The organism is Allobosea sp. 2KB_26 (assembly GCF_052115715.1).
Taxonomy (GTDB): Bacteria; Pseudomonadota; Alphaproteobacteria; order Rhizobiales; family Beijerinckiaceae; genus Allobosea.
Genome location: NZ_JBFRHE010000029.1, coordinates 1 through 43,014, shown reverse-complemented (window position 1 = coordinate 43,014; position 43,014 = coordinate 1). Strand labels below are relative to the sequence as shown.

Below are 43,014 nucleotides of genomic sequence, written 5' to 3'. Positions count from 1 at the left end.
TCCCGTCCCGGTCCCGTCGCTCCGCCCTCGCCACCCATCTGCATCGTCTGCGCGCCATGGCGCACTGGAAAGCCGTGGCCGGCCTCGCAGCGTGAGCCCGTCACCCGGTTGAGTTCGCTTCGGTCGTCCGCGATTAACGTGACAACGCGGCCTTAGAAGCTGGCCCTACGGGGTTTTTTACGACGCTGACTTGTCGGGAGAGAGACGATCCAGCTGGGAGGCGGACCTATCGCCGCCTCTGTGGGATGTACCTCTTTCTCTCGAAGGCGAACCTATCAGTGTTTCCCTAGCGGGAGAGGCCTTACCAGTTGTAGCGCTGGCGGTAATAGCCCCGATCCCAGCCGTAATAACGGGGGGCATAATAAGCTGGCCGCGCATAGTAATGACGCGGGCGGTAATAGGCCCGTGGCCCATAATAGGCGGGGTAGCCATATCCATAGGCGGGGGTCGCTTTCGGCATGTGTTGCCCCTGATCGGACGTCAGCTTCCAGGCCCTGGTCGAAGGGGTAAAATCGACCCGCTGCAGATCTGGGAGCGCTCCAACCGGCGCTGATTTTATCGAGCCTTCAGCCATTGCAGGCCGACCCACAACCTGCAACGTTTCCGAGCGTATCGATCTTCGGGACAGCGCTATGGTTGATCATCCTAACGCCAAGGTGATGAGCGTCGTTGTCATGAACCTCGATGGAGAGAAGCGTGTGCTCATGGTGGACACGGATCTGAAGATGGATGGCGAAGACCCGGCCCATGAGCCAAATAAAATCTTCAGTTTACACAAGGCATGTCAGTCTTTTGTCGAAAAATCCCCAATCCTAGTCGATACGTATTTGATCAGGGCGTGGAAGTAGTCTTGGTCGGCTACGCTAGATCGAACAGTGGCAATACGTCAGCCCCCCTTTGCGGACATTGGCATCAAAAGTCGGAAGACCGGGCAATGAGTGATCAGACGACGTCAACGCGCGACGATGCTTTTTCTGAGCATGTGAGGCGCGTCCTACGCCACGTATGGGACCCGATAGGAGTCGGCGCGGAATTGCCCGACGATGAATACGACAGCTATCTGCCCGGCGTCGTCGCGCTCGTGCGGAGCTTGTCGGCATTCGAGGCAGAGATCGCAGCCCATCTTTCATGGATCGAGACTGGGATGATGGGCCTATCTCCCGAACCCGCACGGGTAACACGGGCGGCGGGGAAAATTCCGGCATGGCCTCAGTTGCCGACGGCCGCGCCAAGCAGATAGTCCTTCTGCAAAGCCTGATCCGATGACGGATAAAGCGCCTGGCATTCCGACCAGTAGCCGGACTTCGGCGCTCTGTTGTTGGGATCGGCGCAAATCGTGGCAAGTTCCGCCTGCCTTGATTGCGACGTCTGGCAGCCCGCAAGGGCGAGGCCGACCGAAAACACAACTGCGGCTAAGACGTACGTATTCATTGCAGCCTCCGATGGATGCAGCCTTGCAGCGTGCCGATTGATGCAGGACGTTCTTGGGAAAGGCTTTGATGAGCTTGGGGATTTGGATCCTGAGTGGCGGGCGGCCCATGCAAGGCCGCCCGCCATTGTCATCATCAAGTCATGCTGTGAGTTACTTCGCCATCGCCGCTCGCGCGGCCTCGATCTTCGCCTTCACGGCGTCAAGATTGAAGCTCGCACCCCTTTGCATCGGCGGGAACTCAACCGCCGTCATCGCCAGCTTCTCGACCTGCTGCTGAACGAAGACGAAGCGCCAGAATTCGTACTTGAACCACTGGAAGTACTCCTGCGAGCCGGACTTGGTCCCATTCTCGGGCCAGCCCGTGCGCTCGAACGGATCGAGGCGAAGGTTGGTCAAATAAGGTACGTCAACCTTGGTCTTGTCGCCGAGCCAGCCGCCGGGCTGGTCGATGAAGCGGTACTTGTAGTCCCCAATACGCACGGCGCCGAGTTCGCTTTCTCCAAAGTAATAGATTTCGTTGCGGTTTGACGGGCCTTTGCCGGTGATCATGTCCATCTGGTCATAGCCGTCCAGATAGACCTTGTAGGTCCGGTCGCCGATCTGCTTACCCTTCTTCAGTTCTTCGGTGATGTTGGGGTTTCCGGCTGCGGCCAGGAATGTGGGGAACCAGTCGAGCCCTGAGATGATACCGCTCTCGACCTTGCCCGCCGGCACTTTGCCCGGCCAGCGGATCATCGCCGGCGCGCGGAACCCGCCTTCCATGACGGTCCCCTTGCTCTGAGTGAACGGGGTCTGGCCGCCGTCCGGCCAGGTGAAGACCTCGGTGCCATTGTCGGTGGTGAACACCACGATGGTGTTGTCATCCACGCCCATATCCTTGAGCTTCTTCATCAGCAAACCGACATCGTCATCGAGCTGAGCCATGCCGGCCTCGTGGATGGACCAGCCATTCGTCGAGTTCCGCATCGCCTCGTATTTCGGCGAGAGATGCGTGACGATGTGCATACGGGTGGGGTTGAGCCAAAGGAAGAACGGCTTGTTGTCCGCCTTGGCCTTGTCGAGGAACTTGAAGGAAAGGTCGCGGATTTCGTCATCCACGGTTTCCATGCGCTTCGGGCACAGCTCTCCCGCGTCCGCGATCGTCTGCTTTCCGACCTTGCCCCAGCGTGGATCGACGGTTGGGTCGTCGGTGGTGCTCGCGAAGGAGTGGACCATGTTGCGCGGGCCGACCTGCGACCTGAGGTTCTGCGGGTAGTTCGGATGGCAGGGGTCTTCCATCGCGTCGAGGTGATAGAGGTAGCCGAAGAACTCGTCGAACCCGTGGACCGTCGGCAGGAACTCGTTCTTGTCGCCAAGATGGTTCTTGCCGAACTGGCCGGTCGCGTAGCCCATCCCCTGGAGCGCGGTGGCAATCGTAACGGCCTCTGCGGGCAGCCCGGTCGGGGCGCCGGCCTGGCCAACGGTGGTCATGCCGGTGCGGATCGGCAGTTCGCCTGTAATGAAATTGGCACGCCCGGCCGTGCAGCTCGCCTCGGCGTAGTAATCGGTGAACAGCATGCCCTCGGCGGCGAGCTTGTCGAGGTTCGGCGTCCGTCCCGCCATCATGCCGCGGTGATAGGCGCCGATGTTCCAGATGCCGATGTCGTCGCCCATGATGACGACGATGTTTGGTCGTTGCTGCGGTTGCGGTTGAGGCTGCTGCGCGGTCGCCGGCAGGCTCATCCCCGTTGTCAGGGCAATTCCTGCACACATACCGAGCCAATTGCGTCGCCAAATCTTCATGCCAGGCCTCCTATTGCGGGCGTCGCCGCCCGGGCGCACGCCTCGCGGAAGCGCGTTCGTCGGTCGGCGACGCTCTCGAAGAATGTACGCGGTGGCGATCGAACAGGGTCTACCGGGGAAATCAGGGCCGATCTACTGGACCATGGCCCAGTATCTACGTGCTCGCATGGGGGCCCTGGACCTCACCTTCTGCGAAGTGAATTTCTCACTTTCTGCTAACCGTCCCGACTATCACAACAGAATACCGTCCTCGAAAGCGTTGGAATCCCTGCATTTCCACTGCCATTCGGGTCAACCTTTGATGCTTAAATCTTGAAGGCATCGGCAGTTGCCGTAACCTACGGTTTTATGACAGTCATAAAACACGCGTAGGTCACTCAGCTATCAGCAGGCGGTGGTCTGGAGACATGGAATTCTCCCGTTATTGTTTTGCTTTTGTCGCAGCCCGCGGCTTCAAGGCGGGCGCCTCCATGGTCATTCTGCTCTTTAACGTGTCCCTTGTTTTTAATCTGTCCCTTGCGTTAAGCGCTCGCGCGGAGGACAGGCCACGACGCATCCTCATGCTGCACGCGTTCAACTACACGTTTCCTTCCACGACGATTGTCGGGGATGCCGCGCGGAAACGACTGCTCGAACGCTCGCCGCACAAACTCGAAATCGATGGGGAGTTTCTCGACCTCGCGCGTTCTTCAGACCCTGGCCACGAGGATCGCGTGGTCTCCTTCCTTCGTGAAAAATACGCCCACACACCGCCTGACATGGTGATGACACTGGGCAGCTTGGCCCTGCCGTTCATCGTCAAGCATCGCAACGCTATCGCGCCCGCAGTCCCGGTCGTCTTTACGGGGATCTCGCCGGCGACATATGCGGCTTCACGCGCGCCAAGCGACGTCACGGGGATCGTGACCGCATTTAATCTCGATAAGACCCTTGCACTGGCGGAGGCGCTTCAGCCCGACACGCGCCGGGTCGTGATGATTGCAGGCAGTGGCCTCGTTGACCGCCGGTGGCAGGCTGCGGCGCGGAGAACGATGGAAGGTCGGGGCAAGAAATTCGAGGCGACCTACCTGTTCGAGCTTTCCTACGAGGCGCTCGTCGCTGAATTGGCACGAGTGCCTCGCGATGCGATCGTCATCGTCCTGACGGTCTTCGCCGATAGCACGGGCAAGGCCTTCGTTCCCGTGGAAGTGGCCACCGCGCTGGCCGCGCTTTCTCCCGCTCCGGTCTATTCCCCCTACGACACCTATCTCGGCAACGGCACCGTCGGCGGCTTCATCGAGACATTCGAATCGGTCGGCGTAGCCGCAGCCGACCTCACGCTTGAAATCCTGGCCGGGAAGGATCCGGCCGCGCTTCAGCCTGGAACCAACCCTGGACAAGCGTACCGGGTCGATTTCAGGGCAATGGAGCGTTGGAATCTGCGCGAGCGCGATCTTCCGGCCGACACCGTCGTCTTGTTCGAGAATCCGACGATCTGGAATCAGCACCGCAATCTCGTGCTTGCCGCGATTTTCATCTCTGCCTTGCAGATGGCCGTTGCCGGCGCGTTGCTGATCCAGAGACGCAGGAGGCAGCGTGCCGAAGTCCTGCTCAAGGAGAGCGAAGAGCGCATGACCTTTACGGCCGCGTCCGTGAATCTGGGGCTCTGGCAGTTCGATCGCGAAACCAACGAATTATGGGCGACCCAGCACTCCCGGGCCCTGTTCGGTCTCGGCAATGACGTTCCGCTCACCCGCGATGCGTTCCAGACAGCAGTCCATCCTGAGGATCGCGAGACGGCCATCGCCTCGCTCAGCAAGGCGTCAAGCGATGATCAATCAGCGGTGACGGACGTTCGCGTTGTGCGGGAGGGAGTGCAGCGCTGGATCCGCATTCGGGCTCGGTCGCACCCTGACGACCAAGGCACTCCAAAGCAGTTGAGCGGAATTTTCATCGACATCACCGAAAACAAGACGGCGGAAATGGAGGCTGCCTTGCAGCGCCAGGAGGTTGCGCATCTCATGCGGGTCTCCGTGCTCGGCGAACTGTCAGGTGCGATCGCGCACGAGATCAATCAGCCGCTGACGGCCATCCAGTCGAATGCGGAAACCGGGTTGGACCTGCTTGCGATGGACTCACCGGACCTCGCAGAAATCCGCGATGTCTTTCAGGACATCGTCGACGACAACCGCCGTGCCAGCGAGGTGATCCAACGCCTGCGCAACCTGCTCAAGAAGGGCGAGACGACGCGGGTTTCGGTCGACGTCAATGAGCTGGTCACTTCGACGTTCGCATTGCTCAACAATGAATTGATCGGGCGCAGGATCAGCGTCAGACTTGATTTGGCAAGCGCTTTATCCCCGACGATCGGCGACCCTGTCCAGTTGCAACAGGTCCTGCTCAACCTTGTGGTGAACGCAATGGACGCGATGGCCTCAACGCCAACGGCTCAAAGGCTCCTCACGGTGTCGACGCTCATGACGGGGGCCGGTGTCATCGAGGTGCGCGTGAAAGATAGTGGTCCCGGCATCCAGCCTGCGGAAGAGCGCCGCGTCTTCGAGCCATTCTACACGACCAAGCCCCAAGGCCTGGGCCTTGGATTGGCAATCTGCGCGACGATCCTCGAGGCGCATGACGGTCACATCGAGCTCTCGAATGATGATTCAGGCGGTGCGGTCGCGAGGCTATCCATGCCGCCGCAGCCAACACAGATCGCAGCCAAGTGACCGGCGCAATGTTTACGGTCTTCCTCGTCGATGACGATGCCCGGGTCATCAAGTCTTTGTCGCGGCTCATGCGGGTGAAAGGCTACGATGCCGAGTGCTATACGTCGCCGCAGGAATTCCTGGACCGTCACGATGCGACGGTCCCTGGCTGCGCCATATTCGACATGTCGATGCCGGGTCTCGACGGCCTCGAACTGCAACACGCGCTGGGGGCGAGAGGGGCCCGCCGGCCGGTCATCTTTCTGACCGGCAAGGGCGACATCCCGACGACCGTGCGCGCCATGAAGGCCGGGGCCATCGATTTCCTGACCAAGCCGGTCAGCGTTCCGGACTTGCTAGCGGCGATAGAGCGAGCGGAGGAGGCGGACGCCCAATCTCGGCAGACTCAAGCCGAGCTGACCTCGATCGAAGGCAGAATCGCGACTTTGACCCCCCGCGAGCGGGAGGTGCTCACTCATGTCGTGGCCGGAAGGCTCAACAAGCAGATAGCCTACGATCTTGGGACGGTCGAAAAAACGATCAAGTTTCACCGTGGCTCGATCATGAAGAAGCTCGGTGTCCGCATGGTCGCCGATCTCGTGCGCCTGGCTGAGAAGGCTGGCCTGTCGAAATAGGCGCCATGGGCCATGCCTGGTACTGGCCCAACGGTCAGGTCGACAACCGTTAACCGCCGACACACCTTGTGCGTCATGGCGGAAGGATTCCCTTGGATCGCAATCGTGGACGATGATCCGTCCGTCGTGAAGTCCCTGAGCCGGACATTGCGCGTGCACGCGTTTCAAACCAAGGCCTACAGGTCAGCGCGGGAATTTCTGGCGGCCTTACCCAATGGGACACCCGCCTGCCTGATCGTCGACGTACAAATGCCTGGGATGACCGGCCTCGAGCTCATCCATCATTTGACGACCGCCGGTATCCACATCCCGACGATTGTGATCACCGCTCAGAGCGATCTCAGGGTGCGCGAGCGCCCTGAAGCCGCAGGCGTCATCGCCATTCTTTCGAAGCCCTTGCGAAATACGGCACTGATCGCCGCTATTGACGCAGCGATTGGAACGGAAAAAGACCCCGATCAGGAGCCATCGTAGCTCGTCTTGTTGAGCATAGCCGAAAGCTGAACCTAGCCGTCAATCCGCCTCGGGTGCGGAATCACGACAGATTGCCGGAAAGATGACGTATCGCGGTGGCTGCGCGCGATCTTGGAGTGCGCAGACCTGACCTCGGCAGCGAGCGAATGAGCGACGGCGATGGCGCATTTCGTAGGTCTGGACGTGTCGGTGCAGGAGACGGCGGTGTGCGTCGTCGACGAAGCCGGCAAGGTTGTGTTCGAGCGGAAGGTTGCGACCGAGCCGGACGATCTCGTCGGGCTGCTCACGTCCATCAGTGGCGGCTATGGCCGGATCGGGATTGAGCCCGGTCCGCTCTCGCAGTGGCTGGTGAACGGCTTGGCGGAAGCAGGCCTGCCGGGGCTCTGCGTCGAGACGCGGCACATGAACTCGCTTCTAAAGGCGCAACAGGTCGACAAGTCGGACCGTCACGACGCACGTGGCATCGCGCAGATGATGCGCGTCGGCCTGTTCAAACCTGTACTCGTCAAGACGCTGGCGAGCCAGGAGAGGCGGATGCTGCTGACCAGCCGGAAGCTCCTGCAGCGCAAGATGCTCGACATCGAGTTCGACCTGCGCGGCACCTGCCCATCCATGTTCTCTCGCGTCTGTTCCGTCGCCGCTTCCTCGAACGGCTTGCCCAGGCGCATGAGGCAGGCGAGCTCGCCTTCTTCGGCGACCTGGCCGCGCTCAATGGGTCCAAGGCGTTCGCCAGCGCGCTGGCCGGGCAGCGCAGGGTCAACTGGATCGTCTACGCCAAGCCGCCCTTCGGCTCGCCGGAGCATGTGCTGGCCTACCTTGGGCGGTACACTCATCGTGTCGCCATCGCCAACAACCGCCTGGTCGCCGCAGATGATGACGGCGTCGCCTTCCGCTGGCGCGACTATCGCCATGGCAACGCCGCCCGGACCATGAGGCTCGATCCCGCCGAGTTCATCCGCCGCTTCCTGCTGCACGCACTGCCCGACGGCTTCCACCGCATCCGCCACTTCGGCTTCCTCGCCAACGGCCACAGGCGCTCCAGGCTTGTCTTCATCCGCCAGGCCATCGCCGCAACCGCCAGCAGGCGCACCAGCGACCATGACGCCAGCATCCAGGGGGCCGCCCGTCCATCGCGCCCGGCCTTCGATCCGGCGCTTTGCCCGTGCTGCGGCGGCGCCATGCGCGTCATCGCGACCCTCCCGCGCTGCCGGCCTTGCCCGGATACGTCATGACCAGAGGCCATCGGCATCGCAGTCCCGATCCTGTTGCCCTGCACGCCACTGCGTCGCGGCGAGCAATGCCCTGCGCCCGGCTCTGTCCCACAGCCATCAGGCGGATCATCGACGCTCCCGTCGCGCCCGCGCCCCCATGGCTCCCGGCCGCGCACTGCTCTGCCGCCGGCAGCGTCCGTCAGCCCGCTCCCATCAGGACTGCGATCGGTCCTGTCGGAGACCCCTTGAGCAGCGGCCCCAAGGCACAAAACCCATAGGCCCTCGCGCCGGCGGCTTCGTTCAATCCGGCTTCAATGAGGTCGCGCGCCGCGCCTCGCTCCACGATCAGTGCCGCGCGACCTCACAGAACCCTCCAGATTCACAACTGTCGAGATGTCTGATTCATGGGGTTCCGTGTTGAGACGCGGAGCCAATGATGGGGATCGCTACGAGCTGAATGAGGCAGCGCCGCGATGGGGCGGCGGTTCATGCACCTCCGGACATCTCGAAACCCACGATCGACGTCTTCAATTCATCTCGTCCCGATCGGTCCCGGGAAATGGTGAAAGGCCCATTCCCATGGCCGGGGCATTGAAAAGCCGGAGCGGCGGCATCGGGAGGAGTATCGAAGGGGAATAGGGGTAGCCCGTACAGTGCGAGTTCTATGATTTAAGGGGAAGCCACCAAAGTTCGCTCCCGTTTTCTGGCCGGCCATCCGTCGTTCGCCGGCCAGAAACCTCGTTTCTTAACTGGCAGCTTTGGATTGGTGCTGCCGCGCGATCAGGTTGAGCGCATTCAGCGTCACTTGCGCCGCCAGCAGCGCCGACATGCCTCCGACATCATGCGGCGGGCTGACCGTGTTGATGTTGACGCCCACCAGATTGAGCCCGGCGCAGGCCTCCAGCACCGCCAGCCCCTCGCGCGAGGTCGCCCCGCCCCAGGTCGGCGTGCAGACGCCCGGCGCGACCGAGGGGTCGAAGAAGTCCATGTCGTAGGAGAGGTACACCGCTCGGTCGCCGATATGCGCGCGGATCTCGGCGAAGACGTTGGCGATGCCGCGTTCCAGCAGTTCGGCGAGCGGGATCACGTTGTAGCCGAGGCTGCCCCCGTATTCGCCGACGCCGGGCAGCATCGTCGTGCCGCGCATTCCGACCTGGTAGGAGCGGGCCGGGTCGACGAGCCCTTCCTCGACGGCGCGGCCGAAGGCGGTTGCGGTGTTGTAGCCCTCGATCGGGTAAGCGTCGGTATGGGCGTCGATATGGACGGTGACGAGATCGGGATAGACACGGTGCAGCGCCCGCATCTCCGGCAGCGCGATCGCTCCGTCGCCGCCGAGCGTCACCGCCACGGCCCGCGTCTCGGCGATGGCGCCGACCGCGGCCTCGATCGCGACATAGGAGGCTTCGAGATCGCCGGGGCTGACCTTCGCATCGCCGACATCGACAACGCCGAGCGCCTCCAGTGGGTTGATGCCGTTGACGAAGTCGAAGGCTCGCAACAGCAGCGACTGCTCGCGTATAGAGGACGGCCCGAGCCGCGAGCCGACGCGCTGCGGATGCGTCCCGCAATCGAAGGGCAGGCCGAGGACTACCGCCTTGGCGTCGCCGATCTCGGTGCGATGTGGGACGCCCATGAAGGTCTGGGCCAGCGAAAACGGCGCCGTTGTCATCGATAATCCTGTGTCTTGGTCGGAAAGGCAGGGGCGGGCGGCGCGATGCCGCCCATCGTGGGTCGAGGCTCAGGAGGCGATCGCGTCCATGTAGCGGGCGAGGATCGTGGCGTAGTGCTGCGCGTACCACTCGTTGTCGACGGCGACCTGGCGCGCGAAATTCTCGGGCGATCCGCAGTCGAGCGCCTTCATCTCGGCCGGTACCATCGCGGCGGCGGCCGGGTTGACCGGCCCGTTGCCGACGCGCTTGAACAGTTCGACCTGGCTCTTGGGATCCTGCGCCGAGGCGATGAACTTCCAGGCGCCGGCCTTGGCCGGGTTCCCCTTCGGCACGATCCAGGCGCCGGGAAAGAGGATGCCGTCCTCGAAGGTGAACTTGATGTGGTCGCCAACTTCCTTGGCGAGCAGCATCGAGCGCGTGTGCCAGAGATTGCCCATCACGACCTCCTGGTTGCGGAAGAGCTGCTGGCTCTCCGCGCCGGTGGTCCAGAAGATCGTGTGCTGCTTGATCTCTTTGATCTTGGCGAGCGCCCGGTCGACATCGATTGGGTAGATCTTGTCGCGGCTGACGCCGTCGGCGAGCAGCGCCGCCTCCAGCATGCCCTCGATATTATTGCGCAGCGTGCGTTTGCCCGGGAATTCCTTGACGTTCCAGAAGTCTTTCCAGTTCTTCGGCACCGGTCCTTTCAGGGCCTTCGCGTCGTAGGTCAGCACGAAGGAATAGAGATAGGCGCCGACGCCCCAGTCCGAGCGATGCGCGGCGCGGACCTTGTCCTGCGCGACGATCGACCAATCGACCTTTTCCAGGAGGTTCTGGCGTCCGAGCTCGATCGAGGCCGGCACGGTGCGGTCGCAGACGTCCCAGGTCACGGCGCCGCTCTCGACCATCGCCTTGATCTTGCCGGAGCTCGGCCCCGAGCCGTTGATCAACGCCTTCGCGCCGGGATTGGCGGCGTTGAAGGGCTGGGCCCAGATAGCGTCATAGGCCGGCACGGCATCCCCGCCCCAGTTAACGACGACGATCTCGCCGGTCTGGGCATGGGCCGGCGTGAGGCGCAGGCCCACCGGGATCGCTCCCAGCATGGCGAGCGCCTGCAGGAAGCGGCGGCGATGCACGCGCTTGCCCTCGGTCTGCCTGCGCAGGATCGCGAGGCAGTCGTCACGGAATTCCTGATGCTCTCTGGTCATGCTGGTCTCCCCTCTGTTGTCAGGCTTTTGCGGAGGCGCTGCGCAGCGCCGAGATCGCGACGGCGGCGAAGGTCAGGACGATCATCACCGTGCCGAGCGCAGCGATGGCCGGGTCGATATTGTCTGCCAGCCCCTCCCAGATCCGGCGCGGCAGGGTCGTCACGGCGCGGCTGGTGACGAAGAGCGCGACGATGGTCTCGTCCCAGGAAGTGATGAAGGCAAAGGCGGCGCCTGCAACGATGCCGGCGCGGATCTGCGGCAGCACGACCCAGCCCATCGCCTGCCGCGCATTGGCGCCGAGGCTGCGTGCCGCCTGTTCCAGCCGCGGATCGACATTGGACAGCGTGCCGGCGACGGTAAGCACGACGAAGGGCAGCCCCTTCATCGCGTGGATCAGGATCAGCCCGAGATAGGTGTCGAGCAGTCCGAGCGTGGCCCAGGCGCGGTAGAACGCGACCGCATGCACGATCGGCGGCACGATGATCGGCGCCAGCAGCAGGAGGCGCAGGCGCCGGGCGAGCGGCGCTCCCAGCCGCCAGGCGCCGACCGCGAAGGCGACGCCGAGCACGGTCGCAAGCACTGTCGCGCCGATACCGACGATCAGGCTGTCGACGATACTCTTCGTCCAGCGGCCGTCGGTCGCGAGGCTGCCGTAATGGCGAAATGAGATCGATGTACTCGGCAGCGAGAGATAGCGCTCCGGCGTCAGCGAGATCGGGATGACGACGAGGATGGGCAGCAGCAGGAACGAGGCCGCGAGCCAGGCGACAATCCGGTTGAGCGAAAGCCCGGTTGAGTTCGAGGGGACGCTGAGCGCTGCCATGGTTACTTCCTCAGCGCCTGTTCGACGTCCATGAAGCGGCTGAGCCACATCACGAGCAGGAGCACGGCGCCGAGCAGCACGGTCGCCAGCATCGCCGCCAGCCCCCAGCGAAGCGTCTCGGAAATCTGTACGCTAATGAACTCGGCCACCATGATCGTGCGCCCGCCGCCGAGGATGGCCGGGGTGATGTAGAAGCCGAGCGAGAAGATCATCACGATCACGCCCGCGCCGATCAGGCCGGGCAGGCTGAGCGGCAGGAAGACCCAGCGGAAGGCCTGCCCCGGCGTCGCCCCGAGCGCGCGCGCCGCCGGCACCAGCCGGTCGTCGATACCGCGCAGGCTCGTGTAGAGCGGCAGGATCGCGTAGGGCAGCATGTAATGGACCATGCCGATGAGCACGCCGAGCTCGTTGCGCACGAGGCTGAGCGGGCTCTCGATCAGGCCGGTCGAGAGCAGGATCGAATTGACCAGCCCCTTCGACTGCAGCAGCGCGACCCAGGCGAAGGCGCGGATGAGGGCGCTGATCCAGAAGCTCGCCACGACGATGCCAAGCAGGATCTTGCGCTCGCGCGGCCCGCATTGCAGCAAGGCGTAGGCGACGATGTAGCCGATGGCCAGCGCCAGCACGGTGGTGATCGCCCCGATCCGAAGCGTCGTCCAGAGCACGCGCTGCACGGCGCCGTTGTTGACGAGTTCCGCATAGTTGGCGAGGCCGGGCCTGGGCACGGTGAAGCTCAGCACCAGCACGTTCAGCACCGGCGCGAGGTAGAACAGCGCCAGGAAGACGCAGGGCGCCAGCAACATCAGCCAGTAGAGCCGCTCGCTTCCGCCGGTGCTGGTGGCGGCGGAAGCGCTCACGGCGAGGCCTCGCTGCCGCACACGAGGATCGCCGCATCCGGCGCCCATGAGGCGACGATCTCCTCGCCCTCCGCGAAGCTGCGCTGCCCGGCCGGAACCGTCGCGAGCAGCGTCTCGCCATTCGTTAGTTTGACCTCGACCTCGACGGCCGCGCCGAGATAGGTGATGTCACCGACCCGACCGCGGACTTGGCAAGGCGCGGCCTCGGCGCTGGCCGCTGACGCGGCAAGCCTGATTTTCTCAGGCCGGAGGGCAGCGACCGCTGCTTCGCCGGCACGCGCCGCGATGCCGTTTACTACGGCCGTCGCGGCGAAGCCGGGCATATGGATCTCGACGTGCCCACCGCTGATCGAGGCGATCTTGCCGCGCAGGAAATTGCTCTTGCCGAGGAAGCCCGCCACAAACTCGGTGGCCGGCCGCTCGTAGAGCTCGGCTGGCGGGGCGATCTGGAGGATGCGGCCGCGGTCGAGGATGACGATGCGGTCCGACATCGTCAGCGCCTCCTCCTGGTCATGCGTGACATAGATGAAGGTCGAGCCGACCTCGCGATGGATCGACCGGAACTCGGTCTGGAATTCCTTGCGCAAGGCCTTGTCGAGCGCACTCAGGGGCTCGTCGAGCAGGAGCAGTTCCGGCGCGAAGACAAGCGAGCGGGCAAGCGCGACGCGCTGCTGCTGCCCGCCCGACAATTGGCGGGGATAGCGATGTGCGAAGGCCTGCAGCTTCGCCGTCTCCAGCGCGGCCACGATCTTCGGCCGGGCCGCCTCGCCGGTGATGCCGCGTGCTCTCAGCGGAAAGGCGACATTGTCGTAGACGGTGAGGTGCGGGAACAGCGCATAGCCCTGGAAGACGACGCCGAAATTGCGCCGCTCGGGCGGCAGCGCCGTCACGTCGCGGCCGTCGAGCACCATGCGGCCGCTGCTGGGTGCGACGAAGCCGGCAATGCTCATCAAGATCGTCGTCTTGCCCGACCCGGAAGGGCCGAGCAGCGTGATGAACTCGCCGGCCTTGATCGTCAGATTGGTCGGTTCGAGCGCGACGAAATCGCCATAGCGCTTCTCGACCTTGTCGAGGACAAGCGAGTCTTTCACCGATGCGGTCCCATTCCCCGTTGCCGTTTAGGCTTGGCTCCATGGTCCCGTTTTCCCGGCTTACGTCAAAAACGAAATGAGTTAAAAGATATAAATCTGGATTATAACTCGATGGCGGAGACGGGCTTGGATACGCGGCACCTCGAGGCCTTTCGTGCTGTCATCGAGACTGGCTCGATGAGCGCCGCGGCGACCCTGCTGGCAAAGTCGCAGCCGGCGATCAGCAACCTGATCACTCGGCTTGAGGACGAGCTCGGCGTCTCCCTGTTCGAGCGCAAAAAGGGCAGGTTGCAGGTCACGCCCGAAGCGACGCTGTTCTACGAGGAGGCGCGTCGCGCTCTCGGGGTGCTCGAACGCACCCGCCAGGTCGCACGGGATCTCAAGAGCCTACGCTCGGGAACGCTGTCGCTGGCGAGCCAGCCCGGCCTCGCCACCTATGCCCTGCCGCCGATCATCTCCCGGCTCCTGAGGCGCTGGCCGGACGGCACGGTGCGCTTCATCACGCGCTCATCGCCGACCGTGCGCGATCTCGGCCGCATCGAGGCCTTTGATATCGGTTTCGCCGAGCATCCGATCGAGAGCCCGGCCTCCGTCATCGAGACGATCGAAGTGCCCTGCGTCTGCATGATGCCCGCCGATCATCCGCTCGCAGCCGAGTCGGTCATCACGCCGGCCCATCTCGACGACGCCCCCTTCATCTCGCTTTATGCCGATCATTTCCTGCACGAGGCGATCGAACGCGCCTTCGCCGAGCATTCGGCGCGGCTGCGCATGGCCGTTCATGTCGAGTTTTTCGGCACCGCTTGCGCGCTGGTCATGGAAGGCGTCGGCGTGACCATCGTCGACGTCGTCACCAGCCTGCATTTCCAGAAGGTGGGACTGATCGCGAAACCGTTCCTTCCGAGGCTCGATTATCGCTATGCGATGTTCCAGCCGGGCGTGCGTTCACTTTCACGAATTGCGCGTGAGTTTGTGGATGCATTCAGGGAAGAGAACACTCGCTTAGTTCGGGCTAATTCTCCCTACACGGGAGCCTAATCCAAGTGAGCACAGGACGTCCCCGTCCCCGGAATTCGCTCTGCGCTTCAAAAATTAAGCCCACAGTTCTGTGAACGGCGGGCCTCTGACTATCGTCAGGACTAGACGGCTCCGGCCATCGCCGGGAAACTGGCTTTGCCCTCCTGTCGGTTGCGGCCGGTACATCCGCGGCAACGCATCCAACCGGAGAGCAGGCAGGTGCGATGATGGCACCGCGCGGACACCGAGATGGTGACGGCTTTGGTTCCTGCAAGGCGGCGGGAAATTGGCAACGATCTGTTTCAAGTTCGACGAGCTACGGCGGGGGGTATTCAAGCTCTATCAGGACCGGGGCGTGGTCACTGGTATGCTCCCAGCCTCGCGGCGAACGCCGAATCTCCGCACGCTTGAGTGATGCAGCCAAAGCGGGGCTTAGCAGGAAGTGGTCGATCCGCGGTCCCGCGTCGCGTTCAAACGAGTTGCGCCAGTATTTCCAAAACGTGTAGATGCGCTCGTGGGGGTGGAGGTGCCTGACGGCGTCAACCCACCCCTGTTCAAGTAGTTTGGCGTATGCCTTCCTCACCTCGGGGCGAAAGAGAGCGTCCTCCTTCCACCGCTCAGGCGCATAGACATCCAGCGCCGTCGGCATGACATTGAAGTCACCAACGAGCGCAACCGGCACGTCGAGTGATAGTATCTCCTCGGCGTAGCTTTGCAATCGATCAAACCAGCGAAGTTTGTATTCGAACTTGGGCCCAGGGGCGGGATTGCCATTGGGAAGATAGAGACACCCTATCAGCATCCCGTTCACCGCCGCCTCGATGTACCGGCTATGGCTGTCATCGGGATCACCGAGAGGGCGGCCGCGCTTTGCGAGGATGGCGACACCGTTCCAACTCTTCTGGCCCTGCCAAACCGCCGCATAGCCGGCTTGCTGCAGCTCACGCTCCCGAAAGCGATCGTCGGAACATTTCAGCTCCTGCAGACAGACTACGTCGGGGTTGTCCTGCTTCAGCCACCGCAGAAGAACCGACAAGCGGCCGTTGATGCCGTTTACATTGTAGGTCGCGATCTTCAATGACGGCTCTCCTCCTAGCCGGGAATCTCTCCACATAGCTCAGGGGTTTCGGCCCTTTCCCGCCGAGCGTCAGAGGTTCCCGCGCAGGAACGCCTGTGCTCACGATATCGCATCCGGCCAACTCGCGAGAGAAAGTCCGTGTCCTTCGCCTGGATAGATATGGCTTTGGACATGTCCCCGTTACTTTTGATCAGCCTCTCGATGGCCCCGGCGTCTGATACCGGGACCACATGGTCGGCATCCCCATGCAAAATGAGGGTCGGTGTCGGACCGAAACACCGAGGGCGGCTGAGCCACGGCCAGGGCAAGCATCCCCGCAATCATAATCTAAACCCACGAATCGACATCGGGCAGCCGAGGCCGTTTCATTTGAGTTGCGCCAGGCTAAGGAACTGGTCCTTGGGAAAGCCATTAAAAACAAATTTTGTACTTATGTTCCTTTTAGGTATCTGGCTGCGTCAGCCGGCCGCTTGGCTTGGTGCTTCCTCTTGAAACCGGCCCGCTGCTCTGAAAAGGGTGGCGAGCCTTTTTGCGTTTTGGCGGAACCCTCCGTTTCCATGCGCGTTCAGCCGACAGTACCCATGACCCCTGACTGGGCCCGCTGTGGGAGTACGCCGCGGGCCCTTTTTTGGGCTCAGGGTTGCGGAGGACAGCCATGGCGACGGGAACGGTGAAGTGGTTCAATCCCACCAAGGGATTTGGTTTTATTCAACCTGACGACGGCGGGCACGATGTGTTTGTTCACATCAGCGCCTTGGAGCGTGCGGGATTGCGAGAGCTGCGCGACGGACAAAAAATCGCCTACGAGCTCGTTCCCGACCAACGCTCGGGAAAAACCTGTGCCGAGAACCTCAAGCCGGAATAAAGCCCGCTGCTTGGACGGCGTGCTGTTCCCTCAAAGGCCACACGACCTACGGCCCCGCTGCGATTTTCCTAGGGGGATCCCTTCCCTCTCCTGGCATCGCCCTCAAGTACAATAGAGGATCCGATACCTTGGTGGGAGGATGGCCCCTTCGGAACGCGCTCGTGAATGCCATGACGCCGATCCAGAAACGTGGACTGACACGTCTTATGCTGCGGCTGCCTGGTTTGCGTGACGGCTTCGAACAGACGTCTGATGAGATCTTTTTCGATATCTGTGAGGCCTATGAGCTGGCGTGGATCGGGCTCGATTTCTGGACCCGGTCGGAAGCGCCAGAACGCGCCGAGCGGATTATGGAATACGAAGAGTTGGCGGCCTCTTTGGAGTCGGAGGCGCTTATTAGAGGAAGGAAATCCTGAGACGCCGGCGCGCGGGCACGGCCTGGGGCCTCGCTGCTCCCGCCGGATCAGCGGGCCCACACTCAGCCCGTCATTTTGATGAGCCGCAGTCGCTCGATCTGAACTTTGAGCGCAGCAACCACGCCCTCGCCGCGAATGCCCCTGATGCCTTGGCTTTTGCGGTCCTCGGCGCCGGGGACGCCGTCGAGGATTTCGGCGCGCTTCGCCTCTGGGAGGGAGAGCAGATATTCGACCTCGCATTCCTGCCGCCACTCCCCGGAATCGGAGAGAACCTCTCGACCGAAGAGATGGGACCACACGACGCGAGGTGAGGAGCCTGGCGCGGTGCATCTCCAGGGTTGCCCCCAGACTGGTCGATCGCAATGCGTTCATCGACGCAGGCACCGCATCCTGCCTGGACTCAACTCATGGAGCCGATCGCCGGTTCCGCGCCGACGAAACAATTTCGCTCGCGCCCGGAACCCGTAGAGGACGCTGCGCGTTCTTGTATTAGCCCAAGAGGGGTGAACTGGCCTGCTGTGTGAGGACGCGGCGGGCCCTTTTTTCGTTCCTCGTCGACGGAACAGCCGAGGGGCAAGTTTGTTTCTCTGGCGTGCTGGCCACCACTACGGCCTCGGGCCTCGCCGCAGCCTGACGGGTTTGCCCGGAGCGGAAAGAAGAGCCCCAATGACAGCAATCGATCGGCATGACCGGCCGCTTGACGCTGTTGAAACCAAAACGGCGAACGGGGGTCAGACGCGCTTCAATGAATATTCACCTCGCGTTCGAGGGGGCTCATTTGCCTCAGTATTGTTTAGTCGTCATCGCGTGGCTTATGCTCATCGCTTACGTCGCTTTGTGTCTCTACAATTGGTTCAGCCATTGAAAGCTTAAGCGTCGATGTCGCTAATTGGGAGCCAAGGTGATTGCGCCCGGCTGATTGGTTCCCGCCGAGCGCCGTCGGTTGCTCCAGCGGGAGGTCGGCGGGGTGGTGTCCTCCATTTTCCGCGACATGGATCAAGCGGTGGCTGTTCATCGCGCGTCGGGCACGGTCAAGGACTGGTCGCTCCGCAGGCGGCACTTCTGGCGGATTTTTTCGGCGCCAACCTGCTGTTCTTCCCAGCATTTCCTTGGCCTTGACGTGGACTATCCGGATGCCTTCGCCGGCTGGCATTTCTGGTCGTCGATCGGCTCCTACATCTTCGCTGCGGCTTGCTGATCTTCTTCTACGGCGTCAATCGTCGCCTTCTCGAAGAAGCAGCTCGCCGGGACAATCCGTGGGGCGAAGGTCCAATGACGCTGGATGGACCCTGTCCTCGCCTCCGCCGTCCACCAGTTCGAGACCCTGCCGCGCATCGTCGGCTGGGACCTCTGTCCATATTTTCACGCACTCTGCAGTCCGCCGCGCAGCTGCCCCATCCGCCGCGTGGAGGTGCACCTCCATGAGGAGCGGGACGAGGCGATAGCCAACCTATGATCCCGCCCCCACGGTAGCATCCTCGGCCGGGGCGACGGAGAAATTCATATCCGACAAAAGCTCTTTCACGAAGGGAAGCCGGTTGATTCTGTTGACGATCGCTTCGGCAGCACGAGAAGGCATCATGTCCCTCAAGATCGCAGGCCAGGTCGCGAACGCGCTTTCTACGGTTCTTTTGACTTCGTGGATGACCACGCCCGACGGGACTTCAAGAAGGCCCGCCGCGCGCTCGAAACGGCGGAGCGTGAGCGAATCGGGGTTACTTGTTCTCATGAACGACAAGGCGAGTTCGGCGTCGCCAAAGACGACGGTGGGCACGACGTCGTAGGCGGGGCTGAGCGCGATTCCACCGCCTTCGGGGTAGAGGAACGACCAGTTTTTAAGGTGCGCGTCGCCGTTCCCGATCAGCATGTTACATACGGAACGGCCGATGGCTTCCACGAGCTCCCCTCGACTGTCGGTGGCGAACCGACGGACGATGTTGAGGACTGTTTCTTCGTTTGCCCGCGTATACTTCTGATCTCCGAGAGCCCCGGTAATCTGGGCAAAGTCCTCCATCTGAACGCGGAGGCCGTTGGGCCCTCTATCGAAGCGGGTCACTGCAAGACAGGTCGACCCGTGTTCCAGGTATTCCTCTGGCAGGCCTTCCACCGCGGAGGACGGGACGAGGCGAGTCAGAGCCACGCGTCGCCCCGTGGCGGCGACCATTGTCATCGCGGCATGCTCCATCTCCGGCAGGTCGCGGTACTTCTTATGTGGTACTTTGAGGATAACGTCCCCAACCTCCTCACCGAACATCGGGAGCGTCAGGCGGTCGTTTCGAGCCTTCATCGAAAATTTCAGTTGAACGCCGGCAAGCGAAAAGCGAAGGGACGGGCCCCTAGGCCAAGGGGAGTCTGTTGCAGGAGATTCGGCGTCTACGAAACCGCCTTGGGTGGCGCGGCGCGCGGTGAGAGCGCCGGGCAGGTCCATTCCCAGGCGGGCAAGGACGTCGAAGTGATCAGTGCGGCCATGCCCGAGTTCCTTCTCTACGAGCTCCCGCAGCGCTCCTTCGGGCAGGAGATTGTCGAAGAAGGGCGGCAGGTAGCCATTCGTGCCGATCTTGTCCGCTCTCCTGGTCAGCCGCTGCATCGTGGCTTCCTCGGATTGCCCCGTCCATGACAACGATACGAGCGGGCGGACCGGTCCCATGGCGAGATATGCATCGTCGGGGAAGAACGATGTTATGCGCTGGCTCCGATCTCGAACGATTATGCCAATTTTTAGCTCTCGCCGTGTGTCGGGGCGCAGATAGACTTCCAGCGTGTCAGCGGGGGGCATGGCCAACATCGTTCTCGGGATCGTCATCACCCTCGATCAAAATCTCGTCGAGTAGGCTCGACGGCGTCGTGGGGACAGATGGTAATGCGGACGCCCGGTCCCCTGCCAAGCCGAGTGCCTCAGCTAAGCGTTCACGGGGTACGAAAACGATTTCCAGCCCCAGGGCTTCTCCAAGGTCGAGGAGGTTGTCAATGGATGGATTAGCCCTGCCGCTCTCGATTTCACTCAGGCGAGCAGGGTCGCGCCCGACGCGTTTCGAAAGTTCGCGAAGGGTCCACCCACGTTGGTCGCGATTCCGTTCGATCTGGTCACCTAACCGGCGACGGGCCTCGTGGCTGCGTTGCGACATTCCGCAAATTCCCTCGACTTTTGCGATATAGCGCATGTCGGTTAGAAGTCAATGGAAGATTGCGAAATAACGCAATTAGCGCCATTTTTTGCGATATACAGCAATATATCAGAAAGCTGGCGCGTAGGGGACCGAGGCGATTCACAAGCCATTCGATCCGTGATTAAGAGGGCAGATCGGTCGATGGCGCCAGCGTGCTCGCTGCTACTATCCGGGCAAGAGCGGAGCGTTGGCTAACTCGTCTGGAGTCGGTCCTCATCCGCTAATGATGTCGGCGAGGTCTTCAATGGCTCTCGCGAAAAGCTCCACGTCGCGCGTCTGATAGACCTTGCCCCTCATCCTCCGGCCGCGTCCTCATCCGTAGAAAGATCCCGCCGCTTGGAAACGCCGGCCGCCTGAGCAAGCTCGGTTCGGTGCTTCCCATATTCGTCACTGGTTAGCCCTGTGCGTCGTTTCCCGTGATGCTGTTTCGAAGCTCGATTGGGTTGGCGATGGTGCGGAGCGTCTTGAAGCCTTCGCCGGTGCCATGGATCGTCACGTTGCCATAGTCGAGCATGCGCCCCAAGATTGATTGATCGATCTGGACGCTTTCGACCTTGTCCATGTTCATCTCGGTGGTCTCCCGCTGGATGAGGCCTTTCTTGTAGATGACCCGTCGGTTGGTGACTGCGATCTCGGTGACCCACGAGTGGAACCATTGCTGAATCAAGAGGACCGCCGCAACGAGTGCGAGGGCGTATCCCGCATACCGCCAGACTCCTGGCATGAACTGCGTAGCGCTGAGCCAGAAAGCGACCGCCGCTAGGAGTGCAACCGTAATACCGGGCGAGTACACTATCCAATGAATGGACGAGATGTGCCGGACCTGTTCATTGGGCTGCAAGACGCGCTGAACGTAGCTCATGAAAATGGGTCTCCTTCAGCAGCATAGGCAACGCCACCCGATATTCCAACCACGGTGGGGACCGTTGTGGCAGGTGCAGAAGATTTTTCGACAATGACGGTCTCGCGCGCGTTGAAGAGCGACAGCGTCATCCTCGAAGCAACGCGCAAGCGCATCGCCCTTCTCCTCATAAAACGCCCCGTAGTGGCGCATCTTGTCCTCGTCGAGCGCGACGCCGAGGCCCGGCCCGGTCGGCACGCGGATGGCGCCGCCCTCGTACTTCATCAGCCCGCCCTCGGTGATGTCGTCGGTCAGGTAGTGGTAATGGGCGTCGCCGGCGAAGCTCATCTCGGGGATCGTCGCGGCGGTGTGCAGCATCGCGGCGAGCTCGATGCCGAACTCGGCCCCGGAATGCATCGCGACGCCGAGCCCGAAGGTGCGGCAGACCGCCGACAGGTCCTTCACCCCGCGCGGACCCTCCCAGTAGTGGATGTCGGTCAGCACGATATCGACGGCGCCGAGTCGGATGGCGGGGCCGAGATCGTCAAATTTCGCGGGATACATATTGGTGGCGATGGGCGTGCGGACCGCCTTGCGCACGGCGGCATTGCCCTCCAGTCCCCAGGCGGGGGCGATCTCATGAGAGAGGAGATCTTCGGCCCCATTGCGATGTTGTTCAGGGCTGAGGACATCGACGACGCGATCCGGATCGCGAATGCCATTCCCTATGGACTGGGCTCGTCGGTCTGGACGAATGATGTCGGCGAACAGGAGCGGTTCGTGCGCGAGGTCGAGGCTGGCATGACTGCGATCAACCAGATGCTCGCCTCCTCGCCCGAGGTGCCGTTTGGCGGCGTGAAGACGTCTGGTCACGGACGAGAACTCGGAGCTCACGGTCTTCACGAGTTCATGAACCTCAAATCCGTCATGCGCCCGAACTGAGCACACTGCGCTCTCTTTATCGATGAGCATTCGGCACGGGATTCGATAGGTAAGGCCCGCTGTTCTCTTCTAACATGCTGGCGGCCGCCGCCGACGTACCAGTGATGAAAAGGGCCCTGACGAGTCCAGATGCCTCATTCGCCTGCCTCCTTCGAGTGCGCTGACGCCGTCGAGCTTGCGAAAGGGCTGATCGGAGCGCTCCTGCTTGTTGACGGTGTGGGTGGCACGATCGTCGAAACCGAGGCCTATCTTCGTGACGATCCCGCATCACACAGCTATCGCGGCCGCACTCCCGCCAACGCAACGATGTTTGGCAATTCTGGGCACGCCTATGTCTACCGCTCCTACGGCTTGCATTGGTGTTTCAACGTCGTCGCGGAGGGCCATGGCGCCGTTTTGATCCGCGCGATAGCCCCGGAGGTCGGCATCGATAAGATGATCATGCGGCGAGGGACGGAGAGAAACCTCTGCTCCGGACCCGGGCGGCTGGCAAGGGCGCTTGGAATAACCGATGTCTACAACGGCCTGATTTTGACGGAACCCCCTTTCTTCGTTCAAGCCCCGAGTGAAAGGCCCTCACTCGTGAGCGGCACTCGCATAGGCATTTCCAAAGCGCCCGAGCGGCCCTGGCGCTTCGGTCTGCGTGATTCACGCTTCTGGAGCCGCCCCTTTACTCCACAGCAGCCTAGAAACGCCGGGAAAACCGACGAGAGGTGATGCCGGGGCTGACGAAAGCCCTTGGGGGTGAAGAACTCTCGGTCAGGCGCATCCCTCGGGAACATCGGGGCGAGCCAACCGTCTCCCTTGCAAGAGCATCGCGGCACATTCTATGGGCAAGGGCTCTGGGAAACCATCGGAGGTCTCGAATATGGGCGACCCTTCCAACAATGATGCCAGCAAAACTGCGGAACGGGCTCATCGGCAGAGTGAAACGCCGGGGGGGGCAGGCGATAATGCCCATGCACGCAGAAGACCATTCGAATGCCCATCCCGCCGCAGAGACCCCAGTCGAGGGACGACAGGGTTTTCTCGGCCGCCCGGTTCTTGCTGTGCTCATCGGCGGCTTGTTATTGGTTGGCCTCGCGTGGATCATCGTGCACTACGCGACGAGGTAACCAATGGGAATGATCCTCGCTTCCGGCACGGATCTACGCATCCGGTGCCTTGCCGCCAGGCTCGGCGGCAACAGGCGGCTGATCGTGTAACAGTCGACTTTCGAGCAAGCGTCGCATTGCCAGAGCATTCTTGGGCGCAAAACCTTCATAGTCGTTGTTGAAGTAGATCCACGCTCTCCTGGCACCGCTTACTCGGATTTTGTTGGCCCAGATTTTCAGTTCGTCGTCTGAATAATCATGTCGGTACCATCGTTGCGGACCATGGAGACGAAGGTAGATTTCATCGGCTGTCCGCACCAAGTCATCCGGAAGGCGCGGTCCGCTGCATGAGCAGAAGATCGTGCCCGTCTCACGAAAAGCCGAGTACACCGTTTCATTCCACCAGCTCGCGTGACGGAACTCCACGACATTGCGCCGCGCCGGATCGAGCTGGCTCAGAATCCTGGTCAGCCTCACTTTGGTGAACTTGTAGCTCGGCGGAAGCTGGAAAAGGAAGCAGCCCATTCGTTCCCCGAGAATGTCGGCTATCGCCCCAAAATCCTTTACGAGGGTCTTGGTGCCCTCAAACCTTTTGATATGAGTGATCAGCTCACATACTTTGATCGTATAGATGAAATTGCGGTCTCCAGGTTGACGACGCCAGCTTCTCACGTTGGCAACGGTTGGCCATGAGTAGAATGACGCGTTGATCTCAACAGTATCGAACTGTTCCGCGTAGTGACTGAACCATTCGCCTGTAGGCATCTGCTCCGGGTAGAATTTTCCACCCCATTTCCAGTAGAACCATCCCGAGCAGCCGACATAGACGGATGCCTCCAAACAGGAGGTATTCCCCCTCTCCGCAACTGTCCCCGCCAGGCGAGCGGCATGCATTTTTTTTGCGCGCCCAATGTTCTCTGTCCGCTGTTTCTCTCTGCGCAGCCGGCGCCGTTCACGACGCTCATCGGATCCAGGTGCTTTCCGCTTCGCGACTTGCGTATCCATCATTGTCCTGACCGGCCGTTATGCGGGTGAAGCTGGGTGGGCAGTTTGGGGTTTTGCTAGCGCAGCAGTCCCTGCGCCTCGAAGACATCCCAGCCATCCAATTGCGACCGCGGTGCGTCCTCCCGGGCCTTCCTGGTGCCGCCGGCCTTGCCCCGAGGCTTGCTCGCACGCGTCTGTGCGGCCTTCCCCGCCGCGCGCCGCCGGGTTTCGGCGAGCGCCTGCGCATCCTGCTCTCTCCAGATGGCCGGCAGGTCCCCATCAAGCACGGCCTCGATCTGCCGCGGGTCGAAGACGTGGAACGTCACGGCCTTTGCGCGCCCGCGCAACTTGACAGTGCGTGTCCCGATGCTCTTGAGGCGACCGTCTTTCACCCACTTGTGACGCTCGCGGGAAGAGATCGTCAAAATATCCTCCGCCTCACTTGGAAGTGTGGGCAGCCCTGCGATCCCGCCCAGCACCTCGGAGATCACGCCGAGGCGACCCTGAACGCATCTGTCTCGGCCTCTGACATGCGCAATGCGATACGCCCCGTCCCAGCCGTCATGCACGTCCTCGCTGCCCAAGGCAGCCGGCCCCGAATTTCGCGTTCGATCCCCTTCGCCCGCACCGACGACCCAAGCGTCGCGGAAGACGGTAGCGGCCACTCGGCAACCAACGAAGGGGAGGCGTTCATGCTCCGCCTGGACGTCATCCGACCCAACTCACGTTTCCGGAAGGTCGAGTTCTCAACCTGGACCGCTCGCGTATGTTCCGCTCGCTCCGCAGCGCCGTGGCCCGCCGCTTCTCACCCCACGGCATCGATGCAACTGTCGGGTCAACGTGCAACAAGACATGCTCACTGAGTTGCTCAATTGCACATCCTCGTCTTCCAGGGCGCGCGGCTTGGCCGCTGCAAGTAGCGCTTCCGACTCCAACGACGCCGCCGACTCCTGGTATTTCATAATCCGCTCCGCGCGTTCCGGCGCTTCCGATCGGGTCCAGTAATCAGCCCTTTCCACACCAGCTCGTACGCTTCGCCGAGTTCGAGGAAGGCGTCATTAGAGGTCCTCAAAAGCGGCGCGCAAAGCCGGGAGCCGCAGCATCAGACGTGTCAGTCCACGTTTCTGGATCAGCGTCATGGCGCAACTTCAAGTGCGCGTGTGGAATTTGCCATGCTGCCGCCAGTGCATCGCTCCCTCTATTGTACTTGAGGGCCACGCCATGGTGAGTAAGGGGCCCCGCCATAGGGCAATCCCAGCGGGGCCTTAGGCCGTGTGGCCTACGAGGGCGGGCAAGAAGGCCAGCACGCCAACAAAACGAATGGATCGGTAGTCAGTTCCATGATCAGCAGCCGCTTCATCCCGCCTTAAGGTTCTCGGCACAGGCTTTTCCCGAGCGTTGGTCCGGGACGACTTCGTAAGTGATTTTCTGCCCGTCGCGCAGTTCTCGCAGTCCCGCCCGCTCCAAGGCGCTGATGTGGACGAACACGTCCTGACCGCCATCATCAGGTTGGATAAAACCAAATCCCTTGCTTGGATTGAACCACTTCACAGTTCCCGTCGCCATGGATGTCTCCTCCCTGACGGTGAATGATGAAAAGGCGATCTAACTCTCGCGGCACGCCTTCGGAGGATTCCGACCGACCCTACTACCGTTTTGCTGCCCCGCCACTCGAGGAAAGCGACTGGGCGCCAGGCCGTGCAAGAACGTTCGCGGAGTCCTTGCACGCGTCCGAAAACCCTGCGGCGGTTTCTTTGTTCCCACGACCGAGAGATAGCGGCACGGTGACGTCCGCCGTCGGCATGCGACCTACGATGCACGGTTGGGATCACCGGAAATCGCGCGTCTTCACCTTGATCGTATCGATATGCAGATCGGGAATGTAGATGTCTCGCGTTCGAAGCCCCTTTGGCGGAAGCCCACGCGGATCCGGCGCCGGCGAACCATGGTGGAACTCGTCCCCCCGGCCATGAGGCAGCGGGAAGCCGTCGTCGCGCTCCCCGACGCTGGCGAGTTCTGCCGACAGATCGGTTAAACGCTGCGCGACCAGATGAACGACCTCGCCCTCGCGCTGGACGCGGCCACGCACCGCAATCATACCGGCGGAGAGGATGGTGCGGCGATTTTGCTCGAACACCTTTTGCCAGACCACGAGGTTGGCGATGCCGCTCTCATCCTCGAGGGTGATGAACATAACGCCCTTGGCGCTGCCTGGCCGCTGGCGGACGAGGACGATCCCAGCAGCCTCAAGCCAGCGACCGTCGCGGGCTTCCATCGCCTCGGCGCAGGTAACAATGCGTCGCCGTCGCAGATCCCGCCTGAGGAAGGAAACCGGGTGGCAGCGCAGCGACAGGCTGACATGCCGGTAGTCTTCGACCACCTCGCTGCCTGCCGTCATGGGCCGGAGGGAAACAACCGGCTCATCCAATTCGGGGATGATCTCGCTCTGCCGGGCGGAGGCTGCCCCGAACAGCGGTAGCGGCTCATCGCGCAGCGCTTTGATCGCCCACAGCGCTTCTCGACGAGCTAGGTCAAAGCACGGTCGGAAGCCATCGGCCTCGGCTATGTGCGTGAGCGCAACCACAGGAATACCGGCACGCCGCCAGAGGTCATCGACCGAAGCAAAGGGCGCATCAGCCCGGGCCGTGACGATGGCTGCGCCATGTGCATTGGCGAGGCCCTTCACCATGCACAGACCCAACCGAACCGCGAATCGGCCGTCGTCGCGGGTCGGCTCCAGCGTGCAGTCCCACCTCGAGGCGTTGGCGCAGACCGGACGAACCTCGATTCCATGCACCTGCGCGTCCCGAACGATCTGGGCGGGAGCATAAAAGCCCATGGGCTGGCTGTTCAGGAGTGCAGCGCAGAAGATGTCGGGATGCCAGCATTTGAGCCACGCTGAGGCGTAGGCGATCAGCGCGAATGAGGCCGCGTGGCTTTCCGGGAAGCCGTAGCTGCCGAATCCTTCGAGCTGCTTGAAGGTCTGTTCGGCGAACTCCGGCTCGTAGCCGTTGGCGACCATGCCGGCGATCAACTTGTCCTTAAACACGGAGACGCCACCGGTGAACTTGAAGGTCGCCATCGACTTCCGAAGCATGTCGGCCTCACCCGGGGTGAAGCCGGCGCACTCGATCGCCACGCGCATGGCCTGTTCCTGGAACAGCGGCACACCCAGGGTCTTGCCCAGCACCGTCTCCAGCTCCGGCTTGGGATAGTGGACTGGCTCCAGCCCCTCGCGTCGGCGAAGATAGGGATGCACCATGTCGCCCTGGATCGGGCCAGGCCGGACGATCGCGACCTGGACGACGAGGTCATAAAACGTCCGGGGTTTCAGCCTCGGCAGCATCGACATCTGCGCGCGACTCTCGATCTGAAAGGTGCCGAGCGTGTCAGCCTTCCTGATCATCGCGTAGGTGCGCGGGTCCTCGGCCGGGATCGTCGCAAGATCGAGATTGATGCCCTTGTGCTCGGACAGAAGGTTCAGCCCCTTTTTCATGCAGGTCAGCATGCCAAGGGCCAGCACGTCGACTTTCATGAATTTCAGCGCATCGATATCGTCCTTGTCCCACTCGATGACCTGTCGATCGGTCATGGCGGCAGGCTCGATCGGAACGAGATCGTCGAGCCGATCATGCGTGAGGACGAACCCTCCCGGGTGCTGGCTGAGGTGCCGGGGCGCGCCCATAAGCTGACGCGCGAGATCGAGGGTCAGACGAAGCCGCCGGTCTTTGAGGTTGAGGTTCAGCTCTTCGACATGGCGCGGCTCGACGCCTTCTTCCGACCAAGCCCAGACCTGCGACGACAACGTGCCGATCAGGTCCTCCGGCAGGCCAAGGGCTTTTCCGACGTCCCGGAGCGCGCCCTTGGTGCGATAGCGGATGACGGTCGAGCAGAGCGCAGCGTGATCGCGACCATAGGTGTCGAAAATCCACTGCATGACGATCTCGCGCCGCTCATGCTCGAAATCGACGTCGATATCCGGCGGCTCTCGGCGTTCCTCGGAAACGAAACGCTCGAACAGCAAATCATTGCGGCCCGGGTCGATCGAGGTGATGCCGAGCACGTAGCAGACGGCCGAGTTCGCCGCCGAGCCGCGGCCCTGGCACAGAATGTCCCTCGATCGGGCGAAGCGAACGATCGAGTTCACCGTCAGGAAATATGGCGCGTAGCCCAGCTTCTCGATCAACCGAAGCTCGTGCCGAAGGGCCGCTTCGACGCTCTTCGGAACGCCTTCGGGATAGCGCTCGGAGGCGCCTTCCCAAGTCAGTTTGCCCAGAGTTTGCTGGGGTGTGAGCGCCGGATCGTCTCGCTCCTCGGGATACTGATAGGCAAGCTCGCTAAGCGAAAAGCGGCATCGATCAACGATCTGTAGCGTCCGCGCCAACGCCTGGGGGTAGCGGCTGAACAGCCGATGCATCTCTTCCGGCGGCTTGATGTAGCGATCGGCATGCCGTTCGCGCCGGCCACCCAGGGCGTCGATCGTGACGTTGTGCCGAATGCAGGTCACCACGTCCTGGAGAATGCGGCGCGCAGGCTCATGGAACAGCACGTCGTTGGTGACGACGGTCGGCACGGCCATTCGGGCAGCGAGGTTCGACAGTTCGTGAAGCCGGAGCTGGTCGTTCGGCCGTCGGCGCAACGTCAGCGCGAGATAGGCGCGGTCAGCGAACGCATCGCGAAGGCGCCGAAGACGGAAGGCGCATTCCTCGTCGGCGTGATCAGGAACGAGGACAGCGATCAGACCCTCGCCATAGGCGACAAGATCAGGCCACTCCAGATGGCACTTTGCCTTGCCACCACGCTTCTTTCCGAGCGAGAGCAGCCGACACAGCCGCGAGTACGCCGGTCGATCGGTCGGGTAGACGAGCACCGACGTACCGTCGACCAGATCAAGTCGGCAACCTACGACGAGGCGAACCCCGGTTGTTTTGGCGGCCTCATAGGCGCGGACAATCCCCGCCAGCGAATTGCGATCGACAACGGCGACTGCCTCGAGTCCAGCCGCCGCAGCCTGCGCGAACAGTTGCTCACATGAGGAGGCGCCACGCAGGAAACTGAAATGCGAGGTAACCTGAAGCTCGGCGTAGCGTGGGCTGCTCATCCGAACACCCCATGCAGAAACCAGCGATGTGAGCCGGTCGCGGCGTGCTCACCGTCACCGGCGCGATATAGCCAATAGCGCTCCCCCGCATCATCCTCGACCCGGAAGTAGTCGCGAACCGCGACCAACTCCGCATCGCGCTTCCACCATTCGCCGAAGACGCGCTCGGGTCCGTCCGCACGCTTTACCCTTCGGCGCACGCCCCGCCAGGTGAACCAAACCGGGGGCTGGTCAGGCAGCAGTGCCATGGTCTCGACCGGTTCGGGGAGAGGCAACAACCGGGATGGCCGCGGCCAATGACCCGGCCAGCTCGCCCCCGTCTCGGGCGCCATGGCCGGGATGCGGCAGACGGAACGTTCAGGCACGTCGCTTGCCACCGGAGCCAGACGATAGATGGCCCGTTCACCGACCCGGTTCACCAGGATGTCGACCAGGTCCGACACATCCGGAAGGCTCTCTTCGACAAGCGAGTTGTGGATCTGCTTGCGTTCGAGCGGCTCGGCGATGGTCGCGGCCAGCGTCATCACCTCGATTCCGAAACCCGGCTCGATCGTATCGATCTTCTCGCAGAGGAGTCGGCTAAATCGCTTGATGTCCCGAACCGGCGTGGCCAATCCGACCCGAATTGCCTGAGCGCGATTGTCGACGCGGTGGCAGATGAGGTCGAGACGACGCGCGCCGAGGCCGCGTTCCTCAAGGCGTTCGCAGAGTTGCACGATGAGCTTGCCAATGTAGCGCGCGATCGTCTCCGCGGCGCCGATCGGCTCGGCGAATGCCTGGCGAACCTCGATCAGGTCGGGTGGCCGAATGGCCTTGATCGGCTCACCGAGATCGCCAAGCGCCTGGTCGATGCGGCGGCCAATCTCCGGACCAAAACGCAGAGCCAGAGGAGCCCGCGGCTGCGCCAGCAAGTCTCCGATCCGCTCGAAGCCCAAGGTGCGCAGCCCGGCACTAACCGAGGACGGAAGCCGCAGAGCCTCCAGCGGCAACGGAGCGATGATGGATGGTCCATGCCCTGGAGCGGCGACAATCGTCGAACGTGTCCTGTAACGAGCCAGTGCGTGAGCGGCGCCCCACGTATCAGCGATCGCCGCCCGAGCGACGATCCCCGACATGGCAAGGCGACCGATCACCCCGTCGAGCATAGCGTTCTCGCCGCCGTGCAAATGGTCTGCCCCGGTCGAGTCGATGACGATGCCGTCCGGCGGATCGGGTGCGACGACCGGAGCGATACGCTCCAGAATCCAGACAGCCAGCCGATCGAGCCCTTCGGCGTCAGCGGCCGGATCGGCATCCTCGACGATCAGACCCGGAACGAGTACCTGCGCCTTTGTCACAGGCATGCCAACGCAGAGACCGCCAGCCTGAGCCGCAGCATCCGCTGCCAGCACGACTCGCCTGTTTCCGTCGCGGCCGATCAGGACGAGCGGTACCTCAGGCGGAGGCGCTGCGTCGCCAGCCTTCCGCCGCGCCCGGTCGGTGGACCAGGTCGGCAGGAAGAGCGAGACAACCCGTGTCATCGCACGCCTCCAACTCGAAATCTGCACTGTCACCGGCGCGGGCCCGGATGAGCTCGACCAGCCAACGAGGCCGACCGACGCCGGGGACCGGCAGCGCCGCGGACGGCATCACCGAGACGCGCCAGCGTGTCATAGCGGCTGTTGTCTGACCGAAATCGGCGGCCTCCGTTTGACGCCGCCAACGGCGAAGGGCGATTCCGATCGAGCCCGTCCCCTCCGCGGCCAGTTGTAGCCGACGAGAGGCGGTCATGGATAGGCGAGCAACTTCACCGACGACGGATCCAAGTCCACCGTGCCGCAGCCCTTCCTCCATGCAGGAAAGCACGGTCTTGTCGTCGCAGGCTTCCACATAGATCACCCGATCGGCGCCCAGTCCGGCTTGTGCGATGGCCGGCGCGAAGAGGTCCGGCCGCGTGATGCACCACAGGACCCTCCCCCGGGTGCGGGCAGCAATTCCCGCGCTGAATAGTGCGGCCGCAGCACCGTCGATCGCGCCGTTGCCGCCGCCAGCCACTTCATGCAGCGCCCCGAGCGCCAATCCGCCGCCTGGGAGGCGCGCGTCCACCTCGGCGATTCCGAACGGAAGCACCGCTTTCGCGCGCCGGTTCGTGCCTTCGATCCTTTCGATCTGCGCGCGCAGAGACAGTATGGCGAGCTCGGGCCGCACAATTGTTGGTATCCTCTGAAAATGGGCAGGCCGCCACGTTCCCTTTTTGTTCCTACTTCGCTACTCGGAAGTCAAGATGAGGTTATCAATGCGATATCCGCCTCACTGAGGTGCTCAGAGTGGTCCAACCACGTCCGGATTCATGTCCACAAAGAGTTCAGCCTGACGCTGAAACAACGTCCATGCCGGATCATTCTCGGACCGTCCGACTTGGCAGTGCATGACTTTGAAAATCGCAACCGCTCCGGGTGGCTGGTCGGGGTCTATCCGCGCGGCGCGACACATCGCCCTGGCAATTCTCTGGATGCGCGGATCCCGGGAACAATCTGCGGCGGTCACCGGTGCGCCCACCGGCTCGGCTTCAAATGTCAAAGACATAGCGGACCTCCACGGCTCTCCTCCCAACCCCAGCCAGTGGCTCAAACGATCGGACCTACCCCCAGGTTCCTGGAAAATACGCGCGTCATTCGTCCGCAATGACGTCAACACGCGCACTCTGAAGGACCTGACGGAGGTTTCCCGCCCTTCCCTCCCCTCGTGTCGTTGAAGCCGGCTCTTGAGGAGTGGTCTGACGGCGAGAACTGTCTGTCACTCATTCGACCGTCCACTGACAAATGCGAAACCCACGAGGGCGCTCGCGCATGTCGAGATGGAGGTGATCTTTGTGGGAGCTGTCCGCCCCCGGACCCAGGACAGTCGTGAACCGTTGGCAAGCGCTCTTCTGGACAGCTTCACGGATCGAGCGGGACTCGGGTTCGTCACCAACGAATGCCAACGCTCGGCCACAACTGGAACCGGACCTACCGGTTTTGTGGCTTTTGCTGGATCGATCTGCCGCCCGCCCCTCTTCGGGAATCGCGAACTCGCTCCGCATCGCCTGCACGCTCAGCCGTGCAGGCGTCGATGGAGATAGCGCGCGCCCCGTGATCGGCTCGAGTTCTGCCTCTCGGCCGGGCTCACAACGATGCTCGCGCCAAAGCGTCCTCAGCTTCCTCTTTGGTTTCGAAGGGACCCGAAAGTTCATCGAACCCTCGATCCTCCCAAGATGGAAGGACGTAGACAGGAACAATGCCGTCTCTCCAAGCGACGATAGTCTCGATGACCCATCCCGGCTTGCCGGGTTCGTAGCGGGAAAGTTCTACTACGCGTTCAGTTGGCGTCCTCATGCCTTCGCTCCCGAACGGATGAGATGATGGGGTGCCTTTCTCATCGACCACTCGCCCCTGCCGCCAATCAAAATCCCATTGCGCCACGACGGTTCCCGCTCCTTCCCGTCTCGCTATGCTGTGAAGAACGGGCCTCGCGGTCACAGTGGCGCTGTTTCACCCATAGCGCCGCCTGGAGTGGAGCCTGGAGGATACATTCCCCGGAATTCGGGAGACGGTTCGCAATCTGCCCTCGCCCCCTTTGATGGTGTCACGCGGGCAGAAGAACACACCGATCGCCACCTCCAGCATCATCCCAGGGGCCAGCCCGAAAATGCCGTCCATGAATAATTATTCATGGAACCAACAACTTAGCATGTCGTTTCCTCGCTGGCGGGGGCTAACAGGAGATCGACTATGATCAAGAAGATTGTCCTTGTGGCTGCGCTGGCAGTCATTCCGGCGACCGTGTTTGCGCAGTCCAGTTCCGGTGCTGCGGGCGGGGCCGCCTCTGGTGCCGCAACCGGAGCTGTGGGGGGGGCGATTGTCGGCGGGCCGGCGGGCGCGGCCGTCGGAGCCGTTGGTGGTGCCGCGGCTGGTGCGATCGTCGGCGGCATTGCGGCCGACCAGCGCACCGAGTTCCGCACCTATGTAAGGGAGCAGAAGGTGCCGTCAGTGGCTTATCGGGAGAAGGTTGTCGTCGGTGCGACCCTTCCCGACACCATCACCTACCGCGAAGTTCCGGCGCGGTACGGCAAGACCGAGTACCGCTACACCGTCGTGAACGATCAGACAGTGCTGGTCGAGCCGAAGACCCGGAAGATCGTTCAGATCATCGAATAATCACTTGGCGACAGGGAGGCCCGCCACAAACGGCGGGCCTTTCGCATTTTGGCCTGCTCTTGTTCCTCTTAGCCGCCAAGACGGGATTGAGCGCGCGGCGGGCTCGGTTAAACCGCAACTGGTTGCAAAACTCGAGTTTTGCGTTGCGTCGCGAACTCCGGCATTACGCATTATTAGGGCGTGAGGCGGTCGATTTCGCGGAGTCTGGTGATCATTCCGCCCGCGAGTCCATTTGACCGCGAGAGGGAGGAAACCCACGGGCCCTTTCGGCGCACGGCGCAGAGAAGGTTAGCCGTCAAGAGTGTGACGGATATAATAAGCGTGGGTCCGCCCACGCAAATGAGTTCCATTTCTCCCGACATCCGATCACGATCGATATGACCGATGTTCCCGGCAAACGATCCCTCCCACAAGCCCGCGCGGCGCCCCTGATCAAATTGGTAGAGCCCCGGGATCGACCAATTTCGTCGGAACACAAGCCGAGCTCTGCCAGCGGGCATAGCAGGTTCCGTTGTGCCAGGCCTTCTCAGCGCGTGGGATCAGGGTGAAGGCAGAACCTGGTCAGCCCGTGATCCTCGTGCCGATCATCCGGAGGCGCTGGTTCCGGACCTCATAATCTCTGATGGCACCCCTAAGAGCCGCGAGTTCGAGGTCCTTGGCCGGGTTGGGCTTCGCATCCTCAATCTCGCCAACGCGCTGAAGAGCGCAACGATATTCCTCATGGCAGGTGAGGCAGATTGTCGGTGCTTTCAACGTGAGTTCGTGAACCGCGGTCATCGGATTTCTCCTTCCGGGGCCAACAAAGAATTTCGCGTGGTGGCAACGGCCTACCCTGGGATTTGTTCCACCTGCGTATGATCCTGATAGGCTCCATCCAGACCATCCCTGGTTTCCCGCTGTCGCGCGAACGTTCAGCTCGGGAACTAATTCAACAGGACCGGCCGGCAGACCGATGATGGCGTCGGCCGTGCGCGCCGAAGACCGTGGGAGGCGGCCCGCAACGCCGCCAAGCGTAGCCGCGACAGCTCCGTTAAGCACTGGGCATCTGCCGATGCTGCGACCAAGGCCAAGCATGCCAAAGGCCCAGCAGCACCGCCGCAGTAAGAACAGCGAAGGCCGCCGATATGCGACCACTGCCTGCGATCATTGAAGCCACCAGATAGGCGTCACCCGAAATGCCCAGCGCGAGAAACACAGTCGCCAGTAAAATCAGTCGACTCGCGACTTGCTGGAAACCGGGATCGTCCCCTCCGCCGTAAACAATCCGGTGATAGGCCGCCGGCGCGATCAACAGTGCCGTGGCAACAGCGATAAGGACGAGAGAGAAGCCATGGGCAAGCTTCAAGTTGGGCGTCAGTTCCGCAAATTCCTTTGTCAGAACAATTGCGAACTGAAAGCCCAGAATGGCCTGGGCGCCGGGGAGCACGACACGCGCCTCAGTCAGCACATAGTCAATTTTCGCAGCGGTCGGTGTCTTTTCATCTGATGTCGGCATGGCTAGCTCCTGAGCCCGAACCAGGCAGGGACCAAACCAGATCGCAATGCTCGCGACGAAGCCGAAGAGAGCCGCGAAGGCGCCCCAAGCTGCACCGGCGATGCGCGTGCCGGCTAGACCCAGATCGATGCCCATCGCGACCGCAAACAGCATAAGCGTCGCGATCATCACACGGTCTATCAAGGCGATAAGCCTGCCGCTCGCCTCTCCGGCGAGCGTGATGCGATGATATGAACTCGGCATGATCAGAAGGCCGATTATGCCGATGATCAGGGCAAGAACACCAAGCTCGAGCGCTTTCTCGACGGGAGATAGGGAAGAGAAGGCGTTTTGAAACGGCGCGTGAAACTGGAAACCCAGCAAAATTTGGGCTCCCAGCATCAGCATCCGCGATTCATCGAGCGCCGTTTTCGTCTTGGCGACCAGCGACGGGGTCAACTTTCACCTCGATCGAGCGAGTTCAACAGATATTCGACCCCTATCCCAAGGGCGCCTCCTGCCAGCACGTCGCTGACCCAATGGGCGAGCAATGCAACCCTCGTAAGCGCAATCAACGTTGCGCCGCTCCAAGACCAGACCGAATATCGCGGCCAGATACGCGCGAGGGCAGCCGCCAAGGCGCCCATCTGAACCGCATGTCCCGACGGAAACGAATCAAGCGCCTTTCCCGAGCGAGGAACCCCGCGGCGCCGTCCTTGGACTTCGATCCGATCAGGTCGCTCTTGATCGAAGATGCGCTTCAAAATGTGGGGCACTAGCGAACTCACCACGACACTGAGAAGAACGTGCCTTGCCGCCAAGCGTCGCCGTCGAGGTCCGCTTTGGGCCGGGATCCATATTCCGAAAGCCAGGACCAACAAGAGCCGCTCGTCAGCCAGAAGCGTTGCTAACCGCAAAGGGAGCTCCACCCCGGGCGCAGCCTGATGCGCGATTCTGCGGGCGATTGCCCGATCGAAGGGGAAAACTGGTACTCGCCATCGCCACATGAAGAGCCCTCCTGCACTAGCCCTCAGAACCAGCCAGAAAGTGATTTGTTCGCCACTATTCCTGCTGTTGGTGGATGATCGGTCCGAGCGGATTCAAATTGAGGCTCTTTCGCCACCGCGCAGGATTCGCTTTGATCCTCGCAGGATAGAACTGGCCGGGATTGACGAGGTCTCCGATGGAACACCGGGTTCCGGGGATGAGTTCTCGCTACATCCTCAAGATGGAGCCAGGACGATGAGACCAATGGAACCAATCGGAACGGGCCGCCAACTCGCTCTCAGGATGGCCGCCCGCTTCCCTCGGGAAGACTGGATCGCCACGCTCGCCGAACGCTCCGGTACAAGCCGAGAATCGGTCGAATGGCACCTCCAGGAAGACATCGAACCACCAACGGGAATCCTCGCGGTCGCCGCTGAAATGCTCTCGTCGCCAGAAAGGGACAGCGCGGAAGGATCGGAAAGCAACTTCCTGACCGAGGATGATTTGCCATTTTCCGGTCTGCCCGGAAACCTCGGAAAGCTGAAACAGGACTAAATGGAGAACGGACGCGCCGGGCATCGTGCTGTGTGCGGGTGGGGCCTCGATATGCCGCGCGCGGTCGGCGCTCTGCTATGCGAAACTCCCGGAAACCAACGGGCGCCCGCCGCCACGTAGCGAAATCGCTGCGTGTTCGCCTTCGCCTTCGCGCCCAATGCACCGCCCAATGCACAACGACCCATAACCGTGCGGGCAGCCAAACAAAAAGGTCGCCGGGGCGAACCTCGGCGACCTGCGTTAGGAGGACTTGCGTCAGATGCCGGCCGGGCCGCGCACGTAAGGATCGGCGGTTTCGTCGAAGCGGGTCCAGCCTTCCCGGCGGTATTCAGCTACGCGGCTCTCGCGATCGATCGGGATCGCACCGTCCAGAATGGCCTCGACCGTGGCAGCCTGCTCGTCAGCAGCCTTCACTGAGACCACGGTTCCGCCCCGGCGAACCGTCTCGGCATAGTAGTGAGCCTCGTCCTCGTCGACGCCGGCGCTGGTGAACGATCCGACCAGACCACCAGCCGCCGCGCCTGCAACGGCACCGGCCGCGGTCGAAGCGAGCCAGCCAGCGGCAACGACGGGACCAATGCCGGGGATCGCGAGAAGGCCGATGCCGGCGAGAAGGCCCGCCGCCCCACCTATGCCTGCGCCAATTCCGGCGCCCTCGGCGGCGTTGCTATCCTTGGCGCGCTCGTCTCGGCCGACGACGCTGATGTCGGATGACGTGATGCCGGCCTGTTCGAGCTTCTCGACCGCTGCTGCGGCCTGGTTGTAGGTGTCATAGGAACGAGTAATCGTACGGGTCATTTTTGCCTCCAGGGTTCCGGTTAGAGGGTCACCGATCAGTTGCGGGTGATGTTGCCGCGGTAATCGACCGAGACGTTGACCTGAGCGCCGGCGTTCGTGGCCGTGCCCTTCCAGACGCCGTTGTCATCCTTCTTCAGGCCGGTGACGTTGGTGTAGCCGTTCGCCTCGAGGCGGCTCTTAGCCTGGCCTTCGGTGAAGCTGTTGGCGCCCGGCAATGGAGCGTTCGCGTCGGCCGGCGCCGGAGCTGGCGTCGGCGAGGTCGTCGAGGTCTGCGCCATCGCGCCGAAGGAGGTCGTCGCGGCAATCAAGGAAGCGATGATCAGCTCTTTCATGATGGTTCTCCCAAGGGTAGCGGCGGTGCCGCGATGCCCAACAAAACGGCGCCTCAGTCATTTTGGTTCCCGTCGAAATCACGGTCGTGTGAATGGAACCGCTGAGGCTGATCGTCGTTGAAACGGCGTCCCTTCACGCCACCTGGAGAACCACCATGGCCACCTCCGAACCCAAGGCCCTCGACGACCTGTTCCACGACATGCTCAAGGACGTCTATTACGCGGAGAAGCAGATCCTGAAAGCGCTGCCCAAGATGGCAAAGGCGGCGAAATCGCCCGATCTCAGGAAGGCATTCGAAACCCATCGCACCGAGACCGAGGCTCACGTCGAGCGCCTCAGCGACGTCTTCGAGGCGATCGGAAAGGCTCCCCGCGGCAAGACCTGTGATGCAATCCTCGGCATCTTGGAGGAAGGGAAGGCTGTCATGGAGGACTATGCCGACAGCCCTGCTCTAGACGCCGGTCTGGTCGCCTCGGCGCAGGCAGTCGAGCACTACGAGATGACGCGCTACGGCACGCTCAAGTCGTGGGCCCAACAACTCGGGCACAAGGACGCCGTGAAGCTCCTCGACGCCACGCTCGCCGAGGAGACCAAGACTGACAAACTGCTGACCCAGCTTGGCGGACCGGTGAACTCGGCCGCGGTTGCCAAGGCAGCCTGATTTTCCGGTCCCGAAGAAAGGCCCGCCGAGTGGCACTCGGCGGGCCTTTTGTATGCGAACGAGCCGCGGTCCGGATCGATCGCGTCGCCTGCTCGTCCGTCTTGGCGCCTGTCGGAGTCGCGCCGAGATCTTCCAAACCCGATCACGGGGGCGCCAGTGACAAGTGCGCAAGCAGACATTGAGCCCGCGACTTGGCCAAAGCGACGGAACTACCGGCGACAGACCGTCTCATAGCCGTTCGGAGTGCGCACGAACCCCTGCCCAAACGAAGAACGGATTATGACAAATGACATTGCGAGGAGCCGGGTTCGGTGCTCGAATGCCCCGGTCGCCAGGGGGGATTCCTCATTGTGCGAGACGTCGACCGTTCATGAGGGAGGGCGCCCCATGGAGCAAAGCATCGATCGTCAGGCGACGGTTACGGTCCACAGCAGGACCACCGACGCTGCGAACGATCTGGCGCGCCAGGTTCGGGAGCAGACCACACTGTTCCGCTTCACCGATCGCCTGTTTCGAGCCCGCACCGTCGTCGAGATCTACGAGTGTGCACTTGATGCCATTTGTGAAACCCTCATGTGCTCGCGGGCGTCGATCCTTCGCTTCGATGATAGGGGGACAATGCGTTTCGTCGCTTGGCGCGGCCTCTCGGATGGATACCGCGCCGCTGTAGACGGCCACTCGCCCTGGAAGCGCCATGACCGCGAAGCTGACCCGATCTTCCTCTCCGACATCGCCCTGAGCACGGAGCCGAGACAACTCATCGAAACCATTATCGGCGAGGGCATCCATGCCCTGGCCTTCATCCCGCTCGCCGGAGCTGACGAACTGGCAGGCAAGTTCATGGTCTATTATGACACTCCCCGGGTCTTCACCGATCACGAGCGCGACCTCGCGCTGCTCGTCGCACGCCAGCTCGGCTTTGCCCTCGAACGTCATGCCGGGGACGCCTCGGCCCGCCGGCTGACTGCGCTCGTCGAATCGTCCGATGACGCGATCATCGCCAAGGATCTGAACGGTCTCATCACCGACTGGAATCCGGGCGCCGAGCGCCTTTTCGGGTATCGGCGAGAGGAGATGCTGGGTCAGCCCGTCATGCTGCTCATTCCGGAAGATCGTCGGGGCGAGGAGCCAACGATCCTGGAGCGCATTCGCGCCGGTGAGCGCATCGAGCACTACGAAACCATCCGCCGCCGCAAGGACGGAACGCCTGTCGCGATCTCGCTGACCGTCTCGCCCATCAAGGACGCCAGAGGCGAAATCGTAGGGGCCTCGAAGATTGCCCGGGATATCTCGGAGCGCCAACGGGCGCAGGAACAGCAACAGTTGCTGCTTCACGAGATGAACCACCGGGTCAAGAACGTCTTCGCGCTCACGAGCGGAATCGTCAATCTCACGGCGCGTTCAGCCACGACCCCGGCCGAGCTCGCTTCAACGGTTAGCGAGCGTCTCGCCACCCTGTCGCGCGCGCACGCTTTGACTATGTCGTCCGTAGCTGCGGGAAGCGAATCGGCCGCAACCACGTTGCACGCGCTGATTGCAGCCATACTCGCACCCTATCGGGCGGGTGAACGGTCGCGCTGCGAGGTTCGCGGTGCTGACATTCCGGTCCCTTCCACGTTGGTGACATCGCTCTCGCTGCTGCTCCATGAATTCGCGACCAACGCCGCGAAATACGGCAGCCTTTCGACGATGGACGGCATTGTCGAGATTACATGCTCGGAGCGACCGTCCGAGTTCGTGATCGTCTGGCGCGAGCGCGGTGGTCCATCTCCGCGGAGCGCGGGAGGCGAAGGCTTCGGGAGCCGCTTGGTCAAGGCGACGGCAAGTCAACTTGGCCGGGTCAGCAGAGTTTGGGACCCGTTGGGCGTGGTCATCGAGCTTGTCATCGAGCGTGACAGGCTCGAAGCTTGACAGCACCGCAAGCGGTGCCCCCCGTGCTCGATCCCCATGCGCCGATGACTTGGCAACTTCTGCGGCGGTCGGCAGGGTTCACTCATCCCAGCTTAAACCGGCGCACGCCGAGGAGTTCCTGGCGTCCAAGCGGCCCCGCAGATCAAGCTTTCTTAACCGGCCGTCCAGGGTCGAGTGCGCTCGGGGAGCTGGAGGGTTTTGGATCGCCCTTTTCTGGCGAAGCGACGCTCGCATCCGCCGCCGGCGTTTCGCGATCGTCTTTCGGTATGCCTGTGCCCGGTCGCGGGCGGCTATCACTTGTCCTCCCAGGCTGACCTGCCGCCTTCTTTGGATCTGCATTCGCCATGTCGACCTCCTTTGTGCTCCAGCTTTCGGATCGCTCGCCCAAAAGTTCCATGCTCGCCCGGTAAATCACGCCACCTTCTTCCCTGCGGACGCTAACGGTGAACAATCGGCAGTCGCCGTTTGGCATCACCGCGCGTGCCATATCCGGCAAGGCGTCCAACGCTGATCGCCGCGCCTCTTCGTCGCTGGAAAGTTCAATCCCGTCCTCGTCGATATCGACGAAGTCGCCATCCGTGCTGTCGAAGAAATAACGGGTCATGTTCGTTACCGGCTAAGCGACGGATCTGGCTCTCACAGAACGCGTCTGGAGAGTGCCCGTTCCAAGGCGGCAGAATTGCTATCGGAAACATGCCTTACCGAAGACCGAGAAATGAAAGTATGGCCAACACGACCACGATAAGGCCGACGATGTAGATGACGCCGTTCATGAGCCCCTCCGATGCTCCGTCACACATGTCACGAGGGGTGAACAGATGGCGAAGCAAAATAGTTCCAACGGGAACCTATAAGGCCGGGAACACTCCTTTCAGTGGCGGGTTCTGCCTCCACAAATTGGAGGACGAACAATGGGCCGCGGTATTCTTCTTTGGATGTTGGGCATTCCCCTGCCGATCATCCTCCTGCTCGCGTTCTTTCGATAGCGCGTCTGGCTATTGGTGCCGAAGCTCTCCGTTCCACAGCGCGCAGGCACGTGTCTTGGGACGGGTGAGCTGACCCAGCAGCAGTATCTATATGACGCTATTGCCGAACGCGACCTTTCTAATAGTTAGCCCAATGGACGCTGATGCACGTCCCTGGGAGGTAGAAATGACGACAAGAAATCGGACTCAGCAGCCGATCGGCGCTGTAGAAACCAAAACAACTGACGCCTTGGATGCGTTATCACCGCGCGTTCAAGGGGGCTCAACCGCGCTAGTTTTGTTTCTGGCCATGGTCGCGGTGCTTATACTTCTGGGTTATGGGGTTTGGTGGCTGTACCTATTCGTTCAGTCACTGAAATGACCATCGTTAATGGAATGCAGCGGTGGATACGCGCCGGCCTCTCGCCGGATAGTTGCGCCCTCGGGTTATCCATTGAGTGGGCGGCGAGGCGAATGCCACGGATGAGTTGCTCGTCCACAGCGCCGCCCCGATGCGCCCAGTTCAAAGCCACGATAGTTGGTTCACCTTGAGCGCGACTGTGCGTTTTGCTGATGGCGGCCCCGCCAGGCGTGGCTCAGGCCTTGACCATTGGAAATGAAAGTTCGAAACTGTCCTAATGGGAGGCGAACCCATGGGAACCGCCCCGAACGCCCAAATCCCAACTGTCGACGCTCGCGAACACGGGGAAGCTCATGCCAATCCGACAGGATGGCGGCGCTGGCTCCTGTCCACCAATCACAAGGACATTGGGACCCTCTACCTGATCTTCTCGATCATGGCTGGTCTGGTCGGCGGCTTCCTCTCGATCATGATGCGTATCGAGCTCCAGCAGCCCGGCCTTCAAATCTTCGCCAACGGCCAGAGCTACAACGTCTTCGTCACCGGCCACGGCCTGATCATGATCTTCTTCATGGTCATGCCGGCACTGATCGGCGGCTTCGGCAACTGGTTCGTGCCCTTGATGATTGGCGCGCCCGACATGGCGTTTCCACGGCTGAACAATATCTCGTTCTGGCTCGTCGTGGCCGCCTTCATCCTGCTGACCATTTCGTTGTTCGTCGAAGGCGCGCCTGGCGCCCATGGCGTCGGCACCGGCTGGACGATCTACCCGCCCTTCTCGACGGCAGGCCACCCCGGTCCTTCGGTTGATTTCGGTATTCTCGCGCTGCACCTCGCGGGCGCGTCTTCCATTCTGGGCGCGATCAATTTCATCACCACCATCCTGAACATGCGCGCGCCTGGCATGACCATGCACAAGATGCCGCTGTTCGCCTGGGGCGTTCTGGTCACCGCCTTCCTCCTGCTATTGGCGTTGCCGGTCCTGGCCGGGGCGATCACGATGCTGCTGACCGATCGCAATTTTGGCACCACCTTCTTTGATCCGGCCGGTGGTGGCGACCCAGTGCTCTACCAGCACCTGTTCTGGTTCTTCGGTCACCCCGAAGTGTACATCATGATCCTGCCGGCGTTCGGCATCGTCAGCCACATCATCTCGACCTTCTCGAAGAAGCCGATCTTCGGCTATCTCGGCATGGCTTATGCGATGGTGGCGATCGGCGTCGTCGGCTTCATCGTGTGGGCGCACCACATGTTCACCGCCGGTCTCTCGCTCAACACGCAGCGCTACTTCGTGTTCGCCACGATGGTGATCGCGGTGCCGACCGGCATCAAGATCTTCTCCTGGATCGCGACGATGTGGGGCGGCAGCCTGCGCTTCACCGCGCCGATGCTCTGGGCGATCGGCTTCATCTTCCTGTTCACCGTCGGCGGCGTGACCGGCGT

43 protein-coding genes and 3 pseudogenes are annotated in these 43,014 nt (G+C 62.1%); 18 read left to right on the top strand and 28 right to left on the bottom strand.

The window, feature by feature from the left end:
- Window positions 1-95 (top strand): annotated as a pseudogene (locus AB4099_RS33500) (IS6 family transposase); the annotation flags it as partial.
- 206 nt (window positions 96-301) lie between these two features.
- Here AB4099_RS33500 and AB4099_RS33495 read toward each other — a convergent pair.
- The gene (locus AB4099_RS33495; RefSeq protein ID WP_441481259.1) at window positions 302-460 is read right to left on the bottom strand and encodes a hypothetical protein; all 159 of its coding nucleotides are present in this window, start codon (window positions 458-460) and stop codon (window positions 302-304) included.
- A 172-nt stretch (window positions 461-632) separates the two neighbouring features.
- Between AB4099_RS33495 and AB4099_RS33490 the strand changes: the two genes are divergently transcribed.
- The gene (locus tag AB4099_RS33490; protein ID WP_441481258.1) at window positions 633-848 is read left to right on the top strand and encodes a hypothetical protein; all 216 of its coding nucleotides are present in this window, start codon (window positions 633-635) and stop codon (window positions 846-848) included.
- 361 nt (window positions 849-1,209) lie between these two features.
- Here AB4099_RS33490 and AB4099_RS33485 read toward each other — a convergent pair whose 3' ends face one another.
- Together AB4099_RS33485 and AB4099_RS33480 are read right to left on the bottom strand one after the other, a co-directional pair.
- Complete coding sequence (locus tag AB4099_RS33485; RefSeq protein WP_441481257.1) at window positions 1,210-1,431, bottom strand: hypothetical protein; 222 nt, start codon at window positions 1,429-1,431, stop codon at window positions 1,210-1,212.
- 151 nt (window positions 1,432-1,582) lie between these two features.
- A complete protein-coding gene (locus tag AB4099_RS33480) occupies window positions 1,583-3,184 on the bottom strand; it encodes an arylsulfatase (protein WP_441481264.1) in 1,602 nt (533 codons plus the stop codon).
- A gap of 437 nt (window positions 3,185-3,621) precedes the next feature.
- Here AB4099_RS33480 and AB4099_RS33475 point away from each other — a divergent pair, with 437 nt between their 5' ends.
- From AB4099_RS33475 to AB4099_RS33455, 5 genes and pseudogenes are all read left to right on the top strand, one after another.
- On the top strand, window positions 3,622-5,919 hold the full coding sequence (locus tag AB4099_RS33475) for a sensor histidine kinase (protein WP_441481256.1): 2,298 nt from the start codon (window positions 3,622-3,624) through the stop codon (window positions 5,917-5,919).
- A gap of 8 nt (window positions 5,920-5,927) precedes the next feature.
- Window positions 5,928-6,533, top strand: a complete 606-nt coding sequence (locus tag AB4099_RS33470; RefSeq protein WP_441481255.1) for a response regulator transcription factor — start codon at window positions 5,928-5,930, stop codon at window positions 6,531-6,533.
- Between the two features lie 105 nt (window positions 6,534-6,638).
- Window positions 6,639-7,007, top strand: coding sequence for a response regulator transcription factor (locus tag AB4099_RS33465; RefSeq protein WP_441481254.1), 369 nt, complete (start codon window positions 6,639-6,641; stop codon window positions 7,005-7,007).
- Window positions 7,008-7,166: 159 nt separating this feature from the next.
- A pseudogene (locus AB4099_RS33460) lies at window positions 7,167-7,571 on the top strand (IS110 family transposase); the annotation flags it as partial.
- A 23-nt stretch (window positions 7,572-7,594) separates the two neighbouring features.
- Window positions 7,595-8,239 (top strand): annotated as a pseudogene (locus AB4099_RS33455) (IS91 family transposase); the annotation flags it as partial.
- A gap of 724 nt (window positions 8,240-8,963) precedes the next feature.
- Here the strand turns inward: AB4099_RS33455 and AB4099_RS33450 are convergent.
- The 5 genes from AB4099_RS33450 to AB4099_RS33430 form a co-directional block, all read right to left on the bottom strand.
- Window positions 8,964-9,887, bottom strand: a complete 924-nt coding sequence (locus AB4099_RS33450) for an arginase family protein (RefSeq protein ID WP_441481253.1) — start codon at window positions 9,885-9,887, stop codon at window positions 8,964-8,966.
- A gap of 69 nt (window positions 9,888-9,956) precedes the next feature.
- The gene (locus AB4099_RS33445) at window positions 9,957-11,075 is read right to left on the bottom strand and encodes an ABC transporter substrate-binding protein (RefSeq protein ID WP_441481252.1); all 1,119 of its coding nucleotides are present in this window, start codon (window positions 11,073-11,075) and stop codon (window positions 9,957-9,959) included.
- A 19-nt stretch (window positions 11,076-11,094) separates the two neighbouring features.
- On the bottom strand, window positions 11,095-11,898 hold the full coding sequence (locus tag AB4099_RS33440; RefSeq protein WP_441481251.1) for an ABC transporter permease: 804 nt from the start codon (window positions 11,896-11,898) through the stop codon (window positions 11,095-11,097).
- A 2-nt stretch (window positions 11,899-11,900) separates the two neighbouring features.
- Window positions 11,901-12,755, bottom strand: coding sequence for an ABC transporter permease (locus AB4099_RS33435; protein WP_441481250.1), 855 nt, complete (start codon window positions 12,753-12,755; stop codon window positions 11,901-11,903).
- Window positions 12,752-13,846 (bottom strand): ABC transporter ATP-binding protein, encoded by a 1,095-nt coding sequence (locus AB4099_RS33430; protein WP_441481249.1) that lies wholly within the window; start codon window positions 13,844-13,846, stop codon window positions 12,752-12,754. Before AB4099_RS33430 ends, AB4099_RS33435 begins: the two co-directional genes overlap by 4 nt.
- A 33-nt stretch (window positions 13,847-13,879) precedes the next feature.
- On the opposite strand from AB4099_RS33430, the gene AB4099_RS33425 reads away from it, so the two are divergent.
- Window positions 13,880-14,884, top strand: coding sequence for a LysR substrate-binding domain-containing protein (locus AB4099_RS33425; RefSeq protein ID WP_441481248.1), 1,005 nt, complete (start codon window positions 13,880-13,882; stop codon window positions 14,882-14,884).
- A 295-nt stretch (window positions 14,885-15,179) separates the two neighbouring features.
- Here AB4099_RS33425 and xth read toward each other — a convergent pair whose 3' ends face one another.
- Window positions 15,180-15,941, bottom strand: a complete 762-nt coding sequence (gene xth / locus AB4099_RS33420) for an exodeoxyribonuclease III (RefSeq protein ID WP_441481247.1) — start codon at window positions 15,939-15,941, stop codon at window positions 15,180-15,182.
- A 655-nt stretch (window positions 15,942-16,596) separates the two neighbouring features.
- On the opposite strand from xth, the gene AB4099_RS33415 reads away from it, so the two are divergent.
- Entirely contained in the window at window positions 16,597-16,806 is a 210-nt protein-coding gene (locus AB4099_RS33415; protein WP_441481246.1) for a cold-shock protein, read from the top strand.
- Window positions 16,807-16,967: 161 nt separating this feature from the next.
- Complete coding sequence (locus AB4099_RS33410; RefSeq protein WP_441481245.1) at window positions 16,968-17,222, top strand: hypothetical protein; 255 nt, start codon at window positions 16,968-16,970, stop codon at window positions 17,220-17,222.
- A gap of 62 nt (window positions 17,223-17,284) precedes the next feature.
- Here AB4099_RS33410 and AB4099_RS33405 read toward each other — a convergent pair whose 3' ends face one another.
- Window positions 17,285-17,521, bottom strand: a complete 237-nt coding sequence (locus AB4099_RS33405) for a DUF7696 family protein (RefSeq protein ID WP_441481244.1) — start codon at window positions 17,519-17,521, stop codon at window positions 17,285-17,287.
- Window positions 17,522-18,165: 644 nt separating this feature from the next.
- Here AB4099_RS33405 and AB4099_RS33400 point away from each other — a divergent pair.
- On the top strand, window positions 18,166-18,420 hold the full coding sequence (locus AB4099_RS33400; RefSeq protein WP_441481243.1) for a hypothetical protein: 255 nt from the start codon (window positions 18,166-18,168) through the stop codon (window positions 18,418-18,420).
- Window positions 18,421-18,672: 252 nt separating this feature from the next.
- Here the strand turns inward: AB4099_RS33400 and AB4099_RS33395 are convergent, their stop codons facing one another.
- The 4 genes from AB4099_RS33395 to AB4099_RS33380 all read right to left on the bottom strand — a co-directional run bounded on the left by AB4099_RS33395 (window position 18,673) and on the right by AB4099_RS33380 (window position 21,848).
- Entirely contained in the window at window positions 18,673-19,998 is a 1,326-nt protein-coding gene (locus AB4099_RS33395) for a type II toxin-antitoxin system HipA family toxin (protein ID WP_441481263.1), read from the bottom strand.
- A complete protein-coding gene (locus tag AB4099_RS33390) occupies window positions 19,985-20,383 on the bottom strand; it encodes a helix-turn-helix domain-containing protein (RefSeq protein WP_441481242.1) in 399 nt (132 codons plus the stop codon). The genes AB4099_RS33395 and AB4099_RS33390 overlap by 14 nt, the downstream gene beginning before the upstream one ends.
- A 400-nt stretch (window positions 20,384-20,783) precedes the next feature.
- A complete protein-coding gene (locus AB4099_RS33385) occupies window positions 20,784-21,251 on the bottom strand; it encodes a PH domain-containing protein (protein WP_441481241.1) in 468 nt (155 codons plus the stop codon).
- A gap of 15 nt (window positions 21,252-21,266) precedes the next feature.
- On the bottom strand, window positions 21,267-21,848 hold the full coding sequence (locus tag AB4099_RS33380; RefSeq protein ID WP_441481262.1) for an enolase C-terminal domain-like protein: 582 nt from the start codon (window positions 21,846-21,848) through the stop codon (window positions 21,267-21,269).
- Window positions 21,849-21,869: 21 nt separating this feature from the next.
- On the opposite strand from AB4099_RS33380, the gene AB4099_RS33375 reads away from it, so the two are divergent.
- Window positions 21,870-22,172 (top strand): aldehyde dehydrogenase family protein, encoded by a 303-nt coding sequence (locus AB4099_RS33375; RefSeq protein ID WP_441481261.1) that lies wholly within the window; start codon window positions 21,870-21,872, stop codon window positions 22,170-22,172.
- Window positions 22,173-22,301: 129 nt separating this feature from the next.
- A complete protein-coding gene (locus AB4099_RS33370) occupies window positions 22,302-22,889 on the top strand; it encodes a DNA-3-methyladenine glycosylase (protein ID WP_441481240.1) in 588 nt (195 codons plus the stop codon).
- Window positions 22,890-23,320: 431 nt separating this feature from the next.
- Here AB4099_RS33370 and AB4099_RS33365 read toward each other — a convergent pair whose 3' ends face one another.
- From AB4099_RS33365 to AB4099_RS33330, 8 genes are all read right to left on the bottom strand, one after another.
- The gene (locus tag AB4099_RS33365) at window positions 23,321-24,271 is read right to left on the bottom strand and encodes a DUF72 domain-containing protein (protein ID WP_441481239.1); all 951 of its coding nucleotides are present in this window, start codon (window positions 24,269-24,271) and stop codon (window positions 23,321-23,323) included.
- Window positions 24,272-24,327: 56 nt separating this feature from the next.
- Window positions 24,328-24,741, bottom strand: coding sequence for a hypothetical protein (locus tag AB4099_RS33360; RefSeq protein WP_441481238.1), 414 nt, complete (start codon window positions 24,739-24,741; stop codon window positions 24,328-24,330).
- A gap of 865 nt (window positions 24,742-25,606) precedes the next feature.
- A complete protein-coding gene (locus tag AB4099_RS33355; protein ID WP_441481237.1) occupies window positions 25,607-25,816 on the bottom strand; it encodes a cold-shock protein in 210 nt (69 codons plus the stop codon).
- Between the two features lie 262 nt (window positions 25,817-26,078).
- The gene (locus AB4099_RS33350; protein WP_441481236.1) at window positions 26,079-29,351 is read right to left on the bottom strand and encodes an error-prone DNA polymerase; all 3,273 of its coding nucleotides are present in this window, start codon (window positions 29,349-29,351) and stop codon (window positions 26,079-26,081) included.
- Window positions 29,348-30,871: a DUF6504 family protein gene (locus AB4099_RS33345; protein ID WP_441481235.1), complete on the bottom strand. Its 1,524-nt coding sequence runs from the start codon at window positions 30,869-30,871 to the stop codon at window positions 29,348-29,350. The genes AB4099_RS33350 and AB4099_RS33345 overlap by 4 nt, the downstream gene beginning before the upstream one ends.
- Window positions 30,786-31,538 carry an ImuA family protein gene (locus tag AB4099_RS33340; RefSeq protein WP_441481234.1) on the bottom strand — a complete coding sequence of 251 codons (753 nt, stop codon included), beginning with the start codon at window positions 31,536-31,538 and terminating at the stop codon, window positions 30,786-30,788. Before AB4099_RS33340 ends, AB4099_RS33345 begins: the two co-directional genes overlap by 86 nt.
- A gap of 114 nt (window positions 31,539-31,652) precedes the next feature.
- On the bottom strand, window positions 31,653-31,916 hold the full coding sequence (locus AB4099_RS33335) for a hypothetical protein (protein ID WP_441481233.1): 264 nt from the start codon (window positions 31,914-31,916) through the stop codon (window positions 31,653-31,655).
- A gap of 214 nt (window positions 31,917-32,130) precedes the next feature.
- A complete protein-coding gene (locus AB4099_RS33330) occupies window positions 32,131-32,412 on the bottom strand; it encodes an extensin family protein (protein ID WP_441481260.1) in 282 nt (93 codons plus the stop codon).
- 688 nt (window positions 32,413-33,100) lie between these two features.
- Here AB4099_RS33330 and AB4099_RS33325 point away from each other — a divergent pair.
- A complete protein-coding gene (locus AB4099_RS33325; protein WP_441481232.1) occupies window positions 33,101-33,526 on the top strand; it encodes a DUF1236 domain-containing protein in 426 nt (141 codons plus the stop codon).
- A gap of 561 nt (window positions 33,527-34,087) precedes the next feature.
- On the opposite strand, the gene AB4099_RS33320 is transcribed toward AB4099_RS33325, so the two are convergent.
- The 3 genes from AB4099_RS33320 to AB4099_RS33310 all read right to left on the bottom strand — a co-directional run bounded on the left by AB4099_RS33320 (window position 34,088) and on the right by AB4099_RS33310 (window position 36,007).
- Window positions 34,088-34,303 carry a hypothetical protein gene (locus AB4099_RS33320; protein WP_441481231.1) on the bottom strand — a complete coding sequence of 72 codons (216 nt, stop codon included), beginning with the start codon at window positions 34,301-34,303 and terminating at the stop codon, window positions 34,088-34,090.
- A 253-nt stretch (window positions 34,304-34,556) separates the two neighbouring features.
- Window positions 34,557-35,459 (bottom strand): DUF6328 family protein, encoded by a 903-nt coding sequence (locus tag AB4099_RS33315; RefSeq protein ID WP_441481230.1) that lies wholly within the window; start codon window positions 35,457-35,459, stop codon window positions 34,557-34,559.
- Window positions 35,456-36,007 carry a phosphatase PAP2 family protein gene (locus AB4099_RS33310; RefSeq protein WP_441481229.1) on the bottom strand — a complete coding sequence of 184 codons (552 nt, stop codon included), beginning with the start codon at window positions 36,005-36,007 and terminating at the stop codon, window positions 35,456-35,458. Before AB4099_RS33310 ends, AB4099_RS33315 begins: the two co-directional genes overlap by 4 nt.
- A gap of 244 nt (window positions 36,008-36,251) precedes the next feature.
- On the opposite strand from AB4099_RS33310, the gene AB4099_RS33305 reads away from it, so the two are divergent.
- Window positions 36,252-36,542, top strand: coding sequence for a hypothetical protein (locus AB4099_RS33305; RefSeq protein ID WP_441481228.1), 291 nt, complete (start codon window positions 36,252-36,254; stop codon window positions 36,540-36,542).
- A gap of 255 nt (window positions 36,543-36,797) precedes the next feature.
- Here AB4099_RS33305 and AB4099_RS33300 read toward each other — a convergent pair whose 3' ends face one another.
- Together AB4099_RS33300 and AB4099_RS33295 are read right to left on the bottom strand one after the other, a co-directional pair.
- On the bottom strand, window positions 36,798-37,340 hold the full coding sequence (locus AB4099_RS33300; RefSeq protein ID WP_441481227.1) for a general stress protein: 543 nt from the start codon (window positions 37,338-37,340) through the stop codon (window positions 36,798-36,800).
- 35 nt (window positions 37,341-37,375) lie between these two features.
- Window positions 37,376-37,672: a PepSY domain-containing protein gene (locus tag AB4099_RS33295; RefSeq protein WP_441481226.1), complete on the bottom strand. Its 297-nt coding sequence runs from the start codon at window positions 37,670-37,672 to the stop codon at window positions 37,376-37,378.
- Between the two features lie 155 nt (window positions 37,673-37,827).
- Between AB4099_RS33295 and AB4099_RS33290 the strand changes: the two genes are divergently transcribed.
- Together AB4099_RS33290 and AB4099_RS33285 are read left to right on the top strand one after the other, a co-directional pair.
- A complete protein-coding gene (locus tag AB4099_RS33290) occupies window positions 37,828-38,334 on the top strand; it encodes a YciE/YciF ferroxidase family protein (protein ID WP_441481225.1) in 507 nt (168 codons plus the stop codon).
- Window positions 38,335-38,721: 387 nt separating this feature from the next.
- Window positions 38,722-40,245, top strand: a complete 1,524-nt coding sequence (locus AB4099_RS33285; RefSeq protein WP_441481224.1) for a PAS domain S-box protein — start codon at window positions 38,722-38,724, stop codon at window positions 40,243-40,245.
- Window positions 40,246-40,387: 142 nt separating this feature from the next.
- On the opposite strand, the gene AB4099_RS33280 is transcribed toward AB4099_RS33285, so the two are convergent.
- Window positions 40,388-40,849, bottom strand: a complete 462-nt coding sequence (locus tag AB4099_RS33280) for a DUF6894 family protein (RefSeq protein WP_441481223.1) — start codon at window positions 40,847-40,849, stop codon at window positions 40,388-40,390.
- Window positions 40,850-41,863: 1,014 nt separating this feature from the next.
- Here AB4099_RS33280 and AB4099_RS33275 point away from each other — a divergent pair.
- Window positions 41,864-43,014 (top strand): cbb3-type cytochrome c oxidase subunit I (locus tag AB4099_RS33275; protein ID WP_441481222.1); only part of this gene is annotated, 1,151 nt, incomplete at its 3' end.

Excerpts from the sequence above, each read along its gene's own strand:
- AB4099_RS33375 (WP_441481261.1), top strand. The coding sequence starts at position 21,870 with ATGAGAGAGGAGATCTTCGGCCCCATTGCGATGTTGTTCAGGGCTGAG.
- AB4099_RS33300 (WP_441481227.1), bottom strand. The coding sequence starts at position 37,340 with ATGACCCGTACGATTACTCGTTCCTATGACACCTACAACCAGGCCGCA.
- AB4099_RS33470 (WP_441481255.1), top strand. The coding sequence starts at position 5,928 with ATGTTTACGGTCTTCCTCGTCGATGACGATGCCCGGGTCATCAAGTCT.
- AB4099_RS33445 (WP_441481252.1), bottom strand. The coding sequence starts at position 11,075 with ATGACCAGAGAGCATCAGGAATTCCGTGACGACTGCCTCGCGATCCTG.
- AB4099_RS33495 (WP_441481259.1), bottom strand. The coding sequence starts at position 460 with ATGCCGAAAGCGACCCCCGCCTATGGATATGGCTACCCCGCCTATTAT.
- AB4099_RS33390 (WP_441481242.1), bottom strand. The coding sequence starts at position 20,383 with ATGCGCTATATCGCAAAAGTCGAGGGAATTTGCGGAATGTCGCAACGC.
- AB4099_RS33440 (WP_441481251.1), bottom strand. The coding sequence starts at position 11,898 with ATGGCAGCGCTCAGCGTCCCCTCGAACTCAACCGGGCTTTCGCTCAAC.
- AB4099_RS33475 (WP_441481256.1), top strand. The coding sequence starts at position 3,622 with ATGGAATTCTCCCGTTATTGTTTTGCTTTTGTCGCAGCCCGCGGCTTC.
- AB4099_RS33450 (WP_441481253.1), bottom strand. The coding sequence starts at position 9,887 with ATGACAACGGCGCCGTTTTCGCTGGCCCAGACCTTCATGGGCGTCCCA.
- AB4099_RS33490 (WP_441481258.1), top strand. The coding sequence starts at position 633 with ATGGTTGATCATCCTAACGCCAAGGTGATGAGCGTCGTTGTCATGAAC.
- AB4099_RS33345 (WP_441481235.1), bottom strand. The coding sequence starts at position 30,871 with ATGACACGGGTTGTCTCGCTCTTCCTGCCGACCTGGTCCACCGACCGG.
- AB4099_RS33350 (WP_441481236.1), bottom strand. The coding sequence starts at position 29,351 with ATGAGCAGCCCACGCTACGCCGAGCTTCAGGTTACCTCGCATTTCAGT.
- AB4099_RS33485 (WP_441481257.1), bottom strand. The coding sequence starts at position 1,431 with ATGAATACGTACGTCTTAGCCGCAGTTGTGTTTTCGGTCGGCCTCGCC.
- AB4099_RS33330 (WP_441481260.1), bottom strand. The coding sequence starts at position 32,412 with ATGCGGAGCGAGTTCGCGATTCCCGAAGAGGGGCGGGCGGCAGATCGA.
- AB4099_RS33325 (WP_441481232.1), top strand. The coding sequence starts at position 33,101 with ATGATCAAGAAGATTGTCCTTGTGGCTGCGCTGGCAGTCATTCCGGCG.
- AB4099_RS33335 (WP_441481233.1), bottom strand. The coding sequence starts at position 31,916 with ATGTCTTTGACATTTGAAGCCGAGCCGGTGGGCGCACCGGTGACCGCC.
- AB4099_RS33280 (WP_441481223.1), bottom strand. The coding sequence starts at position 40,849 with ATGACCCGTTATTTCTTCGACAGCACGGATGGCGACTTCGTCGATATC.
- AB4099_RS33415 (WP_441481246.1), top strand. The coding sequence starts at position 16,597 with ATGGCGACGGGAACGGTGAAGTGGTTCAATCCCACCAAGGGATTTGGT.
- AB4099_RS33310 (WP_441481229.1), bottom strand. The coding sequence starts at position 36,007 with ATGTGGCGATGGCGAGTACCAGTTTTCCCCTTCGATCGGGCAATCGCC.
- AB4099_RS33295 (WP_441481226.1), bottom strand. The coding sequence starts at position 37,672 with ATGAAAGAGCTGATCATCGCTTCCTTGATTGCCGCGACGACCTCCTTC.
- AB4099_RS33385 (WP_441481241.1), bottom strand. The coding sequence starts at position 21,251 with ATGAGCTACGTTCAGCGCGTCTTGCAGCCCAATGAACAGGTCCGGCAC.
- AB4099_RS33480 (WP_441481264.1), bottom strand. The coding sequence starts at position 3,184 with ATGTGTGCAGGAATTGCCCTGACAACGGGGATGAGCCTGCCGGCGACC.
- AB4099_RS33370 (WP_441481240.1), top strand. The coding sequence starts at position 22,302 with ATGCCTCATTCGCCTGCCTCCTTCGAGTGCGCTGACGCCGTCGAGCTT.
- AB4099_RS33320 (WP_441481231.1), bottom strand. The coding sequence starts at position 34,303 with ATGACCGCGGTTCACGAACTCACGTTGAAAGCACCGACAATCTGCCTC.
- AB4099_RS33395 (WP_441481263.1), bottom strand. The coding sequence starts at position 19,998 with ATGCCCCCCGCTGACACGCTGGAAGTCTATCTGCGCCCCGACACACGG.
- AB4099_RS33355 (WP_441481237.1), bottom strand. The coding sequence starts at position 25,816 with ATGGCGACGGGAACTGTGAAGTGGTTCAATCCAAGCAAGGGATTTGGT.
- AB4099_RS33285 (WP_441481224.1), top strand. The coding sequence starts at position 38,722 with ATGGAGCAAAGCATCGATCGTCAGGCGACGGTTACGGTCCACAGCAGG.
- AB4099_RS33290 (WP_441481225.1), top strand. The coding sequence starts at position 37,828 with ATGGCCACCTCCGAACCCAAGGCCCTCGACGACCTGTTCCACGACATG.
- AB4099_RS33305 (WP_441481228.1), top strand. The coding sequence starts at position 36,252 with ATGGAACCAATCGGAACGGGCCGCCAACTCGCTCTCAGGATGGCCGCC.
- AB4099_RS33365 (WP_441481239.1), bottom strand. The coding sequence starts at position 24,271 with ATGGATACGCAAGTCGCGAAGCGGAAAGCACCTGGATCCGATGAGCGT.